The organism is Pantoea sp. Fr-CA_6 (assembly GCF_024520895.1).
GTDB lineage: Bacteria > Pseudomonadota > Gammaproteobacteria > Enterobacterales > Enterobacteriaceae > Pantoea > Pantoea agglomerans.
Map to the genome: position 1 here is coordinate 192,575 of NZ_JALNPO010000002.1, position 48,961 is coordinate 241,535.

The window sequence follows — 48,961 nt, forward strand, 5'->3', positions numbered from 1 at the left end:
TGGCTGGGGTGCAGGGATTCGAACCCCGGAATGCTGGTATCAGAAACCAGTGCCTTACCGCTTGGCGACACCCCAATAATGGTGTTTTTCAAATTGTCTTTTGTATGGCTGGGGTGCAGGGATTCGAACCCCGGAATGCTGGTATCAGAAACCAGTGCCTTACCGCTTGGCGACACCCCAATTATATGGTGGCTACGACGGGAATCGAACCTGTGACCCCAGCATTATGAGTGCTGTGCTCTAACCAGCTGAGCTACGTAGCCAAATTGTACTGCATTTCAATGATGGCTGGGATACCTGGATTCGAACCAGGGAATGCCGGTATCAAAAACCGGTGCCTTACCGCTTGGCGATATCCCATTCGTCCGTTCTCAGCCTCGAGAATCATCGAAATTGGCTGGGATACCTGGATTCGAACCAGGGAATGCCGGTATCAAAAACCGGTGCCTTACCGCTTGGCGATATCCCATCCACGCTGCCGAATAATGAAATGGTGCGGGAGGCGAGACTTGAACTCGCACACCTTGCGGCGCCAGAACCTAAATCTGGTGCGTCTACCAATTTCGCCACTCCCGCAAAAAAAGATGGTGGCTACGACGGGAATCGAACCTGTGACCCCAGCATTATGAGTGCTGTGCTCTAACCAGCTGAGCTACGTAGCCATCTTTTTTTCGCGTTACCTTCATCGGCGTTGCGGGGCGCATTATGCGGAGTTGACCAGACAGCGTCAACAATTTTTTTACCGTTTTTTGCCAGATAATCGCTGTTTGACTGGCTTATAACCAGCCTGGATGTTTATTCGGCAATTTTTCAGTGAATACAACGCTAATCGTAAAAAAAATGGGCCGCAGCGGGCCCGTTCTGGTTGCTTTCAGCCGGCTTATTTATAGGCTGACTGATGCACACCCACGGCACGACCAGAGGGATCGTCCATGTTTTTAAACGCTTCATCCCATTCAATCGCTTTGGCAGAAGAACAGGCGACCGATGGACCGCCAGGCACACACTCTGCCGCGCTCGCCAGCGGGAACAGCTCTTCAAAGATCTCACGATAGAGATAGGCTTCTTTCGAACCCGGCGTGTTGAACGGGAAGCGGAAGTGAGCGGTAGCCAGCTGCTGATCGCTGATTTGCTTCGCAGCCACTTCTTTCAGTGAGTCGATCCAGCTGTAACCCACGCCATCCGAGAACTGCTCTTTCTGACGCCACGCCACGCTCTCCGGCAGGTAAGAGGAGAAACATTCACGCAGAATGTGCTTCTCCATTTTACCGTTGCTGCCGCACATTTTATCGGCCGGGTTGATTCGCATCGCCACATCCAGGAATTTTTTATCCAGGAACGGTACGCGGGCTTCAACGCCCCAGGCGGACATCGCTTTGTTGGCACGGGCGCAGTCGAACATATGCAGCGCCTGCAGTTTACGTACGTTTTCTTCGTGGAACTCTTTGGCGTTTGGCGCTTTATGGAAATAGAGATAGCCGCCGAAGACTTCATCTGCGCCTTCGCCCGACAGCACCATCTTAATGCCCATCGCTTTAATTTTACGCGACATTAAGTACATTGGCGTAGAGGCACGAATGGTGGTGACGTCATAGGTTTCAATGTGATAAATCACATCGCGAATGGCATCCAGACCTTCCTGCACGGTGAAATGAATTTCATGGTGTACGGTGCCCAGATGCTCCGCCACCGATTTCGCCGCTTTTAAGTCGGGTGAACCTTCCAGCCCTACCGCGAAGGAGTGCAGCTGTGGCCACCACGCATCACTTTTATCCTGATCTTCAACCCGCTTCGCCGCGTAACGCTTGGTCACGGCTGAAATGATGGAAGAGTCCAGACCGCCTGACAGCAGCACGCCGTAAGGCACATCTGACATCAGGTGGCTTTTCACGGACTCTTCCAGCGCATGTTTCAGGCCAGCGGCGTCGGTGGTGTTGTGCTCAACGTTTTTATATTCCATCCAGTCGCGCTGCCAGTAACGGCGGATCTCGCCATCGGTGCTGGAGAGGTAGCTTCCCGGCGGGAACTCTTTGATTGAACGGCAGGCTGGCACCAGCGCTTTCATTTCTGAAGCAACAAACAGGTTGCCATGCTCATCGTTACCCATATAGAGCGGGATGATGCCGATGTGGTCGCGACCAATCAGGTACGTTTTTTTAACGGTGTCATAGAGGATAAAGGCGAACATGCCTTCCAGCTCATCGAGGAAATCGACACCTTTCTCCTGATAGAGCGCCAGAATCACTTCACAGTCAGAACCGGTCTGAAACGCGTAGCGATCGCTGAGTTCAGCGCGCAGTGCCTGATGGTTATAAATTTCGCCGTTAACTGCCAGTACGTGGGTGTGATCGGCGTTGTACAGCGGCTGTGCGCCATTGTTAACGTCAACAATTGAGAGACGTTCATGCGCCAGAATAGCATGGTCATCGGCATAGACGCCTGACCAGTCCGGGCCGCGATGACGCATTAAGCGTGAACATTCCAGCGCTTTTTTGCGCAGCTCAACAGGATCGGTTTTCAGATCCAGCACACCAAAAATTGAACACATAACTGACTCCTGAGCTCACCTTACGGCGATGTTATCTTTTGCGTTTGTCCGGCAGCCTGATGCTGCGTGATACATAAGAAAATGCGCTATTTGGTGCATTCAATGCAAGAGGAATCGTGATTTACTGATAAAAAGATTGCTTGCATGGCAATAAAATTGAATAAACGATAATTTTAATGCCGTTTCGTTGATGGATCAGCAATAAAATAGCTTTTGTGAGCAGAAATCAGGCAGTAAAAGTGGGATATATAGCGCAAAAAGAGGTGACGCATCACAGATTAGCCGGATGCGTCATAAGAGAAATGAATCAGAACAGGTCGATATCGGCCACAGAAGGGTAGATCCAGTCCGGACGGAACGGCATGGCATCGATATCACTCAGCGTCGAGACGCCGGAGAGCACCAGCACCGTCTCCAGACCCGCCTGAAAACCGGCCAGAATATCGGTTCGCAGATTGTCACCGACAATCACGGTCTCTTCCGAGTGGGCCTGCATTTTGTTCAGCGCGGCGCGCATGATGTAGGGGCTGGGCTTGCCGACCACAAACGGGCGACGGCCTGATATCTTCTCAATACCCGCACAGAGTGCGCCACAGGCAGGAATAAAACCGCGCGCATGAGTATCCGGGTTGGTGGCAATAAAGCGGGCGCCATTAGCCACGAAGAAGGCCGCTTTATGCATCATGTCCCAGTTAAACGAGCGCGTCTCTCCGACAATGACAAAATCGGGATTCACATCGGTAATGGTAAAGCCCGCTTTGTAGAGTTCATGAATCAGTGCGCCCTCACCAATCACATACGCCTTTTTGCCCTCCTGACGGCGCAGGAAGTCGGCGGTTGCCATTGCGGAGGTATAGAAAACGGAGTCGGGCACCTCGACACCGGCCGAGGCAAAGCGGTTTGCCAGATCCTGCTCGGTTTGCGAGGGATAGTTCGTCAGCACCACCAGCGGCATCTCTTTGGCCAGAATGCGCTGTAAAAACTCCTGTGCGCCGGGAACGGCCGTGTTGTCGTGCATCAGCACGCCATCGATATCACAAATTACGCTTTTAATGGTCATAGTCAGATCCGATATGGCCCGCCACAGCAGCGGGTTAGCTTAGAGCCTATCCCATTAGGCTATTTAATTTGTCATTCTGAACCTGGGCAGTGCTCACAATCCTCACGTACTACGTGTACGCTCCGGTTGTTCCGCGCTGTCCGTGTCCAGACTGCCTGCACCAATTACGCCTACTGGGATAGGCTCTTAGTCTTCCAGAAGATGTTGCAGCAGAATGCCGTTAAGCATGGCACGTTTAGCGAGCGCAAAGGCACCAATAGCGGAACGATGATCCAGGGTGGAACGCACGACCGGCAGATTTTTACGGAAGGCCTCTAATGCCTGAGTATTAATGCAGCCCTCAATCGCTGGCAGCAGCACTTTTTCTGCTTCAGTGATCTCACCCGCCAGCACCACTTTTTGCGGATTAAACAGGTTGATCGCAATCGCAATAGCTTTGCCAAGATAACGGCCAACGTACTCAACCACTTCGCAGGCCAGTGCATCACCCTGATTGGCCGCTTTGCAGATGTGGGATATCTGGCACGCCTCCAGCGTCAGTACGCTGGGATAGCCCTGATTCAGCAGATGCCGTACCCGATTTTCAATGGCGCCGTTGGCGGCAATAGTCTCAAGGCAGCCAAAGTTGCCGCAGTGACAGCGCTCGCCAAGCGGGTCGACCTGAATGTGTCCGATCTCGCCAACGTTGCCGTTGCTGCCGAGAAAAATATGGCCGTTGGCAATAATGCCGGCGCCCGTGCCCCGGTGTAAACGCACCAGAATTGAGTCAGCACAGTCGCGGCTTGCACCGAAATAGTGCTCAGCCAGCGCCAGGCTGCGAATATCATGACCTACAAAACTGGTAACGTTAAAACGTTTTTTCAGACTGGCGACCAGCGGCCAGCGGCTGACAGAGATGTGTGGCATATAGCGGATCACGCCGTTAATCGGATCGACCAGCCCTGGCAGGATCACTGAAATCGCGATCAGCTCGCGAATTTTACGCTGGTGCTGCTCAATGAAACTGCTGATGGCGTTAAACAGCGCATGTTCCAGCGTCTCCTGAGTGCGTTCCGGCAGCGCATAATCTTCCTGCGCCAGCGATTTACCGCTGAGGTCAAACAGAGTCAGGGTGGCGTCGTTGCGTCCGAGGCGGACGCCGATGGTATGGAAATGGCGGGTTTCAGTGATGATGGAGATGGCGCGGCGACCACCGGTAGACGCCTGCTGGTCTACCTCTTTGATCAGGCCGCGCTCAATCAACTGACGGGTAATTTTGGTGACGCTGGCGGGCGCGAGCTGGCTAAGTTCGGCAATCTGAATGCGCGATATCGGCCCCTGTTGATCAATCAGCCGGTAAACCGCTGCGCTATTGAGTTGCTTAACAAGATCGACATTTCCTATTTGTGACTGGCCGCCAGTGGTCATTCAGTGCTTACTCGCTCAGGACGTCGTCTCCGTTGACAAACGTCTTTATGATTTTAAAGTCGCGCGTAAACACAGTCAGGTTCGCGATTTTTCCTGCTTCGATCGAGCCTGACTGCCTTTCCACGCCCATCGCCCGTGCCGGGTAGAGTGTTGCCATGCGCAACGCTTCGTCCAGTGCGATCCCTGCATGCTCAACGCTGTTTTGTACCGCTTCAATCATCGTCAGGGCAGAACCACTTAATGTGCCGTTTTCGTCGACACAGAGCCCATCGCGATAATAGATTGTTTTGCCTGCAAAAATAAACTCGCTTATGTCCGCGCCAGCCGGTGCAGTGGCATCCGTGACCAGCACCAGTTTGTCGCCTTTGATGCGTTTTGCATTGCGCACGTTAGCGTAATGTACATGTAAACCGTCCGCAATAATGCCGCAGTATACATCAGGCGAATCAAACAGCGCACCGATAAGCCCGGGTTCACGTCCGGCAAAGGTGGGCATGGCGTTGTAGAGGTGCGTCGCGAAACTCACACCAGCAGAAAAGCCCGCTTTAGCCTCTTCATAGGTCGCATTCGAGTGACCGGCTGAGACAATAATCCCGGCATCAGTCAATTGACGAATCACATCGCTACCCGCATTTTCAGGGGCAAGCGTGACTTTGGTGATGACGTCCGCGTTGTCACACAGGTACTGCACCATCGCCGCATCCGGCAGGCGAATCAGCGCCGGATCGTGGGTGCCTTTTTTCGCTTTGCTCAGCCAGGGCCCTTCCAGATGCAGACCCAGCGCCTGATTCTGATGTTTCTGCAGGTAGGCGCGCATGGTTTCAATCGCCCGCTTCATCAGGGCGTCGCTGCTGGTGATAAGCGTCGGTAAAAAGCTGGTGCAGCCAGACTTTTCATTGGCGCGCTGCATCGTTTCCAGCGTTTCAATGCTGAGCGCCTCAAGGCTGTCATTGAACTGCACGCCACCGCAGCCATTGAGCTGGAGATCGATAAAGCCTGGCGCAATATTTGCCCCTGCCATATCCCGCTGCTCAATATCCGCCGGGAGCGCTTCACGCGGACAGACGCGCGCAATACGCCCATCGGCAACCACCACCGCGTGATTATCCAGAACCTCATGGCCACTGTAGATTCGACCGTTAACTAATGCGTACATCTTTCTTCTCCCGTCCTGGCCTGCTGTCACTCAGCGTAACAGCAGGGCATGACAATGTTCTGTTACACGCCTTTCATATTTTCCGCTTCCATTTCGCGGAAATATTTCACGGTTTTCACTTTCAGTTCCATGGTGGCCGGCTCATCGCACACTACCACCGATTTCGCGTGCAGCTGCAGGCAGCTGATAGTCCACATATGATTAACGTTGCCTTCAACCGCCGCCTGTAATGCCTGCGCTTTAACATGGCCGGTAACCAGAATCATCACTTCCTCTGCATCCAGCAGCGTACCGACGCCGACCGTCAGCGCATATTTAGGCACCTGATCAACGTCACCGTTAAAGAAGCGGGAGTTCGCCACGCGGGTGTCATGGGTCAGGGTTTTAATGCGGGTACGGGAAGCGAGAGAGGAAGCCGGTTCGTTAAAGGCGATATGACCGTCGTTGCCAACGCCGCCCATGAACAGGTGAATTTTACCCAGCGCGCGAATTTTCTCTTCGTACTGACGACATTCTGCGTCAATATCGGGGGCATTACCATTCAGCAGGTTGATATTTTCCGGTTGAATATCAACGTGATCGAAGAAATTACGATACATGAAGCTGTGATAGCTCTCAGGATGCTCTTTTGGCAGGCCAACATATTCATCCATATTGAATGTCACGACGTTTTTAAAACTGACCTGGCCCGCTTTGTGCATATCAATCAGGTGTTTGTACGCTTCCAGTGGCGTACCGCCGGTTGGCAGACCCAGGACAAAAGGTTTATCCGCCGTCGGGTTAAACGCATTGATACGATTAACAATATGTCGGGCGGCCCATTTTCCCACCTGGGTTGGTGTCGCTAAAGGAATCAGTCTCATGTTTCACCTCAATTGAAAATAGAAAGGGGATGGCTAAGCCGTTGCGTGAGTCAACAATCTGAACAGATGATTCATTGTCGCCATGGCCAGCGCATAATTCAATATTTCGGATCATAAAATAAGTTTACGGTCATAGCCAGATGTTGCCGTATGAAACGATGTTTTTTAGTGATAAAAATCACATTTACCAGGCTTTTAATTTGCGAGGCGAATTAATTTATCATTACACTTCGCTGCGTGATATGAAGTGTATTAACGATCTTTGCAGCTGACATAACAACATTAAGCAGCGCAAAGCGACAAGTCAGGCTCATAGGGGGAAGGGGATATGTTAGGTTACTTACAAAAGGTGGGGCGCGCACTGATGGTGCCGGTAGCAACCCTGCCAGCAGCAGCAATATTAATGGGCGTGGGCTACTGGATCGATCCAGACAGCTGGGGCGCAGGTAATGCGCTGGCGGCATTGCTGATCAAATCTGGTGCTGCCATCATTGAAAACATGTCAGTGCTGTTTGCGATTGGTGTCGCGTATGGCATGTCGAAAGATAAAGATGGTGCGGCAGCCCTGACCGGCTTTGTCGGATTCCTGGTAGTCACCACGCTCTGCTCACCGGCCGCGGTGGCGATGATACAGAAGATGCCGGTTGACCAGGTGCCTGTGGCGTTTGGCAAAATTAATAACCAGTTTGTCGGTATTCTGGTCGGTATCCTGTCGGCGGAGGTCTATAACCGCTTCAGCCACGTCGAGCTGCCGAAAGCACTCTCCTTCTTCAGCGGACGGCGACTGGTGCCGATTCTGGTCTCGTTCCTGATGATCCTGGTCGCCTTTATCCTGATGTATATCTGGCCGGTTATCTTTAACGGTCTGGTGGGCTTTGGTGAACATATCCAGAAGCTCGGCTCTGCCGGTGCCGGTATCTACGCCTTCTTTAACCGCCTGCTGATTCCGGTCGGTCTGCATCACGCCCTGAACTCGGTGTTCTGGTTCGATGTTGCGGGCATTAATGACATTCCTAAATTCCTTGGCGGTGCACAGTCACTGGCTGACGGATCGGCAACTGTCGGCATCACCGGTCGTTATCAGGCGGGCTTCTTCCCGATCATGATGTTTGGTCTGCCGGGTGCTGCGCTGGCTATCTACCACTGTGCGCGTCCTGAGAACCGCGTCAAAGTGGGTAGTATCATGCTGGCCGCGGCGTTTGCTGCCTTCTTTACGGGTATTACCGAACCGCTGGAGTTCTCCTTCATGTTCGTGGCACCCGTGCTTTATCTGATCCACGCCGTCCTGACCGGTATTTCTGTCTTCATCGCTGCCAGCATGCACTGGATTGCCGGATTTGGTTTCAGCGCCGGGCTGGTGGATATGGTGCTGTCGACCCGTAATCCGCTGGCGACACACTGGTACATGCTGATCCCGCAGGGTCTGGTCTTCTTCGTTATCTATTATGTGGTGTTCCGCTTTACCATCAAAAAATTCAACCTGATGACGCCGGGCCGCGAGCTGGCGGTTGATGGTGATGAAACTGATGGTTATGACGTTAACGTTGATAAAACGGATAGCGGTGAAAGTGCCACAGAGTCACTGGCGCGCCGCTACATTGGGGCGATTGGTGGTTCAGCTAACTTAACCAGCATCGATGCCTGTATCACCCGTCTGCGTCTTAACGTGAATGACTCGGCGCAGGTGAATGAGGCGGTTGCTAAGCGTCTTGGCGCGTCCGGCGTGATCCGTCTTAACAAACAGAGCGTGCAGATCATCGTAGGTACCCAGGCAGAAAGCATCGCCTCGGCCATGAAAAAAGTGCTGACCAAAGGTCCGGTCGCTGCAGCGGCTACCAGCAGTGCGCCGGCCGAGCCGGACGTTAAACCGCAGGCGGTGCTGAACAGTGAGAAGCAGGTCATCGCCACGCTGCTGGCGCCGGTCAGCGGTGAAGTCGTGGCGCTGGATGATGTGCCGGATGAAGCCTTTGCCAGCAAAGCGGTGGGCGACGGTCTGGCGATCAAGCCCAGCGACAAATGGGTAGTGGCACCGATTGCCGGTACGCTGGTGAAAATCTTTAACACCAATCATGCCTTCTGTCTGGAAACCGACAATGGCGTGGAGATTGTGGTGCACATGGGGCTGGATACCGTGGCGCTGGAAGGTAAAGGCTTCACCCGTCTGGTTGAAGAGGGGGCCAGCGTGGTCGCCGGTCAGCGAGTACTGGAGATGGACCTTGAATTCCTTAACGCCAATGCCCGCTCAATGGTGAGTCCGGTCGTGGTCAGCAACAGCGACGATTTCGCCGGTCTGACTTTACTGGCACAGGGTCAGGTAATAGCAGGGGAAACCCCGCTGTATGAAGTGAAAGGCTAATCCCCGCAACAGAACCCCACAGGCAGGAAGCGATTCCTGCCTTTTTTGTTTTAAAGGCTTAACAAACGGTTGTTTCCCTCAGACGCTTTGTGGATCATACTCCGTTACTTCGTGGTACAAATCACCCGTTATTCGTATTGAGGATTTTTGAGATGAGTGAGGCTGAAGCCCGCCCAACTAACTTTATTCGTCAGATCATTGACGAAGATTTGGCGAGCGGTAAGCACAGCAGCGTGCATACCCGTTTTCCGCCGGAGCCCAATGGCTATCTGCATATTGGTCATGCGAAATCGATCTGTCTGAATTTTGGCATCGCCCAGGACTATCAGGGGCAATGCAACCTGCGTTTCGACGATACCAATCCGGTTAAAGAGGATATGGAATTCGTTGAATCCATCAAGCGTGACGTTCAGTGGCTGGGTTTTGAGTGGAGCGGTGAGGTCTGTTACTCATCAAACTATTTCGATCAGCTCTACAACTATGCCATCGAGCTGATTTCCAAAGGACTGGCCTACGTTGATGAACTGAGTCCGGATGCGATTCGTGAATATCGCGGCACCCTGAAAGAGCCGGGTAAAAACAGCCCTTATCGCGATCGCAGCGTGGAAGAGAATCTGGCGCTGTTTGAGAAGATGCGAAACGGTGAGTTTGCCGAAGGCACCGCCTGTCTGCGCGCCAAAATCGACATGGCCTCTAATTTCATCGTGATGCGCGATCCGGTGCTTTACCGCATCAAGTTCGCGGAACACCACCAGACCGGCAATAAGTGGTGCATCTACCCGATGTATGACTTTACCCACTGCATCTCCGATGCGCTGGAAGGCATTACGCACTCGCTCTGTACGCTGGAGTTTCAGGACAACCGCCGTCTCTATGACTGGGTGCTGGACAACATCACAATTCCGGTTCATCCGCGTCAGTATGAATTCTCGCGCCTGAATCTGGAGTATGCGGTGATGTCGAAACGTAAACTCACTCAGCTGGTGACCGAGAAGCACGTAGAAGGGTGGGACGATCCGCGCATGCTGACCGTTTCAGGTCTGCGTCGTCGTGGTTACACCGCCGCTTCTATCCGTGAGTTCTGCCGTCGTATTGGCGTGACTAAGCAAGATAACATCGTGGAGATGGCTTCGCTGGAGTCCTGTATCCGTGATGATCTTAACGAGAATGCGCCCCGCGCCATGGCGGTTTTAGATCCGCTTAAAGTGGTGATCGAAAACCTGCCAGCAGGCCATAGCGAAATCGTCACCATGCCAAATCATCCGGGTAAACCGGAGATGGGCACGCGTGAAGTGCCGTTCAGCCGCGAGATCTGGATCGATCGCGCGGATTTCCGTGAAGAGGCGAACAAACAATATAAGCGTCTGGTGCTGGGCAAAGAAGTCCGCCTGCGTAACGCCTATGTGATTCGTGCTGAGCGGGTCGCCAAAGATGAAGCGGGCAACATTACCTGCATCTACTGCACCAGCGATGTTGATACGCTGAGCAAAGATCCAGCCGATGGCCGCAAAGTCAAAGGCGTGATTCACTGGGTTTCTGCGGATCACGCGCAGCCAGCTGAGTTCCGTCTGTATGATCGTCTGTTCAGTGTGCCAAACCCGGCTGCTGCAGAGGATTTCCTGGCGGTCATTAATCCTGAATCACTGACCATCAAAAACGGCTTTGTTGAACCCAGCCTGCGCGATGTGGAACCGACAACACCGTTTCAGTTTGAACGTGAAGGTTATTTCTGCGCCGACAGCGTTTACTCGAAACCGACGCAACTGGTGTTTAACCGCACCGTCGGTCTTCGTGATACCTGGACCAAAACGGGCGAATAAATTTTTTGGGGCTGACCTCATAAAATGACAAAAGGGCGATTTATCGCCCTTTTTTATTGCCCCGATTTTTACCATCGCCGACGTTTATTCTGCACTAACCACAACCGGTTCAATACCGACTTGTGGGAGTAATCTGAGTTTAAAAAAATTAATCAATTTCAGGGTGTGAATTGTCAGCTTTCAGGTAGGCTATCCGCTCTCAGAGGTTGCAAAGCGGGTTACAGAAGGAAAAAAAATGACAGTTCTCGCCCAGGAAGCCAAACACAGTGTCGTCGTTTTACATCAGCTCATTGAACGTATTTTTAATCAGCCAGCCGGATCTGACGACAGTTTCCAGCTGCTGATGTCCTATTTTCATCCTGAGTTTCGCATGGTGACCCCAAAGGGCAAAGAGTACAATCTGAACGAGGTCGAGGATCTTTTCCAGCAGTTACAAGGGCAGCGGGAAGGGATGCGCATTGCCACCTGTGAACATGTCATTCTCTCTCATCATGAAAAAGAGATCGTCGTACAGTATCGCGAAATGCAGATGATGAACGGCAATAACCAGAGCCGCATTTCGCTGGCCATTCTGGATTGCAGCAGCTCCATTCCACGCTGGCGCTATCTGCAGGAGACGCTGGTCGCGTGAGGTGAGGGCAGAAAACAGACGAAAAAAAACCGGTGAATTCACCGGTTTTTTTATTTCAGGCCGCGCCAGCGTTACTGGTCGTGCAGCGTTTCGTCTTCACGGCAATCGCCCAGCGTACAGTGTCCATAGAGATAGAGGCTGTGGTTGGTCAGCTTGATGCCATGGCGGGTCGCGATTTCACGCTGACGCGTTTCAATCGATTCGTCGCTGAACTCGATAACCTTGCCGCAATCCAGGCAGATCAAGTGATCGTGGTGATGCTGCTGCGTCAGTTCGAAGACAGACTTGCCGCCTTCAAAGTTGTGACGAGTCACAATACCGGCATCATCAAACTGGTTCAGAACACGGTAAACGGTCGCCAGGCCAATCTCTTCGCCAATGTCGATCAGGCGTTTATACAAATCTTCCGCACTGACGTGATGGCACTCAGGTTCCTGAAGCACTTCCAGAATTTTCAGTCTGGGCAGCGTTACTTTCAGGCCAGCCTTCTTTAATGCGGTGTTGTTGTCAGTCATGCGGATTTTGTCCTGTTACTAATATTCACTTTTGTGGCTTATCGCCTTGAATGTCGATCTGTGCTCATTCTCATTTGCGTCTCATTATAGAACTGAAGCGATGAAATGAAAACCAGAGGGCGTGTCTGAATCATCATGGGCTATTGGGGATTCGTCACCGGGCCGGGGAAGATTCTGACAGAGGTCTGTTAGCACATCACTTAGTCTTGCCGCCTGAGAAAATAAGCGGAAGATCGATGCGGGTATTCTACAGATTAAACGGAGAAAGTTAAAAAAATGTGGCTATTATTTCTATAGGCATTTTCATTGCCTCAATGTGAGCTGGCGCTCACATTGAGTCGGGCAGGATCAGGCTTCGATGATCTCTTTCAGCTGCAGTTCATCAAAAATCTGCTTAACCCACTGCTCCACACGCTGGCTGGTCAGCTCAGGCTGGCGATCTTCGTCAATGGCCAGGCCCAGGAAGTGGGTATCATCGGCCAGGCCTTTCGAGGCTTCAAAGTGATAGCCTTCAGTTGGCCAGTGTCCGACAATCACGGCACCGTGCGGTTCGATAATGTCGCGAATCGTGCCCATGGCATCACAGAAATACTCTGCGTAATCTTCCTGGTCGCCACAGCCAAACAGCGCAACCAGCTTGCCGTTAAAATCGATCTCTTCCAGCGTCGGGAAAAAGTCATCCCAGTCGCACTGCGCTTCGCCGTAGTACCAGGTCGGAATACCCAGCAGCAGGATATCGAACGCTTCCAGATCTTCTTTTGTGCTTTTTGCGATGTCATGGACTTCTGCAACATCTGTACCCAGCTGTTTCTGGATCATTTTTGCAATGTTTTCGGTATTGCCGGTATCGCTGCCGAAGAAGATGCCTACGAGTGCCATGAGTAAAATAACCTCTTAAATCCTGATGATGAGATGTGTGCCGCAGCACATTTCAGCGAATAATAGCAGACGAGAGAAAACCGGTGAACGGTTAAAGCCCCGACATTTGCCTCTGCGTGCGATTTGCCCGTATTAATCCAGTTTGAGCTGTGCCAGTAGCATCTGTTCAATCAGTTCGCTACGGCTGAGATTGCGCTGTTCTGCCAGCGTATTGAGTGCATCGACGGCGTCACTGTTCATTTTCAGTTCGACACGACGAAGCCCGCGTCCTTTGTCACGTTTCAGTTGATTGCGCTTGTTAATGCGCAGCTGTTCATCACGCGAAAGCGGACTGGTTTTGGGTCGACCAGGGCGGCGCTCATCAGCAAAGAGATCGAGCGTCGTGCGGTCAGTCTGTTCTTTTGCCATGGCTTAGTAAAACTGAATGGGGGCGGGCGCCAGACACTCACCGCGCAGATTATAAATTATTGGCCATTGCCGCAGCAAAACTGACCCGCGGCAAAATTTTAGCGCGCCATCATACTTCACGCTTACGCCGGACGCCAATCCTAAACCTTTACCGCCATCTATTTGCTTTTAAAGCGCAAAAAAGCGACGGACACTGCGCAAAACGGCATCGGGTTTCTCTGCATGAACCCAGTGTCCTGCGCCACCGATCACATGAGCCTGAGCGGCCGGGAACTGCTGCAGCAACGCATCGCGATAGCTGTTATCCAGGTAGCTGGAGTCGCCGCCGCGAATAAACAGCGCCGGGTGATTCCAGGCGGGAACCGGCTGCCAGCCAGAGATCGTGGTGTAGTTATCCCACAGCACCGGAACGTTGAAGCGCCACTCCCCCTCCTGGAAGGATTTCAGCAGGAACTGGATCACCCCTTCTTCCTCTATCAGCGTTCGCATGACCTTCGCCGCCTCGCTGCGGGATGAGACGCCCGCATCGGTGACGGCACGAATGCCGGCAAATATCTGGTCATGACGGCGCGTCTGGTAATCCACCGGGGCGATATCGATCATCACCAGGCGCTCAATGCGTTCCGGCACCAGCGCGCTCATGGTCATGGCGATTTTACCGCCCATCGAGTGTCCGATCACCGCGACACGATCAATGCCATGTGCATCCAGTGTTTCGACCATATCCTGCGCCATTACAGCGTAGTTCATCTCGTCAGATCGTGGTGAAAGTCCGTGGTTGCGGACATCTACCTGCAGCAACGGACCGGCATCTTTCAGCCCGCGCGCCAGCACGCCAAGGTTATCGAGACTGCCAAACAGACCGTGAATAAGCAGGATGGGCAGAGAATCAGCAGGGGATTGTTCAGTTTGCAGACGGGCGTTCAAAATCATAGCAAAGTTCTTAAGTTTGAGACCTGAGCTTAGGTTATCATGGTTTCACCTTTTCAGGCGCGCCGGTTCCGGCGGCATTAGGACATATTCTGACTTTTGCCCGTAAACCGTTTGATTGCTAACAACCCGCCTGACTTTAACTTTATAATCCTGATGTTAGAACCCACACACCCTTTGAATTGCCTGACTATACTCAGAGCTTTTCAGGAAACAGGTGGTTCTGTCATGAGAAAGAACCGTACGGAATAAGATGAAAACGATCGAAGTTGACGAAGAGCTCTACCGTTATATTGCCAGCCACACGCAACACATTGGTGAAAGCGCATCCGACATTCTGCGTCGTATGCTGAAGTTCACGGCCGGTCAGACTGCACCCGCTTCGCCTGCACAGCCAGCCTCAAAAGATGCAGCGAAAGAGTCCCAGCCTGCGTCTGTGGGTTCGCGCCCGCAGGATCGTGTCCGCGCGGTGCGCGAGCTGCTGCTTTCCGATGAATATGCGGAGCAGAAGCGGGCGGTGAATCGCTTTATGCTTATCTTGTCAACGCTCTATCGTCTTGATACCGCAGCCTTTGCTGAAGCTACTGCATCTCTGCAGGGCCGCACCCGCGTCTATTTTGCAGGTGATGAGCATACGCTGTTGCAGAATGGCACCCATACTAAGCCGAAGCATGTGCCCGGCACGCCGTACTGGGTGATCACCAACACCAATACTGGTCGTAAATGCAGCATGATCGAACACATCATGCTCTCGATGCAGTTCCCTGCGGAACTGACCGAGAAAGTTTGCGGCACCATTTAAAACTTAAGCGTCAGGGAGCAGCGCCAATGGCCAATCACCCACGTGCCGGGCAACCCGCCCAGCAGAGCGATTTGATTAACGTTGCACAATTAACGTCACAATATTATGTCCTGCAGCCCGATGTGGCGAACCCGGAACATGCGGTGAAATTTGGCACTTCCGGCCATCGCGGCAGTGCAGGGCGTCAAAGCTTCAACGAGATGCACATTCTGGCGATCGCTCAGGCGATTGCCGAAGAGCGTAAAAAGAATGGTATCACCGGGCCTTGCTACGTCGGTAAAGACACCCATGCGCTGTCTGAACCCGCCATCCTGTCTGTTCTGGAAGTGCTGGCGGCAAACGGCGTTGATGTGATCGTGCAGCAGGATAATGGCTATACGCCGACCCCTGCGATCTCGAATGCGATTCTTGAGCACAACAAAGCGGGTGGCGCGCTGGCTGACGGCATCGTGATTACGCCGTCGCATAACCCACCGGAAGATGGCGGCATCAAGTACAACCCACCTAACGGCGGACCTGCTGATACCAACGTCACCAAAGTGGTTGAAGATCGTGCCAATCAGCTGATCAAAGATGGCCTGAAAGAGGTGAAACGTCTGCCGCTGGAGCAGGCGATGGCCAGCGGTCATGTGGTCGAAAAAGATCTGATCCAGCCTTATGTTGAAGGTCTGGCAGAGATTATCGACTTCCCGGCGATTCAGAAAGCGGGCCTGAAGCTGGGTGTGGATCCACTGGGTGGTTCCGGTATTGCTTACTGGCAGCGTATTGCTGAGCACTACAAGCTGGATCTGACGCTGGTGAATGACGCGGTCGATCAGACCTTCCGCTTTATGCATCTGGATAAAGATGGCGTGGTCCGCATGGACTGCTCGTCTGAAAGCGCAATGGCAGGCCTGCTGGCTTACCGTGACAAGTTCGATCTGGCGTTCGGCAACGATCCCGATTATGACCGTCACGGCATTGTGACCCCGGCGGGTCTGATGAATCCAAACCACTATCTGGCGGTGGCGATCAACTATCTGTTCCAGCACCGCCCACAGTGGGGTCAGGATGTTGCCGTGGGTAAAACCCTGGTCTCCAGCGCCATGATTGACCGTGTGGTCAACGACATTGGTCGCAAGCTGGTGGAAGTGCCGGTGGGTTTCAAATGGTTTGTTGATGGTCTGTATGACGGCAGCCTCGGTTTCGGTGGCGAAGAGAGCGCAGGCGCTTCATTCCTGCGTTTCGACGGTACGCCGTGGTCTACGGACAAAGATGGCATCATCATGTGTCTGCTGGCCGCTGAAATTACTGCAGTGACCGGTAAAAACCCGCAGCAGCACTATGACGAACTGGCAGCGCGCTTTGGCGCACCAAGCTACAACCGTCTGCAGGCATCAGCCACCTCAGCGCAGAAAGCCGCGCTGTCGAAGCTGTCACCGGAGATGGTCAGCGCTGATACGCTGGCAGGTGATCCTATCACCGCTCGTCTGACTGCCGCGCCAGGTAATGGTGCATCTATCGGCGGTCTGAAAGTGATGACGGAGAATGGCTGGTTTGCTGCCCGTCCTTCAGGCACCGAAGACGCTTACAAAATCTACTGTGAAAGCTTCCTGGGCGCTGAACACCGCGCGCAGATTGAGAAAGAAGCCGTTGAGATTGTCAGCGAAGTGCTGAAAAACGCCTGATTAGTCGGGCAGATAAAGAGGCGCATCGCGCGCCTCAGAGCTGCTGACAAACTCACATCAGAGTAAATCTGACCGCAACGGATTTATTTAACGCGCAGGGAACAGGGTCAGAAGAGGAAAGCGTCCCACGCCATGGATGGCGTGGGCCGAGCGTGTCATGGATGACGGCTTTTGCGTCTTTCCGATCTGACCCTGTTTCCTGAGCAAGCTCGGTCTCACAGCGAACCGGGCCAGAATTCGTTGACAGTCTCAGGCGCCTCTGGCGCCTTTTTTTATGGCATAAAGCGATAGCCGATCCCGGTTTCCGTCAGCAGATGAGCCGGTTGTGTCGGATTGGCTTCCAGTTTCTGGCGCAGATGTCCCATATAGATGCGCAGATAGTGGCTGTGCTCCACCGCATTGGGTCCCCAGACCTGGCTCAGCAACTGCCGCTGCGTCAGCACCTTGCCGGCATTGTTAAGCAGAATACTCAACAGACGAAATTCAATCGGGGTAAGGTGAATCTCACTGCTGCCGCGCTGTACCCGTCGTGCGGCGAAATCGACGCTGACGTCGGCGAACGTCACCCTGGCATCCGGCTGCTGGCCACTATGACGACGCAGCGCAACCCGGACGCGCGCCAGCAGTTCGCCAATGCCAAAGGGTTTGGTCAGATAGTCATCTGCTCCCGCATCCAGTGCGGCGATCTTATCCTGCTCATCGCTGCGCGCTGACAGCACAATCACCGGTATGGCGCTCCACTGGCGCAGGTCACGAATGAAATCGGTGCCATCTCCATCCGGCAGACCCAGATCCAGGATCACTAAGTCCGGCTTGCGGGTCGCCGCTTCAATCAGTCCGCGTTGCAGTGTATCGGCATCAAACACCTTAAGGGCTTCATTTTCCAGCGCCAGCCGGACAAAGCGCCGGATCTCTTTTTCATCTTCAACGATCAAAACCGTGGTCACGCAATACCTGCCTTGAGTGGGGACCGAAGCGCTACTTTATCAACATTTTATGCTGGCGTCCGCGACCATAATCTGTCGGCCCTTTCAACGCCAACGCAACCAGGCGGTAACCTTTTTGTAACTTAATTACAGGTTAATTCTTAAACAGCAAAAATAGCAGCAAATAAGTGGTCAGATGAGTAGTAAAATTACACAACCTGGCGTAAAGTTGAACACAGATCACATTCACACTTTTTCACTTACCGGGAGGAGAAACCATGTATCGGGCTTATCCACGTTATAAAATTATTGCGCGACGTACGCTGGTGGTTCTTCTCGGCGTACTGGCGCTTCCTGTTATGCTGTTTCGACAGGATCGGGCACGTTTCTACAGCTATCTGCACCGCGTCTGGTGTAAGACCAGCGCCAAGCCGGTCTGGCTGGCGCAGGCTGAAGCGAGTGGTGGCGCGTTCTGGTGATTTCCCCTGCCGCAAAACAGGCCTGGTCAACTGACCGGGCTTTTTTTTGCGTTTTTTCTGAGAATAAGCGATCCGGAATCCCGTTTTAACCCTTTATTCCTGACCATTTTACGCTACACTTAAACCTCTACAAGATTTCGGAGGTTGTACAAGTATGAGCAAAAAAATCCCCGTTGGAATCAGTGCATGCCTGCTCGGCGACCGCGTCAGATTTGATGGTGGGCATAAGCGTCTTACTTTTGCGACCGACGATCTCACCCCATTTGTCCGTTTTGAGCCCATCTGCCCTGAGATGGCGATTGGTCTGCCAACGCCGCGCCCGGCATTGCGTCTGGTGAAGCAGGGCGATGATGAGCTGCATCTCTGCTTCAGCAAAGATGGCGGAGAAGAGGTTACGACGCAGATGCGTGACTGGTCTGCTGAGCGGGTAAAATCGCTGCATCACCTCTGTGGCTATATCCTCTGCGCCAAATCACCCAGTTGTGGCATGGAGCGGGTGCGGGTCTATGAGCCCGATAACAACAATAACCGCAAAGCAGGCACCGGTATTTTTACTGAATTCCTGCAGCGCGAGATGCCCTGGCTGCCGCTGGAAGAAGATGGTCGTCTGCACGATCCCGCCCTGCGTGAGAACTTTATCGGTCGTGTCTGCGCGCTGCATGAATTTAATCAGATGTGGGAAAGCGGTCTGACCCGGCAGGGACTGATCGCCTTCCACAGCCGTTACAAGCTGATGATGCTGGCGCATTCGCAGGAGAAATACCGCGAGCTGGGACCCTTTGTCGCCTCCATGAGCCAGTGGGAGTCGCTGGACGCCTTTGCCTTTGAATACCGCAATCGCATGATGGAACTGATGTCACGTCCCGCCTCACGTCGCAATCACACCAATGTGCTGATGCATGTGCAGGGCTACTTCCGCACGCATCTGAGTTCACCGCAGCGCCAGGAGCTGGCAACGCTGATTGACCGCTATCGTCAGGGCACACAACCGCTGCTGGTGCCGATTACCATTCTCAAACACTACATGGCGGAGTACCCGCACCCGTGGCTGGCCCAGCAACGCTATTTCGATCCCTATCCCGAAGCCTTGTGCTTACGCTACGGACAGTAATACAGGAGGAGTATGACCACCCATCTGGTCTGGCTGCGTAACGATTTACGCGTCAATGACAATCTGGCGCTGCACGCCGCCTGCCGCGACAGCGATGCAAAAGTGATTGCGCTCTACCTTGCCACGCCAGCACAGTGGCAGCAGCATGACATGTCACCGAAGCAGGCGGCGTTTATCCACGCCAGTCTGTTGCAGGTGCAGCGTGCGCTGGCGGAGCGGGGCATTGAACTGCACTACCAGGCGTGTCACGCCTTCAGCGACAGTATTGATGCGCTGCTGCAGTTCTGCGCTAAGCAGCAGGTCGATCAGCTCTTCTACAATTACCAGTATGAAGTTAATGAACGCCAGCGCGATGCGGAGGCTGAAAAGCGTCTCGACGACGCGGGCGTGATTTGCCAGGGCTTTGATGACAGCCTGTTGCTGCCGCCCGGCAGTGTGCAGAGCGGCGATCGCTCGATGTATAAGGTGTTTACCCCGTTCAGCAAAGCCTTTGTCCGCCGCTTGCAGCAGGGGCTGCCTGAGTGCGTGCCTGCGCCGAAAGCGCGCGAAGGCGCACCGCTGAAAGCCTCCCCGATTCCCGCCTTTGACTATCCAACCGAAGACTTTGATCAGGATCTGTTTCCGCCAGGCGAAGCGGCGGCGCTGAAGCGGTTGCGCCATTTCGCCACGCAACCGGTTATCGACTATCCCGCTAAGCGCGACCTTCCGGCGCTGGACGCCACCAGCCGTCTGTCGGTTTATCTGGCGACCGGCGTACTGTCGCCACGTCAGTGCCTGCATCGCGTGCTGCATGAACATCCCGATGCGCTGGACAACAGCCGCGCGTTCACCTGGCTGAACGAGCTGATCTGGCGTGAATTCTACCGTCATCTGCTGGTTGCCTGGCCGGCGCTGTGCCGACACAAGCCGTTTATCGACTGGACGCGAAACGTTGAATGGCAGCGTAACGACGCACATTTCGACGCGTGGAAAGCGGGTAAAACCGGCTATCCGATTGTCGATGCCGCAATGCGTCAGATGAAGGCGCTGGGCTGGATGCACAACCGCTTACGGATGATCACCGCCAGTTTCCTGGTCAAAGATCTGCTGATCGACTGGCGTGAAGGCGAACGCTATTTCATGCAGCAGCTGATTGATGGTGACCTGGCCGCGAACAACGGCGGCTGGCAGTGGGCGGCATCGACCGGCACGGACGCGGCGCCCTATTTCCGCATCTTTAACCCGACCACGCAGGGCGAGCGCTTCGATGAGAAGGGGGATTTTATCCGCCACTATCTGCCTGAACTGGCCGGGGTGCCTGACAGCGATATTCACCAGCCCCATGTCTGGGCAGAGAAGCATCATAAGAAACTCGATTATCCGGCACCAATCGTGGATCATAAGGTGGCACGTAAAAAGACATTAGACGCCTTTGAGCGCGCCAAAAGCGCAGCCTGAGGCCTCGAAGGAGCCTGAATGAACCATTACGAATTAGAGACGCTGATCAATCAGCAACTCGACAGCCACAGCTTCAGCGATTACGCCCCCAACGGTTTGCAGGTTGAGGGACGCAGCGAGATCAAAACGATTATCACCGGCGTCACTGCCTGTCAGGCGCTGCTGGATGAGGCGGTGGCGCGTCAGGCCGATGCGATTATTGTCCATCATGGCTATTTCTGGAAAAGTGAACCGGCCGCGATTAAAGGTATGAAGCGCCGTCGTCTGCGGACCCTGCTGGCCAACGATATCAATCTCTATGGCTGGCATCTGCCGCTCGACGCGCATCCTGAATTAGGCAACAACGCCCAACTGGCGAAACTGCTGGATATCGAAGTGCGCGGCGAAGTGATGCCGCTGGTGTTCTGGGGTGAGCTTGCTGAGCCCCTGTCCGGCGAGCAGCTGGCCCGCCGAATCGGTGAACGGCTGGGACGTGAACCGCTGCATTGTGGTGACAACGCGCCAGCGCTGATCCGTCGCATTGCCTGGTGCAGCGGGGGCGGGCAGGGCTTTATCGACCAGGCGGCTGCGGCGGGCGTCGATGCCTTTATCACCGGTGAAGTCTCTGAACAGACCATTCACAGCGCGCGTGAGCAGGGGCTGCATTTCTTTGCCGCAGGCCATCACGCCACCGAGCGCGGCGGCGTAAAAGCGCTGGGCGACTGGCTGGCGCAACACCACGATCTTGATGTGACCTTCATCGATATCCCCAATCCTGCCTGACACTCTCCCTTGTCCTGCGCGCCTGCGCAGGACCTAAATCTGTTGACACATCCCTGTCACTTTCGCATAACTGTTTGCTTTACGTAGATAAGCAATGGGCTGCACCGGGCATCCGGTCAGGTCGGCCAGGCGCGATCTCAACTGAGCGGGAGGTAGCTGTTGCAACGAGCACGGTGTTATTTATTGGGTGAACGCGCTGTCGTGCTGGAGCTGGAACCGCCGATCTCACTGGAGAGCCAGCAACGAATCTGGGGACTGAATCAGCGACTGCACGACTATGCCAGCGTGCTGGAGGTGATCCCCGGCATGAACAACATCACCCTGATCCTGCGAGATCCCCAGCAGAGCGCGCTGGACGCAATAGAGCGGCTTCAGCGCTGGTGGGAAGAGAGTGAAGCGCAGTTGCCGGAGTCGCGTCAGGTGGAGATCCCGGTGATCTATGGCGGCAAGTCTGGCCCCGATCTGACGGTGGTGGCGGAACACGCCGCGCTGACGCCCCGCCAGGTGGTTGAGCTGCACAGCAGCAGCGACTATGTGGTCTTTTTTATCGGCTTTCAGCCCGGTTTTCCCTATCTGGGCGGACTGGATCAGCGCCTGCACATCCCGCGGCGTGCTGAGCCCAGGGTAGCAGTGCCCGCCGGCTCGGTGGGCATCGGCGGCAGCCAGACCGGCGTCTATCCGCTGGCTTCGCCCGGCGGCTGGCAGTTGATTGGCCAGACGCGCACCGCGCTGTTTGATCCCCTGCAGCAACCGCCTACGCTGCTCCGTCCCGGTGACAGGGTTCGCTTTGTGCCGCAACAGGAGGGCGTATGTTAAACATTCTGCGAGCCGGCCTGGCCGCCACTATTCAGGATGCGGGCCGTTACGGCTGGCGTCAGTATGGCATCAGCCCTGGCGGTGTGCTGGATCATCCCGCGATGTTCACCGCCAATGTGCTGGTGGGCAATGATCCCGACAGCGCGGTGCTGGAGATGGTGCTCGGCCAGTTCAAAGCGGAGTTTACCCGCGATGGCTGGTTTGCGCTGACCGGCGCAGGCTGCCATGCGGAGCTTGACGGCCAGCCGGTCTGGACGGGCTGGCGCACGCCGGTGAAACGGGGGCAGCTCCTGTCACTGGCGATGCCGCAGCGCGGTATGCGCAGCTATCTGGCAGTGCAGGGCGGTTTTGATATCCCCGCGATGCTCGGCTCTGCCAGCACCGATCTAAAAGCAAAATTTGGCGGCTTTCAGGGGCGAGCCTTGCAGGATGGCGATCAGCTCCCGCTGGGTAAACCGACCCGCACGTTTGACCGTAAAGTCGGGGTGCGGCAACTGCTGTGGGGCAACCGCATCCGCGCACTACCTGGCCCGGAGTATCACGAGTTCAGCCGCGAAGCGCAGCAGGCATTCTGGCGTACCGCATGGAAACTCAGCCCGCAAAGTAACCGGATGGGATACCGGCTTGAGGGACGCAAGCTTGAGCGCGAGAGCCCGCGCGAGCTGCTGTCACACGGCGTGATGCCGGGTGTGATTCAGGTGCCGCCGAACGGACAGCCTATCGTGCTGATGGCGGATGCCCAGACCACCGGCGGCTATCCGCGCATCGCCTCGGTTATCGAAGCCGATCTCTATCACCTGGCGCAAATCCGGCTGGGTGAGCCGATTCACTTTATTCACTGCACCCTGCCAGAAGCGATGCTGGCACGTCAGCATCAGCAACGCGCACTGGACCAGATGAAGTGGGGACTCAATGAAAATTGATTTAAACGCCGACCTGGGCGAGGGCTGCGCCAGCGATCAGGCGCTGCTGAAGCTGGTGAGTTCCGCCAACATCGCCTGTGGCTTTCACGCAGGTGATGCGCAGACCATGCTGCAGTCGGTGCGCTGGGCACAGGCATCCGGCGTCGCGATTGGTGCGCATCCCGCTTTTCCCGATCGGGAGAACTTTGGCCGCAGCGCCATGCAGCTGCCGCCGGAAACGGTCTACGCCCAGATGATCTACCAGATTGGTGCGCTGAAAAGTCTGGCGGAAAGCGAAGGTGCGCGGCTGCTTCATGTTAAACCGCACGGCATGCTCTACAACCAGGCTGCGGCCGATCCGGTGCTGGCGGACGCCATTGCCCGCGCCATCAGGGCTGTCGACAGCCAGCTGATTGTGGTGGGACTGGCTAACAGCGAATCGATTCGCGCGGCGGCGCACTACGGCCTACGTACGCGGGAAGAGGTGTTCGCCGACCGTGGCTATCTCAGTAGCGGTGCGCTGGTGCCGCGCAGCGAGCCGGGCGCGCTGATTGAAGATGAACAGCAGGCTATCAGTCAGACGCTGACGATGGTGCAGCAGGGCAAAGTAAAAAGTATCACCGGAGAATGGGTTGCGGTGAATGCACAGACCGTCTGCTTACATGGCGACGGCGCGCACGCCCTGCAATTTGCACAGCGGTTGCGTGATGCGTTTGCCGATCAGCAGATTCGTGTCACCAGCAACTGAACAACCACACTTAGCCCGGCGTATGCCGGGTTTTTCAACTCTGAGGGAAATCCATGGATAGTGCAGTAAATCTCTGGCCATTACTGGGCATCGCCGCCATCGTCGTCGGCTTCCTGTTACGGTTCAATCCGGTGCTGGTGGTGATTGTCGCCGGGTTTGTGACCGGTCTGGCCGCGATGATGCCGCTGGCGGACATTCTGGAAAAGCTCGGGGCAGGTTTTCTCAACACCCGCAACCTGCCACTGATCCTGCTGCTGCCGCTGGCAGTCATTGGCCTGCTGGAGCGTCACGGACTGAAAGAGCGGGCGCAGGCGTGGATTGCACAGATCAAAACGGCAACCGCCGGACGGCTGCTGATCGTCTACCTGTTTGTGCGCGAAATCACCGCCGCGCTGGGGTTAACCAGTCTCGGCGGACATCCGCAGATGGTGCGTCCGTTGCTGGCACCGATGGCGGAAGGAGCAACTGAAAGCCGCTATGGCGAGATCTCACCTGAGCTGCGTCATCGGCTGCGCGCGATGTCAGCGGCGACCGATAATGTCGGCCTCTTCTTTGGTGAGGATATCTTCGTGGCGTTTGGCGCGATTATCTTTATGCACAACTTTATGCAGGAGTCAGCCGGGATTCAGACCGAACCGCTGCACATCGCCTTATGGGGTATTCCGACTGCCGTCGCCGCGTTCCTGATCCACTCGGCACGTCTGGTGCGGCTGGATCGGCAACTGGCGCGAGAGCTGCAGCAGCTGAACCGTCAGGCGCTGAAAGCCAAAGGAGGTGAGTAATGTTCCAGCAACAATATCTGATGTGGCTGGCGGGCATTATCCTGCTGGTGGTGGCGGTGCTTTCCTGGCGTGACAGCGCGAATCCACGTCGCTTTACCACCGGACTGTTCTGGGCTTTGTATGGCCTGGTTTTTCTGGTCGGTGACTGGACGACGCAACTGATGAGCGCCTGGATGGGGTCAGATGCGGCGGGCACCCGTATGCTGCACATCGGCATCGGTGTCATTGTGGTGGTGATGGCGCTGATTGCCGGGTTTGGCGGTGTCAGGCTGGGTCGCTATCATCAGCGCAGCGATGAAGAGAAACAGGCCAGTGCGCTGCGTCTGCGCAATAAACTGTTTCTGCCTGCACTGTCGATTCCGGTCGTGACCGTGGTCGGTGTGCTGGCGTTTAACCATATTCCCGGTTTGCAGGATGCGGTGTTCGGCCCCGGTAACCACGCTACGCTGGTGACGCTGTTTTCAATGATGGTCGGCTGTGTGATTGGCTGGCTGGTGGCGTTAAAACTGACCCACGAGAAACCGGTGCAGTCGATGCAGGAGACCCGTCGCCTGCTGGATTCGATTGGCTGGGCCTTTATCCTGCCGCAGATCCTTGCCACCCTGGGGCTGCTGTTTACCAGCGCAGGCGTGGGAAGTGCTATATCGCATCTGACAGAAACCTGGCTGGCGGTAGATAATCGCTTTGTCGCGGTCACCGTCTATGCCGTCGGGATGGCGCTGTTAACCATGATCATGGGTAATGCTTTTGCGGCGTTTCCGATTATCACCGCAGGCGTCGGCATCCCGATTCTTGTGTTGCAGCACGGCGGAAATCCGGCAGTGATGGCGGCAATTGGCATGTTCTCCGGCTATTGCGGCACGCTGATGACGCCGATGGCGGCCAACTTCAATATCGTCCCGGCAGCGCTGCTGGAACTGCCCGATCGTAACGCGGTGATCAAGGCTCAGATTCCGACCGGTGTGCTACTGTTAATCGTTAATATTTTCCTGCTCTATTTCCTGATGTTCCTGTGAGGTTGCATGAAAACTGTCCTGATGACCGCCTTTGAACCTTTTGGCGGTGAAACGATTAACCCTTCATGGGAAGCGGTGCGCGCGCTGGAAGGTAAACAGATTAGCGGGGCGACGATAGTTATACGCCAGTTGCCGGTGGTATTCAGCGACGTACTCAGGGTGCTGAATAAGGCGCTGGAAGAGGTGAAACCGGATGCGATTCTGTCGGTGGGGCAGGCGGGCGGCCGTAGCGACATTACCGTTGAACGTATTGGTATTAATGTCGATGACGCCCGTATCCCGGACAACGCCGGTCATCAGCCGGTGGATGAGCCCGTCGTAGCAGGTGGCCCGGCAGCCTATTTTTCCCGTCTGCCCATCAAAGCGATTGTGGCGGCGGTGCGGGAAGCGGGGATCCCCGCTTCAGTGTCGCAAACGGCGGGCACCTTTACCTGCAACCGCGTAATGTACGGCCTGCTGCACTGGCTTGAGCAGCATGACAGTCCGGTGCGGGGAGGTTTTATCCATATTCCTTATCTGCCAGAACAGGCGGCGCAGCATCCGGGCGCACCGAGCATGGCACTGGCGTCCATTATTCAGGCGCTGGAAATTGCGGTAAAGGTCACGCTGGAGACCGGCGAGGATATCAGACAGGCTGGCGGCGCCACCCATTAAGAGGATGAACGATGCCTGAAGGACCGGAAATTCGCCGCGTGGCGGATAAACTTGAAGACGCCATTGTGGGTCAGCCGTTAACGGAAGCGTGGTTCGCGTTTCCTCAGCTCAAAACCTATGAACCGGCATTGATTGGTGAGCAGGTTCAGGCGATTGAGACGCGGGGTAAAGCGCTGCTGACTCATTTCAGCAATGGCCTGACGCTCTACAGTCATAATCAGCTTTATGGTGTCTGGCGCATTGTAAAACCTGACACCGAACTGAATTCCACCCGTCAGTTGCGGGTGAGGCTGGCGACGGCGGGCAAAGCGATTCTGCTCTACAGCGCCTCAGATATTGAGCTGCTTAATGCGGATACGCTGGCGGCACATCCGTTTCTTAATCGTATCGGGCCGGATGTGCTGAACAGCGCGCTGACAGTGGAAGAGGTGAAAGAGCGGCTGCTGTCACCCCGCTTCCGGCGGCGGCAGTTCAGTGGTCTGCTGCTGGATCAGGCTTTTCTGGCCGGGCTGGGAAACTATCTGCGTGCCGAGATTCTCTGGCTGGCGCAGCTGCTGCCAAATCATCGGGCGCAGGATCTCAGTAACGATCAGCTGACTGCTTTCAGCGAAGCGCTGCTGTCGGTGCCGCGTCATGCCTATCGGATGCGTGGAACCATGAAGAAATATCATGAGGAAGCGGCGTTTCAGTTTGAGGTTTTTCATCGGCAGGGCAAAAAATGCCGGCGCTGCGGCACGGTAATTGAGAAGGGCACGCTCTCATCACGGCCTTTTTACTGGTGTCCGGGTTGTCAGAGATAGACAGTAAAGTCAAAAGGGTAAAATGCTCTTACGGCTGACAGAGTCAAACCCGTGTGAATCTTACAGCAATAAAATAGCTTAACGCGCAGAGAACACGGTCAGAAGAGGAAAGCGTCCCGCGCCAGGGATGGCGCGGGCCGAGCGTGTCATGGATGACGGCTTTTGCGTCTTTCCGATCTGACCGTGTTCTCTGCGTAGGCGCAGTATCACAGCTAACTGCCCCCAGCTTTATACCAACATCAAGCGGAAATCCCTATCTGCCCTGCGAACCTTACTTTTTCAGCTGTGAGCTGAATTCGCGCTCGGTATAACCGGTGTAGAGCTGACGTGGACGGGCAATCTTCATGCCTTCGTCGTGCATCTCTTTCCAGTGTGCAATCCAGCCAACGGTACGGGCCATCGCGAAGATCACCGTAAACATGGAGGATGGAATACCCATCGCTTTCAGAATGATACCGGAGTAGAAGTCCACGTTTGGATAGAGTTTACGCTCGATGAAGTACGGGTCGTTCAGCGCAATGTGTTCCAGCTCCATCGCCACTTCCAGCAGGTCATCCTTCATACCCAGCTCATTCAGGACTTCATGGCAGGTATCGCGCATCACGGTCGCGCGTGGATCGTAGTTTTTGTAAACGCGGTGACCAAAGCCCATCAGACGGAAGGAGTCATTTTTGTCTTTAGCGCGTTTAACAAATTCCGGAATGTGCTCAACGGTGCTGATCTCTTCCAGCATACGCAGGGTCGCTTCGTTGGCACCACCGTGCGCCGGTCCCCACAGGGAGGCGATCCCGGCGGCGATACAGGCAAACGGATTCGCGCCGCTTGAACCGGCGGTACGAACGGTAGAGGTTGAGGCGTTCTGCTCATGGTCAGCATGCAGGATCAGGATGCGGTCCATGGCGCGTTCCAGCACCGGATTCACTTTGTACTCTTCGCACGGCGTGGCAAACATCATGTGCAGGAAGTTACCCGCATAGGAGAGATCGTTGCGCGGATAGACAAACGGCTGGCCGATAGAATATTTGTAACACATCGCTGCCATGGTCGGCATTTTAGAAAGCAGACGGAATGCTGCGATTTCGCGGTGGCGCTCAATGTTTACATCCAGAGAATCGTGGTAAAACGCAGCCAGTGCACCAGTAACACCGCACATTACCGCCATCGGATGCGAATCGCGACGGAAGCCGTGGAACAGGCGGGTAATCTGCTCATGAATCATGGTGTGGCGGGTAACCGTGGTACGGAACTCATCAAACTGTTTCTGATTTGGTGCTTCGCCGTTCAGCAGGATGTAGCAGACTTCCAGATAGTTAGAGTGGGTCGCCAGCTCAGAAATAGGGAAACCACGGTGCAGCAGGATACCTTCATCCCCATCGATAAAGGTGATTGCAGATTCGCAGGACGCGGTAGACGTAAAACCGGGATCGAAGGTGAACAGGCCACTTGAACCCAGAGTGCGGACATCAACGACATCCTGGCCCAGCGTACCTTTCAGCACGTCCAGTTCAATAGATGTTCCATCTTGCAGGGTTAGCGTTACTTTTTTATCTGTCATTTTCGTCTCCATAGCGCCTTATGTGGGTAAGGATCTTTAGACACCTGAAACGCGTTCATGTTGCGGTTGGCAAAACTACACAGTATCACTCTGCGGGGATAAAACGGGTGCAGGGTACAGAGTGAGCGGCGCGTTCCCAGCGGGAACCGGTGAGCCATGGACATGCTGCATATCGCGGTTGTTAAAGATCCGGTCAGGACATAACTTCTTGGTAACCAATAACCTGATGCTTTTTAATGCTCATTATCGCAATGTTACATAACTTGCGCTTAGGGGAAAGTGTATCCCCATAACTTTTGCGCATCATAGGAATTTACAGGCTTAGTTTGTAACTGAATTGTTGAACTATTGTCAAATCAGATAATTAAAATTGTATCAATTGTGAAAATCGTGAGTAGGATCACTGTTCCACCTAAAATATACCAAAGAGTTTGTAGGGGAATTGTAATCAGAATGTGATCCTCCTATACTCCAGGCAGGTCTCCGGAACACCCTGACACCAGGAGCCACCCAGCGTTTACTACCGCGTCAATTAACACTGGATGTTGCTTTTTTGGTGACGGTTAAAGTCTGCCACGCGTTGTGATTAGACTCCGCCTCAGGTCCGGAGGAAGCAAAATAAAAAAGAGCTGTGTGGGCAAAACCGTGAAAAAACAAAGACCTGTCAACTTGGATCTCTCGACGATCCGGTTTCCCGTTACTGCAATATCGTCCATTCTTCACCGCGTCTCCGGCGTAATCACATTGGTTGCCATTGGCATCCTGCTGTGGCTGCTCGGTCTCTCTCTCTCCTCTCCTGAAGGTTTCCAGCACGCTGCGTCCATCATGGATGGCTTCTTCGCGAAGTTCATTATGTGGGGCATCTTAACGGCGCTGGCCTATCACGCGGTGAGCGGGATTCGTCATATGTTGATGGATTTTGGTTATCTGGCCGAAACGCTGCAGGTTGGTAAGCGTTCCGCTCATATGACTTTTGTGATCACTGTCGTGCTGGCAATTCTGGCGGGAGTCCTCGTATGGTAAGCAATGCATCCGCATTGGGTCGCAACGGCATTCAGGACTGGCTGCTGCTGCGGGCAACTGCAATTCTCATTACGCTCTACATTGTCTATATCCTCGGTTTCGTGGTGATGACAGACACGCTGACTTATGACCTGTGGCGTGGCTTCTTCGCTTCCGCATTCACCAAAGTGTTCACGCTGCTGACGCTGTTCTCCATTCTGATCCACGGCTGGATTGGCATGTGGCAGGTGTTAACAGACTACGTTAAATCACTGCCAACCCGCTTGTTGTTGCAGTTTGTGATTGTCGTGGCGCTGTTGTGGTATGCGATTTATGGATTTGTTGTGGTGTGGGGTGTGTAAATGAGTTTGCCAATCAGAGAGTTCGATGCCGTGGTAATCGGCGCAGGTGGCGCAGGAATGCGAGCCGCACTGCAAATCTCCCAGGGCGGCCAGAGCTGTGCCCTGTTATCTAAAGTTTTCCCGACCCGTTCCCACACCGTATCTGCGCAGGGCGGTATTACCGTTGCGCTGGGTAATACCCATGAAGATAACTGGGAATGGCACATGTACGACACCGTCAAAGGTTCCGACTATATCGGCGACCAGGACGCGATTGAATATATGTGTAAAACCGGACCGGAAGCGATTCTGGAACTGGAACACATGGGTCTGCCTTTCTCGCGTCTGGAAGATGGTCGAGTCTACCAGCGTCCGTTTGGTGGCCAGTCAAAGAATTTCGGTGGCGAGCAGGCGGCACGTACGGCGGCTGCGGCTGACCGTACCGGTCACGCATTGCTGCACACCCTTTATCAGCAGAACCTGAAAAACAAAACCACTATCTTCTCTGAGTGGTATGCACTGGATCTGGTGAAAAACGCCGATGGCGCAGTCGTGGGTTGTACCGCTATCTGCATCGAAACCGGCGAAACCGTTTATTTCAAAGCGAAAGCGACCATTCTGGCCACCGGCGGCGCGGGCCGTATCTACCAGTCCACCACCAATGCACACATCAACACCGGTGACGGCGTAGGTATGGCACTGCGTGCGGGCGTACCGGTGCAGGATATGGAGATGTGGCAGTTCCACCCAACCGGTATCGCCGGTGCGGGCGTGCTGGTCACCGAGGGCTGCCGTGGTGAAGGCGGCTATCTGCTGAACAAACATGGCGAACGCTTCATGGAGCGTTATGCGCCGAACGCCAAAGATCTGGCGGGCCGCGACGTGGTTGCGCGCTCAATGATGATTGAAATCCGTGAAGGTCGCGGCTGTGATGGCCCGTGGGGTCCACATCTCAAACTGAAACTGGATCATCTGGGTAAAGAGGTGCTTGAGTCACGTCTGCCTGGCATCCTTGAGCTGTCACGCACCTTTGCGCACGCCGATCCGATTAAAGAGCCGATTCCGGTCATTCCGACCTGCCACTACATGATGGGCGGTATTCCGACCAAAGTGACCGGCCAGGCACTGCGCGTCAATGAGCAGGGCGAAGATGTAGTGATTCCAGGCCTGTTCGCCGTCGGTGAAATCGCCTGCGTATCGGTGCATGGTGCCAACCGTCTGGGCGGTAACTCACTGCTCGACCTGGTGGTCTTTGGCCGTGCAGCGGGTCTGCATCTGCTGGCGAGTATTCAGGAGCAGGGCGACCTGCGTGATGCCACAGAAGATGAGATCGCCGGGGCGATGGCGCGTTTCAACCGCTGGGAAAATAACACCACGGGTGAAGATCCGGTTGAGATTCGTAAAGCGCTGCAACGCTGCATGCAGAATAACTTCTCGGTATTCCGTGAAGGCGAAGCGATGGCTCAGGGTCTGGAAGAGCTGAAAGAGATTCGTCAGCGCCTGAAGTCAGCGCGTCTGGATGACCGCTCACCGGATTTCAACACCCAGCGTATTGAGTGCCTGGAGCTGGATAACCTGATGGAGACGGCCTTTGCCACGGCGGTAGCGGCTAACTATCGCACCGAAAGCCGCGGTGCGCACAGTCGCTTCGACTTCCCGGATCGTGATGATGAAAACTGGCTGTGCCACAGTCTTTATGTCCCGGAAACCGAAAGCATGACGCGCCGTGAGGTGAACATGCAGCCGAAACTGCGCGCGGCCTTCCCGCCGAAAGTGCGTACCTACTAATTTCGGAGACGATCATGAGACTCGAGTTTTCAATTTATCGCTACAATCCGGATGTCGATGACAAACCGCGCATGCAGGATTACACCCTGGAAGCGGAAGATGGTCGCGACATGATGCTGCTGGACGCACTGATTCGCCTGAAAGAGAAAGATCCGACCCTGGCGTTTCGTCGCTCCTGTCGTGAAGGCGTCTGCGGTTCCGATGGCCTGAACATGAACGGTAAAAACGGACTGGCCTGCATTACGCCCGTCTCGGCGCTGGGCAACGGCAAACAGAAAATTGTTATCCGTCCGCTGCCAGGTTTACCGGTGGTGCGTGACCTGGTTGTAGACATGAGCCAGTTTTATGCACAGTATGAGAAAATTAAGCCTTTCCTGTTGAATAATGGGGAAAATCCGCCAGCTCGTGAACATCGGCAGTCGCCGGATGAGCGTGAACACCTGGATGGCCTGTACGAATGTATACTCTGTGCCTGCTGCTCAACCTCATGCCCATCATTCTGGTGGAATCCTGAGAAGTTCATCGGTCCTGCTGGCCTGCTGGCCGCTTACCGCTTCCTGATTGACAGCCGCGACACCGAAACCGAGGCGCGTCTCGACAATCTGAATGATGCTTTCAGCGTATTCCGCTGCCATAGCATCATGAACTGTGTGAGCGTATGTCCGAAAGGGCTGAACCCGACGCGCGCCATCGGCCATATCAAGTCGATGCTGCTGCAGCGCGGCGCATAAGCAGTTTCTGCCGGGAACCTCAGGTTCCCGGTGTTTTACGGAAGCCTCTGTAAGCGCGGTGATTACCACGTTTACAAAGGTTCCCTTACGGGCCACGCGCGCTGCGCAAAGTGCTCGTATCGCTGAACTCACTACGGCAAACCGCGAAAGCGGCAACAAATGAAACCTCAAAAAAGCATAGCAATGCTTAAGGGATCACAATGCAGAACAGCGCGATGAAGCCCTGGCTGGACTCTTCCTGGCTGGCCGGCGCGAATCAGTCTTACATAGAGCAGCTCTATGAGGATTTCCTGACCGATCCTGACTCTGTCGATGCAGTGTGGCGCTCGATGTTCCAGCAGTTACCGGGCACCGGAATGAAACCTGAGCAGTTTCACTCCACCACACGTGAGTACTTCCGTCGCCTGGCGAAAGACGCATCTCGTTACACCTCATCTGTCTCCGATCCTGAAACCAACTCCAAGCAAGTAAAAGTGCTGCAGCTGATTAACGCGTTTCGTTTCCGCGGTCATCAGCACGCCAATCTTGACCCGCTTGGTCTGTGGAAACAGGACCGGGTAGCCGATCTCGATCCCGCTTTTCACGATCTGACCGAGGCCGATTTTCAGGAAAGCTTTAACGTCGGCTCTTTTGCCATTGGCAAAGAGACCATGAAGCTGGCCGAACTGTTCGAGGCGCTGACTCAGACTTATTGCGGCTCGATCGGTGCAGAATATATGCACATCAACAACACTGATGAGAAACGCTGGATTCAGCAGCGTCTTGAGTCAGTCGCGGGCCGTGCAGCCTTCAGCAATGAAGAGAAAAAAGGTTTCCTGAAAGAGCTGACCGCGGCCGAAGGGCTGGAAAAATATCTCGGAGCGAAATTCCCGGGTGCCAAACGCTTCTCGCTGGAAGGCGGCGATGCACTGGTTCCGATGCTGCGCGAAATGATCCGTCATGCCGGTAAGAGCGGAACCCGTGAAGTCGTACTGGGTATGGCGCACCGTGGTCGTCTCAACGTGCTGATCAACGTGCTGGGTAAAAAGCCACAGGATCTGTTCGACGAGTTCGCCGGTAAGCACAAAGAGCATCTGGGCACCGGTGACGTGAAGTACCACATGGGCTTCTCGTCTGACGTGGAAACCGAAGGCGGTCTGGTTCACCTGGCGCTGGCGTTTAACCCGTCGCACCTGGAGATCGTCAGCCCGGTAGTCATGGGTTCAGTACGTGCCCGTCTGGATCGTCTGGATGAGCCAGCCAGCAATAAAGTCTTACCGATCACCATTCATGGTGATGCGGCCGTGATTGGCCAGGGCGTGGTTCAGGAAACTCTGAACATGTCACAGGCGCGCGGTTATGAAGTGGGCGGTACCGTTCGCATCGTCATCAACAACCAGGTTGGCTTTACCACCTCCAACCCGAAAGATGCGCGTTCGACCCCTTACTGCACCGATATCGGCAAAATGGTGCTGGCACCGATTTTCCACGTCAATGCTGACGATCCGGAAGCGGTCGCGTTTGTGACCCGTCTGGCGCTCGACTATCGCAACACCTTTAAGCGTGATGTGTTTATCGATCTGGTCTGCTATCGCCGTCATGGTCACAACGAGGCGGATGAGCCAAGTGCGACCCAGCCGCTGATGTACCAGAAAATCAAAAAACACCCGACGCCGCGTAAAATCTATGCCGACCGTCTGGAAGGTGAGGCCATTGCCACGCAGGAAGATGCGACCGAAATGGTCAATCTCTACCGTGACGCGCTGGATGCGGGTGAGTGTGTGGTGCCGGAATGGCGTCCAATGAGCCTGCACTCCTTTACCTGGTCACCTTACCTGAATCATGAGTGGGATGAACCTTACCCGGCTCAGGTCGACATGAAACGTCTGAAGGAGCTGGCGCTGCGTATCAGCCAGGTGCCGGAAGAAGTGGAAGTGCAGTCGCGTGTTGCCAAGATTTACAACGACCGTCGCCTGATGGCTGAAGGCGAGAAAGCCTTTGACTGGGGCGGCGCGGAAAACCTGGCATACGCCACGCTGGTTGATGAAGGCATTCCGGTGCGTCTGTCGGGTGAAGATACCGGTCGCGGAACCTTCTTCCATCGTCACGCGGTAGTCCATAACCAGGCGAACGGCTCAACCTATACCCCTCTGCACCACGTGCACAGCGGACAGGGTCAGTTCAAAGTGTGGGACTCCGTGCTGTCAGAAGAGGCGGTACTGGCCTTTGAATATGGTTATGCCACCGCAGAGCCGCGCATCCTGACCATCTGGGAAGCGCAGTTTGGTGACTTCGCCAACGGCGCACAGGTTGTTATCGACCAGTTCATCAGCTCCGGTGAGCAGAAATGGGGCCGGATGTGTGGCCTGGTGATGCTGCTGCCGCACGGTTATGAAGGTCAGGGGCCAGAGCACTCCTCTGCACGCCTGGAGCGTTATCTGCAACTCTGCGCTGAGCAGAACATGCAGGTCTGCGTGCCGTCTACCCCTGCGCAGGTTTACCATATGCTGCGTCGTCAGGCGCTGCGCGGTATGCGCCGTCCGCTGATTGTGATGTCGCCGAAATCACTGCTGCGTCATCCGCTGGCGATCTCCACGCTGGATGAACTGGCTAACGGCAGCTTCCAGCCTGCGATTGGCGAAGTCGATGATCTGGATCCGCAGGGCGTGAAACGCGTCGTGCTGTGCTCCGGTAAAGTCTATTACGACCTGCTGGAGCAGCGTCGTAAAAATGAGCAGACCGATGTGGCTATCGTGCGCATCGAGCAGCTCTATCCGTTCCCGCATCACGCGGTACAGGAAGCATTAAAAGCGTATGCTCACGTGCAGGATTTTGTCTGGTGTCAGGAAGAGCCACTGAATCAGGGCGCCTGGTATTGCAGTCAGCATCATTTCCGTGAAGTTGTGCCGTTTGGTGCCACCTTACGTTATGCAGGCCGCCCGGCATCCGCCTCACCGGCCGTGGGTTACATGTCCGTACACCAACAACAGCAGCAAGACCTGGTTAATGACGCGCTGAACGTTAATTAATTAAAAGGAAAGATAATGAGTAGCGTAGATATTCTCGTTCCCGACCTGCCTGAATCGGTTGCCGATGCCTCTGTGGCAACCTGGCATAAAAAACCAGGCGATGCAGTCACTCGCGATGAAGTGCTGGTCGAAATCGAAACTGACAAAGTTGTACTGGAAGTGCCAGCCTCGGCGGACGGTATCCTGGAAGCCGTTCTGGAAGAAGAGGGCGCCACCGTCACTTCCCGCCAGATCCTGGGTCGTCTGAAAGAGGGCAACAGCGCCGGTAAAGAGAGCAGCGCGAAGTCTGAAAGCAAAGAGTCTACCCCGGCTCAGCGTCAGACTGCGTCACTGGAAGAAGAGAGCAACGATGCGCTCAGCCCGGCTATCCGCCGTCTGATTGCAGAGCACAATCTTGATGCCTCACAGATCAAAGGCAGCGGTGTTGGTGGTCGTCTGACCCGTGAAGATGTTGAAAAACATCTGGCCAACAAACCGCAGGCTGCCAAAGCCGCTGCGCCAGCTGCTGATGCGGCCGCCGCACAGCAGCCAGTGGCTAACCGCAGCGAAAAACGCGTGCCGATGACCCGTCTGCGTAAGCGTGTTGCCGAGCGTCTGCTGGAAGCGAAGAACAGCACCGCGATGCTGACCACCTTCAACGAAATCAACATGAAGCCCATCATGGATCTGCGTAAGCAGTATGGTGAGGCCTTCGAGAAGCGTCACGGTGTACGTCTGGGCTTTATGTCCTTCTACATCAAAGCGGTTGTTGAAGCGCTGAAACGCTATCCGGAAGTGAATGCTTCTATCGATGGTGAAGATGTGGTTTACCACAACTACTTCGACGTCAGCATTGCGGTCTCTACGCCACGTGGTCTGGTTACACCGGTCCTGCGTGACGTGGATGCGCTGAGCATGGCGGACATCGAGAAGAAAATCAAAGAGCTGGCAGTGAAAGGCCGTGACGGCAAGCTGACAGTTGAGGATCTGACCGGCGGTAACTTTACCATTACCAACGGCGGCGTCTTTGGTTCACTGATGTCCACCCCGATCATAAACCCACCGCAGAGCGCCATCCTGGGCATGCACGCCATCAAAGATCGCCCGATGGCGGTCAATGGTCAGGTTGTGGTGCTGCCGATGATGTATCTGGCGCTCTCCTACGACCACCGTCTGATCGATGGCCGTGAATCAGTTGGTTATCTGGTTGCAGTGAAAGAGATGCTGGAAGATCCGGCGCGCCTGCTACTGGATGTCTGATTTTCACCGGGCGCGCCTTGCCGCGCGCCCAACCTCATTACTCTTTTCAGACCTGAATGGATAGAACATCATGAACTTACACGAATACCAGGCGAAACAACTGTTTGCACGGTATGGCATGCCGGCACCAACGGGTTACGCCTGTACTACACCACGTGAAGCGGAAGAAGCAGCCTCTAAAATTGGCGCAGGCCCGTGGGTAGTTAAATGTCAGGTTCATGCCGGTGGCCGCGGTAAAGCGGGCGGTGTGAAAGTGGTTAACAGCAAAGAAGAGATTCGTGCTTTTGCTGAAAACTGGCTGGGCAAACGCCTGGTTACCTATCAGACAGACGCAAACGGCCAGCCGGTAAATCAGATTCTGGTTGAAGCGGCGACCGATATCGATCAGGAGCTCTATCTGGGCGCTGTGGTCGATCGCGCAACACGTCGCGTAATTTTCATGGCCTCAACTGAAGGCGGCGTGGAAATTGAAAAAGTGGCGGAAGAGACCCCGCACCTGATCCACAAAATGGCGCTGGATCCACTGACTGGCCCGCAGCCTTATCAGGGCCGTGAGCTGGCGTTCAAACTTGGCCTGACCGGCAAGCTGGTTGGCCAGTTCACCAAGATCTTCATGGGCCTGGCGACACTGTTCCTGGAGCGCGATCTGGCGATGGTTGAGATCAACCCGCTGGTGATCACCAAACAGGGCGACCTGATCTGCCTGGATGGCAAACTGGGTGCCGATGGCAATGCCCTGTTCCGTCAGCCAGAGCTGCGCGAAATGCGCGATCCAAGCCAGGAAGATCCGCGTGAAGCCCATGCGACACAGTGGGAACTGAACTATGTTGCGCTGGAAGGCAACATCGGTTGTATGGTTAACGGCGCAGGTCTGGCGATGGGCACCATGGACATCGTTAAACACCACGGCGGTCAACCGGCCAACTTCCTTGATGTCGGCGGCGGCGCAACCAAAGAGCGCGTGACCGAAGCCTTTAAAATCATCCTGTCTGACGATGCGGTTAAAGCCGTATTCGTTAACATCTTCGGCGGCATCGTACGCTGCGACCTGATTGCCGACGGCATCATCGGCGCAGTCGCTGAAGTGGGTGTGAACGTGCCAGTTGTGGTACGTCTGGAAGGTAACAACGCCGAGCTGGGCGCCCAGAAACTGGCGGACAGCGGTCTGAACATCATTGCAGCAACCAGCCTGACAGACGCCGCACAGCGTGTTGTTGCTGCCGCGGAGGGTAAATAATGTCCATTCTGATCGACAAAAACACCAAAGTCATTTGCCAGGGTTTCACCGGTGGCCAGGGGACTTTCCATTCTGAGCAGGCGCTGGCATACGGCACCCAACTGGTTGGCGGCGTGACGCCAGGCAAAGGCGGCACGACCCATCTCGGCCTGCCGGTGTTCAACACCGTACGCGAAGCGGTAGAAGCAACAGGCGCGACCGCCACCGTGATCTACGTTCCGGCTCCTTTCTGTAAAGATGGCATCCTGGAAGCGATCGACGCGGGCATCAAACTGATCATCACCATCACCGAAGGCATCCCGACCCTGGATATGCTGACCGTGAAAGTGAAGCTGGATGAAGCAGGCGTGCGGATGATCGGTCCAAACTGCCCAGGGGTTATCACCCCAGGCGAATGTAAAATCGGCATTATGCCGGGTCACATTCACCAGCCGGGCCGCGTCGGTATCGTGTCACGTTCAGGCACCCTGACCTATGAAGCGGTTAAGCAGACCACGGATATCGGCTACGGCCAGTCAACCTGCGTTGGCATCGGTGGTGACCCGATCCCAGGCTCTAACTTCATCGACATCCTGAAAATGTTCCAGGATGATCCACAGACTGAAGTTATCGTGATGATCGGTGAGATCGGCGGTAGCGCAGAAGAAGAAGCTGCAGCCTTCATTAAAGAGCACGTGACCAAGCCGGTTGTAGGCTACATTGCTGGCGTCACCGCGCCGAAAGGCAAGCGTATGGGCCATGCTGGCGCCATCATTGCCGGTGGTAAAGGTACAGCAGATGAGAAATTTGCTGCGCTGGAAGCGGCAGGCGTGAAAACCGTCCGCAGCCTGGCGGATATCGGTGACGCAGTTAAAGCCGTATTACCTGCTAAATAAGTCAGCGTCATCTGAGACTAAGCCACCTTCGGGTGGCTTTTTTTATGCCTGTAAATGAGAGCTCTAACGCAGGAAGCTAAAGTGAAGAGTGCGCGGTTAAATAACCGGCCCGCGGCTCATCACGTTAAGGAAAAGTGTCAAAGGTAAATTATTCCTTCGCGCTTTATTGCATTACTGACATCTCATTAACAAGAAACCTACCTGACCCTATCTGGAAACTTATTGCGTTAATCCAGATCAATTAATCGCGACTTATATCCAACTATATCTCTGGCAAAGCGCAACGCTAAGGGCGTAAATTGCGCTGCATCAATCCAGCCTTTTACACAAATTTTCAAACGTCTGCTCAACCCGGGATAACACCCGCTTTCCTCCTGTTAAAGCACGCGTTAACGAAAGCGCTGATTGACAATTTTCTGAGCTGCTTCATTCGCTACTCGCCTGTTCGGGCAGCTCACAGACCTGTTCTGCGTGTAATAAAAAACTGGAATCAATAAACAGTCGTTGCTGACTCTGATTGCGTTCGATCTGATCGCGCGCGTGACGGAGACAAAGCGAGGAGCAAGGAGTCCTTATGTTAGATATCGTCGAGCTGTCGCGGTTACAGTTTGCCTTAACGGCGATGTACCATTTTCTGTTCGTCCCTTTAACGCTGGGTATGGCGTTTTTGCTGGCGATCATGGAAACGGTATATGTCCTGAGCGGCAAACAAATCTATAAAGATATGACGAAGTTCTGGGGCAAGTTATTTGGTATTAACTTTGCGCTGGGTGTCGCCACCGGCCTGACCATGGAATTTCAGTTCGGGACTAACTGGTCATATTACTCTCACTACGTTGGCGATATCTTCGGCGCGCCGCTCGCCATCGAAGGTCTGATGGCGTTCTTCCTGGAATCCACCTTTGTTGGCCTGTTCTTTTTTGGCTGGGATCGCCTGGGCAAAGTGCAGCACCTCGCCGTCACCTGGCTGGTGGCGCTGGGCTCAAACATGTCGGCGCTGTGGATTCTGGTGGCTAACGGCTGGATGCAGAACCCGATCGCCTCTGAGTTCAACTTCGAAACCATGCGCATGGAGATGGTCAGCTTCTCAGAGCTGGTGCTGAACCCGGTCGCGCAGGTGAAATTCGTTCACACCGTGGCAGCCGGTTACACCACCGGTGCAATGTTTATTATGGGCATCAGCGCCTGGTACATGCTGAAAGGTCGTGACTTCGCCTTTGCTAAACGCTCGTTCGCTATCGCAGCCAGCTTTGGCATGGCGGCGGTGCTGTCAGTCATCGTTCTTGGCGATGAGTCAGGTTACGAAATGGGTGACGTGCAGAAAACCAAACTGGCCGCTATCGAAGCGGAGTGGGAAACCCAGCCGGCACCGGCGTCGTTTACCCTGTTTGGCCTGCCCGATCAGGCCACTCAGGAGAACCGATACGCAGTACAGATCCCCTGGCTGCTGGGCCTGATCGCCACCCGATCTACCGATACGCCGGTAACCGGCCTGAAAGATCTGATGGCACAGCATGAAGTGCGCATCCGCAACGGCATGAAAGCCTATGCCCTGCTGAATGAGCTGCGCGGTGGCAGCCAGGATCCGGCGGTGCGTGACGCGTTCAACAGTCACAAACAGGATCTCGGCTACGGTCTGCTGCTGAAGCGTTATACCGACAACGTGGCTGATGCAACCGAAGCGCAGATTAAACAGGCGACGCAGGACTCTATCCCGCGTGTCGCTCCGCTCTATTTTGCCTTCCGCATCATGGTGCTGTGTGGCGTACTGCTGCTGGGCATTATCGCGCTGGCGTTCTGGAGCGTACTGCGTAACCGCATCGGTAAAAATCGCTGGTTACTGAAAGCGGCGCTGTTTGGTATTCCGCTGCCGTGGATCGCTATCGAATCAGGCTGGTTTGTGGCGGAGTATGGCCGTCAGCCCTGGGCTATCGGTGAAGTGCTGCCGACTGCGGTGGCCAACTCCTCCCTGACCGTTGGCGATCTGCTTTTCTCCATGATCCTGATCTGCGGACTCTACACAATGTTCCTGGTGGCTGAGATGTACCTGATGTTCAAATTCGCCCGCCTTGGGCCGAGCAGCCTGAAAACCGGGCGTTATCATCATGAGCAGATTACGGCAATCACCCAGCCGGTACAGGGATAAGGAGAGCGACCATGTTTGATTATGAAGTTCTGCGCTTTGTCTGGTGGCTGTTGATTGGCGTACTGCTGATTGGTTTTGCCGTCGCAGATGGTTTTGATATGGGTGTCGGGATGCTGACGCGCATTCTGGGCCGGAATGATACTGAACGTCGCATCATGATTAACAGTATCGCTCCACACTGGGACGGTAACCAGGTCTGGCTGATCACCGCAGGTGGCGCGCTGTTTGCCGCCTGGCCGATGGTCTACGCGGCAGCCTTCTCTGGCTTCTACGTGGCGATGATTCTGGTGCTCGCGTCGCTGTTCTTCCGTCCGGTTGGCTTCGATTACCGTTCGAAGATTGAAGACAATCGCTGGCGCGGTGCCTGGGACTGGGGGATTTTTATTGGCAGCTTCGTGCCGCCGCTGGTGATTGGCGTAGCGTTTGGCAACCTGTTACAGGGCGTGCCGTTCCATGCCGATGAGTATCTGCGCCTGTTCTATACCGGTAACTTCTTCCAGCTGCTGAATCCGTTTGGGCTGCTGGCGGGTGTGGTCAGTGTGGCGATGATTCTGGCGCAGGGTGCAACCTATCTGCAGATGCGCACTACCGGCGAACTGCATCTGCGTTCACGCACCGCAGCACAACTTGCCGCCCTGGTGATGATGGTCTGCTTTATCCTGGCGGGCGTCTGGGTGAAATATGGTATCGATGGTTACGTGGTGACCAGCACCATGGATCACTTCGCCGCCTCTAACCCACTGGGCAAAACCGTAGTGCGCGAAGCGGGTGCCTGGATGGTCAACTTCCAGAACCACCCTGTGCTGTGGCTGTTCCCGCTGCTGGGCGCTGTGCTGCCGCTGCTGACCATACTCTGCTCGCGGGTTGAGAAGGGCGCCTGGGCGTTCCTGTTCTCCTCACTGACGCTGGCCTGCGTCATCATGACAGCCGGCATTGCAATGTTCCCGTTCATCATGCCATCCAGCACGGTGCCGGGTATGAGCCTGACCATGTGGGACGCAACGTCCAGCCTGCTGACGCTGCAAACCATGACCGTTGCCGCCGCTATCTTTGTGCCGATCATTCTGGCCTACACCACCTGGTGCTACTGGAAGATGTTTGGTCGTATCACCAAAGAGCATATTGAAAGCAACAGTCACTCACTCTATTAATTAAGGAGACGTCGCATGTGGTATTTTGCCTGGATTCTCGGCACGTTGCTGGCCTGTGCCTTTGGTATCGTGACCGCGCTGGCGATTGAGCACATTGAAGCGCAGGATGAGCCTCACTGATGCGAACGCTAATTCGGATGCTGTATGATCTGATGGATAAGGGCCCGTTACGGGCCCTTTCACTGCTGCTGGCGCTGCTGACCGCAGGCGGCGTGATGTGGGATCCGACACGCTTTGCCAATCAGGCAGGCCAGTTACCGGCTCTGCAGGGGCTGGTGCTGATCTGGGCGGTCTGCAGTGGGGTGATCCACGGTGTGGGCTTCCGGCCACAGCAAACCCGATGGCAGGCGCTGTTTGCCCCGTTACCCGCCATGCTGGTGCTATTTATTGCGCTTTACCGTTTTTATCTTTAAGACCCCGTCTCATCGGCGCTGTCAGTGAATTTTTGTCAGCGTCTGGTCAATTAATCTCCCTGAAATCGTTCCGTTTGTTACGGAGCGATAATTATTTTCGCCTGGCTCTGACGAGCCATTCCCAACCCCAATTCTCTTGCGTATAGTAACAACGTTTAAAACGAGGCCGGGATGTAGAGTGAGTACAACGCTGTTTCGCTGGCCGGTTCGGGTCTACTACGAAGATACTGATGCCGGTGGTGTGGTTTATCACGCCAGCTATATCGCTTTTTATGAACGAGCACGTACTGAAATGTTGCGACAGCACCATTTCAATCAGCAGACGCTGTTAGAACAGCAGATCGCTTTTGTGGTACGGCGTATATCGGTGGACTATCTGGCGGCGGCGCGTCTTGATGACCTTCTGGAGATCCAGAGCGAGGTCACATCAATGACACGGGCTACCATGACGTTCACTCAGCGTATCGTGAATACTGAAGGCAAAGTGCTCAATGAGGCAGAAGTCCTGATTGCCTGCATTAACCCACATCTAATGAAGCCGATTGCGCTTCCCAAGTCTATTGTCGCGGAGTTCAAGCAGTGACTGACATGAACATTCTTGATTTGTTCCTGAAGGCGAGCCTTCTGGTCAAACTTATCATGTTGATTTTGATCGGCTTTTCTATTGCCTCCTGGGCCATCATTATTCAGCGCACACGTATTCTGAATGCGGCGGGAAGAGAAGCGGAGGCGTTTGAAGACAAATTCTGGTCCGGCATCGAACTCTCGCGTCTCTATCAGGAGAGCCAGGAGCGCCGGGAAGAACTGGGCGGTTCGGAGCAGATTTTCTATTCCGGCTTTAAAGAGTTTGCCCGCCTGCATCGCGCCAACAGCCATGCGCCGGAAGCGGTCATTGATGGTGCGAGCCGTGCGATGCGCATCTCGATGAACCGTGAGCTGGAAGCGCTGGAAAACCACATTCCATTCCTCGGCACCGTCGGTTCTATCAGCCCTTATATCGGACTGTTCGGCACCGTCTGGGGGATCATGCACGCCTTTATCGCACTGGGTGCCGTGAAGCAGGCAACCCTGCAGATGGTTGCACCGGGTATCGCTGAAGCGTTGATTGCGACCGCTATCGGTCTGTTTGCCGCGATTCCGGCGGTGATGGCGTACAACCGTCTGAACCAGCGCGTGAACAAACTGGAGCAGGGCTACGACAACTTCATGGAAGAGTTCACTGCCATTCTGCATCGCCAGGCTTTCTCCAGCGATAGCGCTAAGTAAATAGAGGTTAATGATGGCCAGAGTACGTGGTCGCAAACGCCGCGACCTGAAGTCGGAAATCAACATCGTTCCGCTACTGGACGTCCTGTTGGTGCTGTTGCTGATCTTCATGGCAACGGCGCCCATTATTACCCAGAGCGTGGAAGTGGATCTGCCTGATGCGACCGATTCGAAAACCGTTGCCAGCGATGATAATCCGCCGGTGATTGTCGAAGTAGCGGGCGTGGGTCAGTACAGCCTGGTCGTGGATCACGATCGTATGGATCAACTTCCACCAGAGCAGGTAATCAGCGAAGCGCAGCGTCGACTGGAAGCGAATCCTAAGACGGTCTTTTTGATCGGGGGCGCGAAAGAGGTGCCTTACGATGAAATTATTAAAGCGCTCAACCTGCTGCACCAGGCGGGTGTTAAATCTGTCGGTTTGATGACGCAGCCGATTTAAAATCGAACCGTTTTTTGGGAACCGAGTGTGTCGAAGGCAACCGAGCAAAACGAGAAGTTAAAGCGCGCGATAATCATTTCGGTGATTCTGCATATCGTGCTGATCGCGCTGCTGATTTGGAGCTCGTTTAATGAGCACATTGACGCCAGCAGTGCGGGTGGCGGAGGCAGCGATATTGATGCAGTGATGGTCGATCCCGGTGCCGTCGTGAGTCAATACAATCGTCAGCAGAACCAGCAAAGTGACAGCCAGCGGGCTGAGCAGCAGCGTAAAAAGCAGGCGCAGCAGCAGGCTGAAGAGCTGCAACAGAAACAGGCTGCTGAACAGCAGCGTCTGAAAGCGCTGGAAAAAGAGCGTTTAGCCGCGCAGGAAACCGCGAAAGAAGAGGCAAAACAGCAGGCTGAGCAGCAGAAGGCTGCCGAAGACGCTGCTAAGCAGGCGCAGGAGCAGCAAAAAACGGCGGAAGCGGCGGCTGCCAAAGCCAAAGCGGATGCAAAAGCTCAGGCAGATGCGCAGGCAAAAGCCGCGGCTGAGCAGGCGAAACAGGCCGCAGCCGAAGCAAAGAAGCAGGCTGATCAGCAGGCGAAAGCCGCCGCTGCCGCTGCTGCAAAAGAGAAAGCCGTTGCGGAAGCGAAGGCGAAATCTGAAGCAGATGCGAAAGCCGCAGCTGAAGCCAAAGTGAAAGCGGCGGCGGATGCCAAAGCCAAAGCGGCTGAAGAGGCTAAACAAAAAGCTGCTGAAGCCAAAGAAAAAGCCGCAGAGGCGGCGAAAGAGAAAGCCGCAGAAGCCGCAAAAGAGAAAGCGGAAGCGGCTAAAGAGGCCGCCAAAGAGAAGGCAGAAGCTGCCGCGAAAGCGAAAGCCGATGCCGCGGCGAAAGCCAAAGCCGATGCTGCCGCTAAGGCCAAAGCGGATGCTAAAGCCAAAGCCGCCGCCGATGCTGCCAACGACAGCGATGTCGATGATTTGCTGGGTGGACTCGCTTCCGGTAAAAATGCACCGAAAAGCGGCACCTCTGGCGGCGCAGCAGGGCAGGGAAACCAGAAGAAAGCGGGTGCATCAGGCGCGGAAATCAACTCCTACATGGGTCAGGTTGTGAGTGCGATTCAGAGCCGATTCTATGATGCGGATCTGTATCGCGGAAAAACCTGTGATTTGCGGATTAAACTTGCGCCTGATGGCTTGTTGATTGATGTTAAGTCAGAGGGTGGCGATCCCGCGCTCTGTCAGGCCGCGATTGCTGCCGCAAAACAGGCACGTATTCCGAAGCCGCCTTCGCAGGCGGTCTACGAAGTGTTTAAAAACGCCCCAATGCGTTTTAAACCGCAATAATGCAGTAACGGGCGGCAAGTTGATCTATGTTTAGCGTGCCGTACTTAAGTTGTACTCGTGGTTTCCAGGAACAGTGCCAATTATCGTGGACTGAGGTTCAGATAAGGGAGATAAAATGAAGCAAGCTCTTCGCGTTACGTTAGGCTTTTTTATCCTGCTGTGGGCAGCCATGCTGCATGCAGAAGTTCGAATTGAGATCACCCAGGGTGTCAACACTGCGCGCCCGATTGGCGTGGTGCCGTTTAAATGGGCCGGTGCTGGCGCAGCGCCGGAAGATATCGGCGGCATCGTTGCAGCTGACCTGCGCAACAGTGGCAAATTTAATCCACTGGATCGCTCGCGTCTGCCACAGCAGCCTGCCAGCGCGCAGGAAGTTCAGCCTGCCGCGTGGAGTGCACTCGGCATTGATGCCGTGGTCGTCGGTCAGGTCGCGTCTAACCCGGATGGCAGCTATCAGGTTTCGTACCAGCTGGTCGACACCGGCGGTGCTCCCGGTACCGTGCTGGCACAAAACAGTTATAAAGTGACGAAGCAGTGGCTGCGTTATGCCGCTCACACGGCCAGTGACGAAACGTTCCTGAAGCTGACCGGCATCAAGGGCGCTTTCCGTACCCGTATCGCCTATGTGGTGCAGACCAACGGCGGCCAGTTCCCGTATGAGCTGCGCGTTGCTGACTACGATGGTTACAACCAGTTTGTCGTGCACCGTTCACCACAGCCGCTGATGTCGCCAGCCTGGTCTCCGGATGGCAGCAAAGTTGCTTACGTGACCTTTGAAAGCGGCAAATCTGCGCTGGTGGTACAGACGCTGTCGAACGGTGCTATCCGTCAGATCGCCTCCTATCCACGTCACAACGGTGCCCCAGCGTTCTCGCCGGATGGCTCTAAACTGGCGTTCGCGCTCTCTAAAACCGGCAGCCTGAACCTCTATGTGATGGATCTGGCCTCAGGTCAGACGCGTCAGATTACCGATGGTCGCTATAACAGCACCGAACCAACCTGGTTCCCGGACAGCCAGACGCTGGCTTACACCTCCGATCAGGCTGGTGCTCCACAAATCTACAAAGTCGGACTTAACGGTGGCGCGCCACAACGTATTACCTGGGAAGGCGGTCAGAACCAGGATGCGGATGTCGCAACAGATGGTAAGTCAATGGTGATGATTAGCACCAACGGTGGTGCTCAACACGTCGCCAAACAGGATCTGGAAACGGGAGCCGTTCAAACGTTAACGGACACGTTCCTGGATGAAACGCCGAGCCTGGCACCCAATGGCACAATGGTAATCTACAGCTCTACTCAGGGTATGGGTTCCGTGTTGCAGTTGGTTTCTACCGACGGCCGTTTCAAAGCGCGTCTTCCGGCAACTGATGGACAGGTAAAATTTCCTGCCTGGTCGCCGTATCTGTAATGTCTGACAGTTCAGACATCACAAACAATAAACAATAATGGGATTTTGAAATGCAACTGAACAAAGTGCTGAAGGGTTTGATGCTGGCTCTGCCGGTTCTGGCAGTAGCGGCTTGTAGCTCACACAAGAACAACAACAATGACCAGACTGGCATGGGCGCTGATGGCGGCGCTTACGGTGCAAATTCTGGCATGAACGGCAACGGCGGCAACATGTCTTCTGACGAGCAGGCTCGTCTGCAGATGCAGCAGCTGCAGCAGAACAACATCGTGTACTTCGGCCTGGACAAGTATGACGTTCAGTCTGATTACGCACAGATGCTGGATCAGCATGCAACCTTCCTGCGCAGCAACCCGTCATACAAAGTGACCATCGAAGGTCATGCGGATGAGCGCGGTACGCCGGAATACAACATCGCCCTGGGCGAACGTCGTGCTAACGCGGTTAAAATGTACCTGCAGGGCAAAGGCGTGTCGGCTGATCAGATGTCTATCGTATCTTACGGTAAAGAGAAGCCAGCTGTTCTGGGTCATGACGAAGCAGCGTATTCTAAAAACCGTCGTGCCGTTCTGGTCTACTAAGAGAATCACATGGTTAGTAACTTCAGACATCACCTGTTGAGTCTGTCGTTACTGATTGGCGTAGCGGCCCCCTGGGCCGCTAATGCCCAAGCGTCAATCAGTAGCGTTGGCTCCGGCTCGGTCGAAGACCGTGTCACCACTCTTGAACGAATTTCTAATGCCCAGGCACAGCTGATGCAGCAATTGCAGCAGCAGATGAGCGATAACCAGCGTGATATCGACGCGCTGCGTGGGCAAATCCAGCAAAACACGTATCAGTTGAATCAGGTGGTTGAGCGGCAGAAGCAGCTTTACCAGCAGATTGACAGCCTGAGCAGTGCCAGCACCAGCGGCGGTCAGCAGGCAGCGGGCAGTAATGCCGCAGCGGATACCGGCGCAGCAGCAACCGCAGGCGCGGCAGCATCAACGGATAGCGCACCTGCGCAGACCGGTGACGCTAACAGCGATTACAATGCGGCTGTGGCGCTGATTCTGGAGAAGAAACAGTATGATCAGGCGATCAGCGCGCTCCAGGCGTGGGTAAAACGTTACCCGGATTCGACCTATCAGCCGAACGCCAATTACTGGCTGGGACAGCTGAACTATAACAAAGGCAAAAAGGACGACGCGGCTTACTATTACGCCACGGTAGTGAAAAACTATCCGAAGTCGCCGAAAGCTGCAGAAGCGTTGTTGAAAGTGGGCGTCATCATGCAGGAGAAAAAAGACATAGCGAAAGCTAAAGCGGTCTTCCAGCAGGTGATCAAACTTTATCCAGACACCGAATCTGCTAAGCAGGCGCAAAAACGTCTGACAAGTCTGTAATCTGTACGGTTCAGGCCAGATATCGTGTGATTTCTGGTCTTGCCGTATGAAAGGTAAGCAACTGAAGCATTTAGCAGAAATAAGAGTTGCGCTACCCCGCTAAATCAGTAATATATGCCGCCGTTGCCGGGACACATTGCAAAGTGTCTGGTAAGCCTGAAGATGGG

46 protein-coding genes and 7 tRNA genes are annotated in these 48,961 nt (G+C 54.8%); 35 read left to right on the plus strand and 18 right to left on the minus strand.

Annotated elements, in window-relative coordinates; all coding sequences use genetic code 11:
* From NR201_RS04025 to nagB, 12 genes are all read right to left on the minus strand, one after another.
* Nucleotides 1–75 (minus strand) — tRNA-Gln (locus tag NR201_RS04025).
* 30 nt (nt 76–105) lie between these two features.
* Nucleotides 106–180: transfer RNA gene (locus tag NR201_RS04030), tRNA-Gln, on the minus strand.
* Between the two features lie 6 nt (nt 181–186).
* Nucleotides 187–263 (minus strand) — tRNA-Met (locus tag NR201_RS04035).
* A gap of 22 nt (nt 264–285) precedes the next feature.
* A tRNA-Gln gene (locus tag NR201_RS04040) sits at nt 286–360 on the minus strand.
* 34 nt (nt 361–394) lie between these two features.
* Nucleotides 395–469: transfer RNA gene (locus tag NR201_RS04045), tRNA-Gln, on the minus strand.
* A gap of 22 nt (nt 470–491) precedes the next feature.
* Nucleotides 492–576: transfer RNA gene (locus NR201_RS04050), tRNA-Leu, on the minus strand.
* 9 nt (nt 577–585) lie between these two features.
* Nucleotides 586–662, minus strand: a tRNA-Met gene (locus NR201_RS04055).
* Nucleotides 663–880: 218 nt separating this feature from the next.
* Nucleotides 881–2,548, minus strand: coding sequence for an asparagine synthase B (gene asnB / locus NR201_RS04060; RefSeq protein WP_010671283.1), 1,668 nt, complete (start codon nt 2,546–2,548; stop codon nt 881–883).
* Nucleotides 2,549–2,855: 307 nt separating this feature from the next.
* Nucleotides 2,856–3,608, minus strand: a complete 753-nt coding sequence (locus NR201_RS04065) for an HAD-IIA family hydrolase (protein ID WP_010260664.1) — start codon at nt 3,606–3,608, stop codon at nt 2,856–2,858.
* Between the two features lie 186 nt (nt 3,609–3,794).
* Entirely contained in the window at nt 3,795–5,015 is a 1,221-nt protein-coding gene (locus NR201_RS04070; RefSeq protein WP_022626048.1) for an N-acetylglucosamine repressor, read from the minus strand.
* Nucleotides 5,016–5,022: 7 nt separating this feature from the next.
* Nucleotides 5,023–6,171 (minus strand): N-acetylglucosamine-6-phosphate deacetylase, encoded by a 1,149-nt coding sequence (gene nagA / locus NR201_RS04075; RefSeq protein WP_010671285.1) that lies wholly within the window; start codon nt 6,169–6,171, stop codon nt 5,023–5,025.
* Nucleotides 6,172–6,233: 62 nt separating this feature from the next.
* The gene (gene nagB, locus NR201_RS04080; protein ID WP_010260676.1) at nt 6,234–7,034 is read right to left on the minus strand and encodes a glucosamine-6-phosphate deaminase; all 801 of its coding nucleotides are present in this window, start codon (nt 7,032–7,034) and stop codon (nt 6,234–6,236) included.
* Nucleotides 7,035–7,362: 328 nt separating this feature from the next.
* Here nagB and nagE point away from each other — a divergent pair, with 328 nt between their 5' ends.
* The 3 genes from nagE (at nt 7,363) to NR201_RS04095 (ending at nt 11,841) form a co-directional block, all read left to right on the plus strand.
* Nucleotides 7,363–9,390: an N-acetylglucosamine-specific PTS transporter subunit IIBC gene (gene nagE / locus NR201_RS04085; protein WP_031293061.1), complete on the plus strand. Its 2,028-nt coding sequence runs from the start codon at nt 7,363–7,365 to the stop codon at nt 9,388–9,390.
* A 152-nt stretch (nt 9,391–9,542) separates the two neighbouring features.
* A complete protein-coding gene (gene glnS / locus NR201_RS04090; protein WP_010260682.1) occupies nt 9,543–11,210 on the plus strand; it encodes a glutamine--tRNA ligase in 1,668 nt (555 codons plus the stop codon).
* A gap of 235 nt (nt 11,211–11,445) precedes the next feature.
* Nucleotides 11,446–11,841: a hypothetical protein gene (locus NR201_RS04095; protein WP_010260686.1), complete on the plus strand. Its 396-nt coding sequence runs from the start codon at nt 11,446–11,448 to the stop codon at nt 11,839–11,841.
* 71 nt (nt 11,842–11,912) lie between these two features.
* Here NR201_RS04095 and fur read toward each other — a convergent pair whose 3' ends face one another.
* From fur to ybfF, 4 genes are all read right to left on the minus strand, one after another.
* Nucleotides 11,913–12,356, minus strand: a complete 444-nt coding sequence (gene fur / locus NR201_RS04100) for a ferric iron uptake transcriptional regulator (RefSeq protein WP_009091454.1) — start codon at nt 12,354–12,356, stop codon at nt 11,913–11,915.
* 348 nt (nt 12,357–12,704) lie between these two features.
* Nucleotides 12,705–13,235: a flavodoxin FldA gene (gene fldA, locus NR201_RS04105; RefSeq protein WP_010671288.1), complete on the minus strand. Its 531-nt coding sequence runs from the start codon at nt 13,233–13,235 to the stop codon at nt 12,705–12,707.
* Between the two features lie 132 nt (nt 13,236–13,367).
* The gene (gene ybfE, locus NR201_RS04110) at nt 13,368–13,643 is read right to left on the minus strand and encodes a LexA regulated protein (protein ID WP_010260688.1); all 276 of its coding nucleotides are present in this window, start codon (nt 13,641–13,643) and stop codon (nt 13,368–13,370) included.
* Between the two features lie 168 nt (nt 13,644–13,811).
* Nucleotides 13,812–14,576, minus strand: a complete 765-nt coding sequence (ybfF, locus tag NR201_RS04115; protein ID WP_033766681.1) for an esterase — start codon at nt 14,574–14,576, stop codon at nt 13,812–13,814.
* A gap of 250 nt (nt 14,577–14,826) precedes the next feature.
* Here ybfF and seqA point away from each other — a divergent pair, with 250 nt between their 5' ends.
* Entirely contained in the window at nt 14,827–15,375 is a 549-nt protein-coding gene (seqA, locus tag NR201_RS04120; protein WP_010260690.1) for a replication initiation negative regulator SeqA, read from the plus strand.
* A gap of 26 nt (nt 15,376–15,401) precedes the next feature.
* Nucleotides 15,402–17,042, plus strand: a complete 1,641-nt coding sequence (gene pgm / locus NR201_RS04125) for a phosphoglucomutase (alpha-D-glucose-1,6-bisphosphate-dependent) (protein ID WP_010260692.1) — start codon at nt 15,402–15,404, stop codon at nt 17,040–17,042.
* Nucleotides 17,043–17,314: 272 nt separating this feature from the next.
* Here pgm and kdpE read toward each other — a convergent pair whose 3' ends face one another.
* Nucleotides 17,315–17,989: a two-component system response regulator KdpE gene (gene kdpE, locus NR201_RS04130; protein WP_010260694.1), complete on the minus strand. Its 675-nt coding sequence runs from the start codon at nt 17,987–17,989 to the stop codon at nt 17,315–17,317.
* A gap of 257 nt (nt 17,990–18,246) precedes the next feature.
* On the opposite strand from kdpE, the gene NR201_RS04135 reads away from it, so the two are divergent.
* The 11 genes from NR201_RS04135 to nei all read left to right on the plus strand — a co-directional run bounded on the left by NR201_RS04135 (nt 18,247) and on the right by nei (nt 27,475).
* Nucleotides 18,247–18,447, plus strand: a complete 201-nt coding sequence (locus NR201_RS04135; RefSeq protein ID WP_256849392.1) for a DUF2517 family protein — start codon at nt 18,247–18,249, stop codon at nt 18,445–18,447.
* 154 nt (nt 18,448–18,601) lie between these two features.
* The gene (locus NR201_RS04140) at nt 18,602–19,558 is read left to right on the plus strand and encodes a 2-thiouracil desulfurase family protein (RefSeq protein ID WP_010260698.1); all 957 of its coding nucleotides are present in this window, start codon (nt 18,602–18,604) and stop codon (nt 19,556–19,558) included.
* Nucleotides 19,559–19,570: 12 nt separating this feature from the next.
* A complete protein-coding gene (gene phrB / locus NR201_RS04145) occupies nt 19,571–20,995 on the plus strand; it encodes a deoxyribodipyrimidine photo-lyase (RefSeq protein WP_022626044.1) in 1,425 nt (474 codons plus the stop codon).
* An 18-nt stretch (nt 20,996–21,013) separates the two neighbouring features.
* The gene (locus NR201_RS04150) at nt 21,014–21,757 is read left to right on the plus strand and encodes a type 2 GTP cyclohydrolase I (protein WP_010260703.1); all 744 of its coding nucleotides are present in this window, start codon (nt 21,014–21,016) and stop codon (nt 21,755–21,757) included.
* 159 nt (nt 21,758–21,916) lie between these two features.
* Nucleotides 21,917–22,573, plus strand: coding sequence for a 5-oxoprolinase subunit PxpB (pxpB, locus tag NR201_RS04155; protein WP_010671293.1), 657 nt, complete (start codon nt 21,917–21,919; stop codon nt 22,571–22,573).
* A complete protein-coding gene (gene pxpC, locus NR201_RS04160) occupies nt 22,567–23,496 on the plus strand; it encodes a 5-oxoprolinase subunit PxpC (protein ID WP_010671294.1) in 930 nt (309 codons plus the stop codon). The genes pxpB and pxpC overlap by 7 nt, the downstream gene beginning before the upstream one ends.
* Nucleotides 23,486–24,223: a 5-oxoprolinase subunit PxpA gene (pxpA, locus tag NR201_RS04165; RefSeq protein ID WP_122889095.1), complete on the plus strand. Its 738-nt coding sequence runs from the start codon at nt 23,486–23,488 to the stop codon at nt 24,221–24,223. The genes pxpC and pxpA overlap by 11 nt, the downstream gene beginning before the upstream one ends.
* A 53-nt stretch (nt 24,224–24,276) precedes the next feature.
* A complete protein-coding gene (locus NR201_RS04170) occupies nt 24,277–25,005 on the plus strand; it encodes a DUF969 domain-containing protein (RefSeq protein ID WP_010671295.1) in 729 nt (242 codons plus the stop codon).
* Nucleotides 25,005–26,021 carry a DUF979 domain-containing protein gene (locus NR201_RS04175; RefSeq protein ID WP_031592206.1) on the plus strand — a complete coding sequence of 339 codons (1,017 nt, stop codon included), beginning with the start codon at nt 25,005–25,007 and terminating at the stop codon, nt 26,019–26,021. The genes NR201_RS04170 and NR201_RS04175 overlap by 1 nt, the downstream gene beginning before the upstream one ends.
* Nucleotides 26,022–26,027: 6 nt before the next feature.
* On the plus strand, nt 26,028–26,675 hold the full coding sequence (gene pcp, locus NR201_RS04180; RefSeq protein ID WP_132499462.1) for a pyroglutamyl-peptidase I: 648 nt from the start codon (nt 26,028–26,030) through the stop codon (nt 26,673–26,675).
* Nucleotides 26,676–26,686: 11 nt separating this feature from the next.
* Nucleotides 26,687–27,475 (plus strand): endonuclease VIII, encoded by a 789-nt coding sequence (gene nei / locus NR201_RS04185; RefSeq protein WP_033766694.1) that lies wholly within the window; start codon nt 26,687–26,689, stop codon nt 27,473–27,475.
* Nucleotides 27,476–27,746: 271 nt separating this feature from the next.
* Here the strand turns inward: nei and NR201_RS04190 are convergent, their stop codons facing one another.
* Entirely contained in the window at nt 27,747–29,030 is a 1,284-nt protein-coding gene (locus NR201_RS04190; protein WP_010260725.1) for a citrate synthase, read from the minus strand.
* A 633-nt stretch (nt 29,031–29,663) separates the two neighbouring features.
* Between NR201_RS04190 and sdhC the strand changes: the two genes are divergently transcribed.
* From sdhC to cpoB, 19 genes are all read left to right on the plus strand, one after another.
* The gene (gene sdhC / locus NR201_RS04195) at nt 29,664–30,053 is read left to right on the plus strand and encodes a succinate dehydrogenase cytochrome b556 subunit (RefSeq protein WP_029519433.1); all 390 of its coding nucleotides are present in this window, start codon (nt 29,664–29,666) and stop codon (nt 30,051–30,053) included.
* Nucleotides 30,047–30,394: a succinate dehydrogenase membrane anchor subunit gene (sdhD, locus tag NR201_RS04200; RefSeq protein WP_009091417.1), complete on the plus strand. Its 348-nt coding sequence runs from the start codon at nt 30,047–30,049 to the stop codon at nt 30,392–30,394. The genes sdhC and sdhD overlap by 7 nt, the downstream gene beginning before the upstream one ends.
* On the plus strand, nt 30,395–32,161 hold the full coding sequence (gene sdhA / locus NR201_RS04205) for a succinate dehydrogenase flavoprotein subunit (RefSeq protein ID WP_022626042.1): 1,767 nt from the start codon (nt 30,395–30,397) through the stop codon (nt 32,159–32,161).
* 14 nt (nt 32,162–32,175) lie between these two features.
* A complete protein-coding gene (locus tag NR201_RS04210; protein ID WP_256849393.1) occupies nt 32,176–32,892 on the plus strand; it encodes a succinate dehydrogenase iron-sulfur subunit in 717 nt (238 codons plus the stop codon).
* A 200-nt stretch (nt 32,893–33,092) separates the two neighbouring features.
* Nucleotides 33,093–35,900, plus strand: a complete 2,808-nt coding sequence (sucA, locus tag NR201_RS04215; protein WP_010260738.1) for a 2-oxoglutarate dehydrogenase E1 component — start codon at nt 33,093–33,095, stop codon at nt 35,898–35,900.
* A gap of 15 nt (nt 35,901–35,915) precedes the next feature.
* A complete protein-coding gene (gene odhB, locus NR201_RS04220) occupies nt 35,916–37,139 on the plus strand; it encodes a 2-oxoglutarate dehydrogenase complex dihydrolipoyllysine-residue succinyltransferase (protein WP_010260740.1) in 1,224 nt (407 codons plus the stop codon).
* A gap of 70 nt (nt 37,140–37,209) precedes the next feature.
* The gene (gene sucC, locus NR201_RS04225) at nt 37,210–38,376 is read left to right on the plus strand and encodes an ADP-forming succinate--CoA ligase subunit beta (protein ID WP_003853151.1); all 1,167 of its coding nucleotides are present in this window, start codon (nt 37,210–37,212) and stop codon (nt 38,374–38,376) included.
* Nucleotides 38,376–39,251 carry a succinate--CoA ligase subunit alpha gene (sucD, locus tag NR201_RS04230; RefSeq protein WP_010260744.1) on the plus strand — a complete coding sequence of 292 codons (876 nt, stop codon included), beginning with the start codon at nt 38,376–38,378 and terminating at the stop codon, nt 39,249–39,251. Before sucC ends, sucD begins: the two co-directional genes overlap by 1 nt.
* 574 nt (nt 39,252–39,825) lie before the next feature.
* A complete protein-coding gene (gene cydA, locus NR201_RS04235; RefSeq protein WP_010260749.1) occupies nt 39,826–41,397 on the plus strand; it encodes a cytochrome ubiquinol oxidase subunit I in 1,572 nt (523 codons plus the stop codon).
* An 11-nt stretch (nt 41,398–41,408) separates the two neighbouring features.
* Entirely contained in the window at nt 41,409–42,548 is a 1,140-nt protein-coding gene (gene cydB / locus NR201_RS04240; RefSeq protein ID WP_022626041.1) for a cytochrome d ubiquinol oxidase subunit II, read from the plus strand.
* Between the two features lie 15 nt (nt 42,549–42,563).
* Entirely contained in the window at nt 42,564–42,668 is a 105-nt protein-coding gene (cydX, locus tag NR201_RS04245) for a cytochrome bd-I oxidase subunit CydX (RefSeq protein ID WP_010260755.1), read from the plus strand.
* The gene (gene ybgE, locus NR201_RS04250) at nt 42,668–42,961 is read left to right on the plus strand and encodes a cyd operon protein YbgE (protein ID WP_061704228.1); all 294 of its coding nucleotides are present in this window, start codon (nt 42,668–42,670) and stop codon (nt 42,959–42,961) included. The genes cydX and ybgE overlap by 1 nt, the downstream gene beginning before the upstream one ends.
* 178 nt (nt 42,962–43,139) lie before the next feature.
* Entirely contained in the window at nt 43,140–43,544 is a 405-nt protein-coding gene (gene ybgC, locus NR201_RS04255) for a tol-pal system-associated acyl-CoA thioesterase (protein ID WP_010260759.1), read from the plus strand.
* Nucleotides 43,541–44,227: a Tol-Pal system protein TolQ gene (gene tolQ / locus NR201_RS04260; protein WP_010260762.1), complete on the plus strand. Its 687-nt coding sequence runs from the start codon at nt 43,541–43,543 to the stop codon at nt 44,225–44,227. Before ybgC ends, tolQ begins: the two co-directional genes overlap by 4 nt.
* Nucleotides 44,228–44,240: 13 nt before the next feature.
* Complete coding sequence (tolR, locus tag NR201_RS04265) at nt 44,241–44,669, plus strand: colicin uptake protein TolR (RefSeq protein ID WP_010260764.1); 429 nt, start codon at nt 44,241–44,243, stop codon at nt 44,667–44,669.
* A 27-nt stretch (nt 44,670–44,696) separates the two neighbouring features.
* Nucleotides 44,697–45,998, plus strand: a complete 1,302-nt coding sequence (tolA, locus tag NR201_RS04270) for a cell envelope integrity protein TolA (RefSeq protein ID WP_022626037.1) — start codon at nt 44,697–44,699, stop codon at nt 45,996–45,998.
* 115 nt (nt 45,999–46,113) lie between these two features.
* Entirely contained in the window at nt 46,114–47,409 is a 1,296-nt protein-coding gene (gene tolB / locus NR201_RS04275; protein WP_010260769.1) for a Tol-Pal system beta propeller repeat protein TolB, read from the plus strand.
* Nucleotides 47,410–47,459: 50 nt separating this feature from the next.
* Nucleotides 47,460–47,990 (plus strand): peptidoglycan-associated lipoprotein Pal, encoded by a 531-nt coding sequence (gene pal / locus NR201_RS04280; RefSeq protein WP_010260771.1) that lies wholly within the window; start codon nt 47,460–47,462, stop codon nt 47,988–47,990.
* A gap of 9 nt (nt 47,991–47,999) precedes the next feature.
* Nucleotides 48,000–48,794 (plus strand): cell division protein CpoB, encoded by a 795-nt coding sequence (cpoB, locus tag NR201_RS04285; RefSeq protein ID WP_256849394.1) that lies wholly within the window; start codon nt 48,000–48,002, stop codon nt 48,792–48,794.
* Nucleotides 48,795–48,961: the final 167 nt, after the last annotated feature.

Excerpts from the sequence above, each read along its gene's own strand:
- cydX (WP_010260755.1), top strand. The coding sequence starts at position 42,564 with ATGTGGTATTTTGCCTGGATTCTCGGCACGTTGCTGGCCTGTGCCTTT.
- nagE (WP_031293061.1), top strand. The coding sequence starts at position 7,363 with ATGTTAGGTTACTTACAAAAGGTGGGGCGCGCACTGATGGTGCCGGTA.
- fur (WP_009091454.1), bottom strand. The coding sequence starts at position 12,356 with ATGACTGACAACAACACCGCATTAAAGAAGGCTGGCCTGAAAGTAACG.
- tolR (WP_010260764.1), top strand. The coding sequence starts at position 44,241 with ATGGCCAGAGTACGTGGTCGCAAACGCCGCGACCTGAAGTCGGAAATC.
- tolB (WP_010260769.1), top strand. The coding sequence starts at position 46,114 with ATGAAGCAAGCTCTTCGCGTTACGTTAGGCTTTTTTATCCTGCTGTGG.
- glnS (WP_010260682.1), top strand. The coding sequence starts at position 9,543 with ATGAGTGAGGCTGAAGCCCGCCCAACTAACTTTATTCGTCAGATCATT.
- odhB (WP_010260740.1), top strand. The coding sequence starts at position 35,916 with ATGAGTAGCGTAGATATTCTCGTTCCCGACCTGCCTGAATCGGTTGCC.
- nei (WP_033766694.1), top strand. The coding sequence starts at position 26,687 with ATGCCTGAAGGACCGGAAATTCGCCGCGTGGCGGATAAACTTGAAGAC.
- asnB (WP_010671283.1), bottom strand. The coding sequence starts at position 2,548 with ATGTGTTCAATTTTTGGTGTGCTGGATCTGAAAACCGATCCTGTTGAG.
- pxpA (WP_122889095.1), top strand. The coding sequence starts at position 23,486 with ATGAAAATTGATTTAAACGCCGACCTGGGCGAGGGCTGCGCCAGCGAT.
- nagA (WP_010671285.1), bottom strand. The coding sequence starts at position 6,171 with ATGTACGCATTAGTTAACGGTCGAATCTACAGTGGCCATGAGGTTCTG.
- sucA (WP_010260738.1), top strand. The coding sequence starts at position 33,093 with ATGCAGAACAGCGCGATGAAGCCCTGGCTGGACTCTTCCTGGCTGGCC.
- phrB (WP_022626044.1), top strand. The coding sequence starts at position 19,571 with ATGACCACCCATCTGGTCTGGCTGCGTAACGATTTACGCGTCAATGAC.
- NR201_RS04095 (WP_010260686.1), top strand. The coding sequence starts at position 11,446 with ATGACAGTTCTCGCCCAGGAAGCCAAACACAGTGTCGTCGTTTTACAT.
- cydA (WP_010260749.1), top strand. The coding sequence starts at position 39,826 with ATGTTAGATATCGTCGAGCTGTCGCGGTTACAGTTTGCCTTAACGGCG.
- sucC (WP_003853151.1), top strand. The coding sequence starts at position 37,210 with ATGAACTTACACGAATACCAGGCGAAACAACTGTTTGCACGGTATGGC.
- sdhD (WP_009091417.1), top strand. The coding sequence starts at position 30,047 with ATGGTAAGCAATGCATCCGCATTGGGTCGCAACGGCATTCAGGACTGG.
- NR201_RS04170 (WP_010671295.1), top strand. The coding sequence starts at position 24,277 with ATGGATAGTGCAGTAAATCTCTGGCCATTACTGGGCATCGCCGCCATC.
- NR201_RS04140 (WP_010260698.1), top strand. The coding sequence starts at position 18,602 with ATGAGCAAAAAAATCCCCGTTGGAATCAGTGCATGCCTGCTCGGCGAC.
- pxpC (WP_010671294.1), top strand. The coding sequence starts at position 22,567 with ATGTTAAACATTCTGCGAGCCGGCCTGGCCGCCACTATTCAGGATGCG.
- NR201_RS04065 (WP_010260664.1), bottom strand. The coding sequence starts at position 3,608 with ATGACCATTAAAAGCGTAATTTGTGATATCGATGGCGTGCTGATGCAC.
- ybfE (WP_010260688.1), bottom strand. The coding sequence starts at position 13,643 with ATGGCAAAAGAACAGACTGACCGCACGACGCTCGATCTCTTTGCTGAT.
- NR201_RS04070 (WP_022626048.1), bottom strand. The coding sequence starts at position 5,015 with ATGACCACTGGCGGCCAGTCACAAATAGGAAATGTCGATCTTGTTAAG.
- NR201_RS04150 (WP_010260703.1), top strand. The coding sequence starts at position 21,014 with ATGAACCATTACGAATTAGAGACGCTGATCAATCAGCAACTCGACAGC.
- NR201_RS04135 (WP_256849392.1), top strand. The coding sequence starts at position 18,247 with ATGTATCGGGCTTATCCACGTTATAAAATTATTGCGCGACGTACGCTG.
- pgm (WP_010260692.1), top strand. The coding sequence starts at position 15,402 with ATGGCCAATCACCCACGTGCCGGGCAACCCGCCCAGCAGAGCGATTTG.
- pcp (WP_132499462.1), top strand. The coding sequence starts at position 26,028 with ATGAAAACTGTCCTGATGACCGCCTTTGAACCTTTTGGCGGTGAAACG.
- sucD (WP_010260744.1), top strand. The coding sequence starts at position 38,376 with ATGTCCATTCTGATCGACAAAAACACCAAAGTCATTTGCCAGGGTTTC.
- fldA (WP_010671288.1), bottom strand. The coding sequence starts at position 13,235 with ATGGCACTCGTAGGCATCTTCTTCGGCAGCGATACCGGCAATACCGAA.
- NR201_RS04175 (WP_031592206.1), top strand. The coding sequence starts at position 25,005 with ATGTTCCAGCAACAATATCTGATGTGGCTGGCGGGCATTATCCTGCTG.
- cpoB (WP_256849394.1), top strand. The coding sequence starts at position 48,000 with ATGGTTAGTAACTTCAGACATCACCTGTTGAGTCTGTCGTTACTGATT.
- NR201_RS04190 (WP_010260725.1), bottom strand. The coding sequence starts at position 29,030 with ATGACAGATAAAAAAGTAACGCTAACCCTGCAAGATGGAACATCTATT.
- nagB (WP_010260676.1), bottom strand. The coding sequence starts at position 7,034 with ATGAGACTGATTCCTTTAGCGACACCAACCCAGGTGGGAAAATGGGCC.
- seqA (WP_010260690.1), top strand. The coding sequence starts at position 14,827 with ATGAAAACGATCGAAGTTGACGAAGAGCTCTACCGTTATATTGCCAGC.
- pal (WP_010260771.1), top strand. The coding sequence starts at position 47,460 with ATGCAACTGAACAAAGTGCTGAAGGGTTTGATGCTGGCTCTGCCGGTT.
- ybgE (WP_061704228.1), top strand. The coding sequence starts at position 42,668 with ATGCGAACGCTAATTCGGATGCTGTATGATCTGATGGATAAGGGCCCG.
- cydB (WP_022626041.1), top strand. The coding sequence starts at position 41,409 with ATGTTTGATTATGAAGTTCTGCGCTTTGTCTGGTGGCTGTTGATTGGC.
- sdhA (WP_022626042.1), top strand. The coding sequence starts at position 30,395 with ATGAGTTTGCCAATCAGAGAGTTCGATGCCGTGGTAATCGGCGCAGGT.
- ybfF (WP_033766681.1), bottom strand. The coding sequence starts at position 14,576 with ATGATTTTGAACGCCCGTCTGCAAACTGAACAATCCCCTGCTGATTCT.
- NR201_RS04210 (WP_256849393.1), top strand. The coding sequence starts at position 32,176 with ATGAGACTCGAGTTTTCAATTTATCGCTACAATCCGGATGTCGATGAC.